Source organism: Neobacillus drentensis (genome assembly GCF_036962765.1).
Classification (GTDB): domain Bacteria; phylum Bacillota; class Bacilli; order Bacillales; family Cytobacillaceae; genus Neobacillus; species Neobacillus drentensis_C.
The window spans coordinates 1-57,671 of record NZ_JBALOS010000047.1; the positions used below are offsets into that span (position 1 = coordinate 1).

A 57,671-nucleotide genomic window follows, 5' to 3' on the forward strand; every position below is an offset into this window, starting at 1 on the left:
AATTTGAGCAGGAAGGACATATATTTTTTGAAAATGATCAATCATAACGTTAGGATGTGATGAGGATGGAATTTTCACTTTGCAGTTATGATGGAGCTCTTCCGGTGGAGATAACAATTGATGATGATAACGGAAGATATACCATTCGCAAGAGCGATCGAAGCGGTGAATATTTTAATAGCCCGCTTGAATTAATTGCCTGGATTAAAACACATTTTAACGAGGATGAATTTTGCCATCCACAGGAATTCAGAGGAATGCTGGCAAAATTAGCAGAATACGAAGTAAATGGACCATATTCTTAATCGTAAACATAGTGAAGCACCAGCTAATAGCTGATGCTTATTTTTATGAGTAAATTGGTCTGTTTACATGTGTGCCTATTTATACTTTAGACTTTTTTTCGTATAGTCTAAACTCATAGTCATAGGGATTTTTATCATCCCTAATCCCTTTTTCATTAGACACTAATTCCCATTCACTAGGATCAAATTCAGGAAAGAATGTATCTCCTGCAAATTCATGATGGATAAGTGTTATGTAGAGACGATCTGCAAATGGAAATGTCTCTTTGAATATTTCTGCTCCGCCAATCACAAAGATCTCATCATTTTTCCTTTGGCTATACTTAACAAAATCCTCAACCGTGTAAAACATCGTACAATTTTCACTCCGGTAATCAGCCTGGCGGGTAATTACGATATTCTCTCTGCCAGGAAGAACGCGTCCAATGGATTCATGCGTTTTTCTTCCCATCGCAATCGGGTGTCCCATCGTAATCCTCTTAAAAAATTTTAAATCCTCTGGTAAATGCCACGGCAATTGATTCTCTTTTCCAATCACCCTATTTTCATCCATTGCGACAATAAAGGAAATCATACACTGACCACTCCTTTTATGTGGGGATGTGGGTCATACCCTTCAAGTGTAAAGTCTTCATACTCAAACGAGTAGATATCTTTGACATGCGGATTAATTTTGAGAGTTGGCAATGCACGAGGCTCTCTACCCATTTGTAATCTTACTTGTTCAAGATGATTTTGATAAATATGAACATCCCCGAATGTATGGATAAACTCACCGGGTTCTAGGTCACAAACCTGAGCAATCATCATGGTTAAAAGCGCATAGGATGCAATGTTAAACGGGACGCCGAGAAAGACATCGGCAGAGCGTTGGTAGAGCTGACAGGACAACTTCCCGTCTGCCACATAAAATTGGAACATACAGTGGCACGGCGGCAGTGCCATGTTGTCAATTTCTGCTACGTTCCATGCATTTACTAGCAGCCTTCTTGAATTGGGATTCGTTTTGATTTGATGAATAAGATCGGTAATTTGATCAACGGTTTTACCATCTGCACCCGTCCATGAACGCCATTGGTGACCATAGACAGGACCCAGCTCGCCGTTTTCATCGGCCCACTCATTCCAAATACGGACGCCATTCTCCTGCAAATACCGAACATTCGTGTCGCCTTTTAAAAACCATAGCAGTTCATAAACAATGGATTTTAAATGCAACTTTTTCGTGGTCATCATCGGAAATCCTTCCGCTAAATTAAATCTCATTTGATACCCGAAGGTGCTAATGGTTCCAGTACCTGTTCGGTCGCCCTTCACGTTTCCATTTTCAAGGACATGCTGACATAAATCTAAATATTGCTTCACCTCGGACAACTCCCTTTTCTGCACATATTTATCTATTTTAACAATCAAGGGCAAATTAGTGAAGTGAGAGCTGTTTTAAAAATTGAAATGTTTTCGGTGCTTTCGTTCGTAATAGTTCTTTCGTATCATTATTTAAATAATACATAGCGAAGGTCTCTGCAAAATATTCTTCCGGATAGAGAAAATAACTGTTTCCTGGAAACAATTGTTCATGTTCCTTTTCCCAAATGCCGGTAAAGTCATTGGAACTACTGATCTCTTCAAACACATAACGGTCAATTGAATGGGCCAGTTCATGTAATTCTAAATTTACCGAGCTATGCCCATGACCTTTTTCACTAGCACCAATTTTAACCAATACCAGTTTAGAACCACCAATTCCAGGGACATTATCCCAGGTTACATTATTTGTATATCCTCTTGGGATCTTCCCTGCCAATTGACTTGCTGTGGGATTATCTGTAAGTTTCCCCGTAAAAAGTTTTACACTGATTCCGTGGTTTTTTATTTTTTCTAAAATCGAATAGGGTATCGAATCAATTCTGTTTATAATGCCCGCAGCTTCTTTCTGATCAAACGATTGCTTAGGTAAAACAATGATTTGATTCAACAGTGGTAACGAATGATCCACTTTAAGGGATTGGTAGAGTACAGAATTCCTAGAATAATCTCTAAGCAAAATACCATCAGAAGATGCTTGTGACGTAGTGATCGATGAAAGAAACAAAACAGCTATGAAAAAAGCCGCGACTGATTTACGCATCGTATCTTCCCCTAATAATTCAATATATTAATAGAATTATAACATGGGAACGAGCATGCTTGATTGGAATATAAAAGGGAAAAGTGGGGAATAAAGGGAAAAAGCTGCCAACAGGCAGCTTTCAACTTAATTTTATACTTCTAAACCATAGTTTCGACAAAGGGCTGCTAACCCACCTGCAAAACCACTGCCGATTGCATTAAATTTCCAATCACCATTATGGCGGTAGAGTTCACAGATAACAACCGCTGTTTCTACTGAAAAGTCTTCTCCAAGATCAAAGCGTAAGACCTCATTATTTGTTTCTTCGTTAACCAGGCGAACAAAGGCGTTGGAAACTTGGCCGAAATTCTGAAACCTTGCATCCGCATCATGAATCGTCACTGTAATAGCGATTCGATGGACATGAGATGGAACTTTACTAAAGTCAATTTTGATTTGCTCATCGTCGCCGTCACCTTCACCAGTTCGATTATCCCCTGTATGTTCGACTGAACCAGAAGGGTGAGCGAGATTATTGTAAAAAATAAAATCCGAATCGTTTATAACTCTGCCATTAGCGTCAGCTAAAAAAGCAGATGCATCCAAGTCAAAGTCATTTCCGCCATGATAACGATTCGTATCCCAGCCTAGACCAACAATGACTTTTGTTAACCCAGGATTTGTTTTGGTTAAATCAATCCTTTGCCCCTTTGCTAAGTTAATACCCAAACTGATCACCTCTATTTGAACTTTATTCTATTCTTAACTAAAGGAACGAACAACTTCACTCAGGCTCGCAGCATTGGTACCGCTGCCGATTGCGGCAAACTTCCATTCATTGCCATGGCGATAAATTTCTCCCGTCACAAGACATGTTAGCCCACTGTAATTGTCTGTAAGGTTATAGTGGAGTAACTCTTGATTATTCCCAGGATTTACAACCCGGATAAAAGCATTTTTAATCATCCCAAAATGTTGCTTTCTCTTGACGCAGTCATAAATGTTTACAACGAAAACAAGTTTCTGGATATTGGATGGAACTCTGCTTAAATCAATCATTACCTGCTCGTCATCGCCGTCTCCATCGCCCGTTAAATTATCTCCTGAGTGCTGTACACTGCCATCATTGCTTCGTAGGTTTCCAAAATAAATGACATCCTTATTGTTTTGAAGTTTGTCGTTTGCACCCAGCATAATAACNNAAACCGCCGCCGCCGCCGCTTTGGACTGGATCCCATCCTAACCCTACCATGATTTTTGATAATCCTGGATTACTTTTCGTTAAATCAACTCGTTGACCTTTTTGTAAATTAATAGCCAATTCAATCACTCCAATATGAAATTTAGTATAAATCAAAACAATATATGTTTAAGATTGTTTTAACTTTTTAAAGTTATCCTGCAACTGTTCTAAACGTTTTGTGCCTTCTACCCGCATCCGTTTATTTTCATCTTCAATAGCCTTTGTTTCCTGCATACCTTTAATAATAATATTCCATGATTCTTCGATCGTCTCGATTTTAATACTTGGACCGCCGGCAAGCCTAGCAATATCCGTGCTTTGCTGTGAAATGTTTTGTGCATTTTTAAGGAGCATTTCATTTGTCCTGCGGTCTAGTTCACTCATCGAATCAGCAACTAACTTTTGTCTTTTCGCTGCCATCGCTTGGATCAAACCGTTTTTAAAAATCGGAATGGTCGTCACAAAGGCCGAATTTATTTTTCCAATCAGTTTCGTATTTCCTCTTTGTAAAAGACGAATTTGCGGAGCAGTCTGTAGGGAGACCATTTTCGCCATTTCTAGATCATAGATGCGCTGTTCCAATAATTCGATAACATTTTTCAGCGAATCTAATTGCATAGAGGCCATTTGGTCACCAGCAGCAGTCCGGGCTTCAAGCTGTGGAAGTTGATTATTTTTTAAATCCTCCACTTTTAGTTCACCCGCAACAATATATTTTTCAAGGGTTAAATAGTATTGATAGTTTTGCTCATACATTTGTTCGAGCATATTGGTTGAATCAACCATTTCATGCTGATATTTTGATATTTCTATGTATACCTTATCAATTTCGGAGCCCATCGTTTGATACTTGCCAAACAACTTTTCAACCATCTTCTCACCCTTTTTAAAGAGCTTTCCGAAAAGTCCGCCTGAAGTTTTCTGGAAGTCCTTGGCATCAAATTTATCCATAATGCGGCCCAGTTGTTTAAGCAATTCACCTGAATCCTCTACTTTTGTTGTCCTCATATTATTTAAGATCTGGTCAGAAAAACGGGAAATTTGAACGGCAGGTTCCTTTCCAAACTCTAAAACTTGAATTTGGTCACGTTCATCAATTGTTCGGGCCAAATTTTGAATTTCTGGTTCCTTCCGTAGCGCAAGTTTAATGTCAGAGACTTTAGTTTCTGTCAGGATGTCATCTGCACCTGCTGGCGTTAAGCCGCTTGATGGATTTGGCATAAGAGTCACTTATTAATCTCCCCTTAAATTTTTTAAGATTCCTTGAAAAAGCCCTTTTTTAAAAATGGACGGTTCTTTAAATTCTAAATCAAAGACAACGTCTTCGAGCCAATGCATATCAAATAATCGTTCATCAAGAAAATTTTCAATATCATTATGACCAGGAGGATTATACACGATGATATCGATCCCAAATTGATTTAACAGTAACAAAAGTGCTGCATCTGACCTTGTAAGGATACCGGCTAATTCATTATTGAAAATGATTAATTTCGGTACATGCTGGGAATAGTCAAATCTCTCAATCAACTGAATAATCGGCTTTGGCATAAAAAATGCCTGAGTAAATAAATACATTTTTACGTCTTCTATCGTTTCCGTTGGTAAAGGCTTTAAACCAGGTTTTTCACATATTCTTCTTACCGCAGAGGCAATTCCTTTTTGCAAGCCAGAGGATAAAAAAGAATAAGGCCAATAATGTGCCTTCATTATGATTTCAGGGTTTACTAAACCATCCTTCCCTAGAGCATTGCGATAGTGAAAGCGGAAATCACTCGTACTTGCCATCGTAATTGGCAAACGCCTAATTAGTAAACTATGCTCAAATTCACTCAGCGATTGTAAACGATCCCAGTACTCTTTGCGATTCTTACTCACACCCTGAACTTTAGCAAAGATCGAAGGAATTTTGACTTGTCCATTCCCTACCTCAAAATCAGGCCGAACCATTGCCATTTCTTTCCCAAGAATAAAAAGTTCATCATAGGTGGTTTTTAAAGTAATAGAGGATGGCGTGTAATCCCGTAATTGCCATGGTTTATATAGGCCAGAACCCTCTTGGTTTAAAATGGTCTCAATTTCTTTTGAAGCTCTGTAGGCAACGGTTGCTTTACGAGTGCGCTTTGCCTTAGGAAACGGTTCTGCAGACATCCTATTGGGGAATTCATGAGAGAACGTTTTTTCAAGACTTATCCCCTCAAAAATATCCTTACCTTCTGGGTGAAAAATGACAATATCACAGCCAAGTTTCATTAAATAATATAAAAAATATTGATGACTTTTCTTAAAGTCGCCGTACCATAAAAATTTGGGCATTTCTTTTAGTGGATCAGCCTTTTCCAATACCGGCTCTAAATGATTAATGGACCATTTAACAATGTCTACAAGAACGCGCCTTAAATCTTGGTTTACTAAGCCGTCTTTTTCAACCTTTGCAAACAACTCTAATGTTGCGATCATTGCCTCTCTCAGTTTTCGATGGATAACAGGCACCTTTGATTTCAACAATAACTGTTCCCCTTCAAGGAAAGCTGTGAATCGGTTGATGGACAGTTTTTGTTCACGATTAATATTTATGACTTTTTGAATGGATTGAAAGTGATGGTTGTTAATCGTCTTATCAAGTGACTCTTCACTTATCAAATGAAGATTCCATTCTGGATTGTTCACATAATCAAAAAGTTGATTATAATAATCATCGTGGTCAATTGGTATTCCAAGGAACTTCCCAATGACTTGCCCAATCTGAATGGTTCCGTTTTCTTTTGAAAAATTTGGCCGTTCTGGTAATGGCTTTTTCAGCATAGTCTGCCAATTTTCATAAGATAAGGAAACAGGTTGGGTGGTCAACTGATTATATGATGGATTCATTCATAATCCCTTCCCTCTAGAAGCGAAAGCTTATTTTTGAAGCGTTTAGAAAATTATGTAAGGTTTCCATAACATCATATCACAGTTAGGTAATCGGTTCATTTGTTTATACGAATCTCCTTTAAAAATGTTTCATAGGAATGTCCTTTCCCTCATTTTTCACCTTTTCCCTTGTCCTTACATACTATTTGAGTACTCACACTAAAGTAGGTGACTCAAATGCGTTTTTTATATAAGCGGCCGCGGATGGAACAAATAGATGAGGAATTAAATACCGTTATGGATGTAATGGTTTCCGATGTCTTTGTTTACCTAGATTTATTTGTGTTCAGTTTAATCTTTACGTTTCTATTGTCTTCCGTCTGGCATTCATTAGCCTTGTCGATTCTCTTCTTCTTAGGAACATATAGTTTATTTTCTTGTGTTTACTTTTTCATTTTTACTCCGAAAAATGAAAGGGGTTAAACACTAAGACGAAGCAGGTGTAGAAAATGATGGATAATCTCCTCCCCTGCACCAACACCCTTATTTTTGGTAAGAGTATAGTTGCTGGTGCCTGACACTCTTGCAAGTTCACCATGGGCAGGGACAAAACGATAATGGCAGTTTTTCAGAAAGTCCCAATCTAGTACGGAGTCCCCCGCACCTGCCATTAGCTCCATTCCTTCTCGTTTTGAGATAAATTCAAGTGCGTCCCCTTTACTAATCGCTCGCGGGATAAAGTATAGTTTTCTCCCTTGAATGGAGATCCTCCATCCATTAAGAGCAGCCACATCATGAATCGCTCTGCGATCAGAAGCAGGTGGAAGACTGTTTAAAATGAAATAGAAAAATAAATTTTCCGCCTGCTTAATGTGCCCATCAAATTGTAAACCTTCCTTATTTAGCTTAATAAGCAGTTCCTCTTGGCTAACTGATTCTTCTTTCAAACGATAGATAATATGTGATGACCAATCTTCCACCAAGTTACCCTGATAAATAATATTGGCCCCATTTGAGGTGACCGCATATTTGATTGGAATATCTTCCTTAAAAATGGAAAATCGGTTAAATTGTTCGGTTGTCCTGGTGGTAACGGGAATAAATAAACTAGTCAAGGCTAACTCTTTTAATGCAAAATAGGATGATTCGGTCATATAGGCAACCCAGTTCTGTTCTCTTTTTTCAACCGGTTTAAGGACGAACTGAGCATCGATGCCCAGCTCTTCTATCGCCCTTTTCGAATAAACCAATGTACGGTCCAAGTCAGATGCAAAAATCATGCGTTACTCCCCTTAACCGATTTAATCAAGCCGCAGCACAAATACTTTAAATCCGGATACGGTACGACTTCTACCCCCTTCTCTTCTGCCAGCATAAGAATATGTTTGACAAATGGACTCGAAGGGTCGCGCATCAGTATCTTCCATGGAATCCTGCGAAGGAGCACTCTTGTTGTTTCGCCGACACCAGGTTTAATAAAATGGGTACTTTCAATTCCAAATTCAGTTTGAATTCGCTTGACGTCTTCCATTCCTAGGAATCCCGTTTCCAATCTTTCGTGAACCATTTTTCGGGCACTTTCTGCTGCTATTTGGGTAATGTTTTCAAATTCCTTACTAATCAAATCAATATATTCATTAGAAGCATCCATTGGAATTAATTCCTTATAAAACTTCGCTCCATGGAAATCATCCTTCCCGATATATTGAGCATTTAAAACCGTCCTGCTCACCAATCCAGAAACTGTTGAGTTCAGACATGCACTAGGGATTAAGAAATCTTCCCTTGTTCCAAACAAAGTAGTACAGTAGCCGGGATCTGCAAGCACTGCCAAGGTATCATCAAGCAATATTCCGTATTTTTTTTGATAGTCTTGGCAGGCTTTTGTTAATTCAAGCGAAATAGCCCCTTTTCCGGTCCAGCCATCCACAAATTGAATTTGAGCATTTGGGTGCTGACTTACTATATATTGAAGTGCATTTTCATCAATCCCTCTATCCCGGATGATAGAAACACTGTAATGCGGCAATAAAACTTGGTATTTCAGGTGAATATATCTTTTAATTAAAATCCCGACTGGTGTCCCCGCTCGTGCAAGAGAAACGAGAACCGTCTTTTCACCTTTAGCATGATAGATTCGTTCTGCCACGATCCCAATACATAAAGCCACTTTTTGTTTGTATTCCTTGAGGGTCGACCAGAATAAATCAACATACGCTTTTGGAGGCTGATACTCGATGGGTAAGGATTCACTATAATGAGCACCTGATTGAACCTTCATTTCTCGATTTTCGGTAGTATCCTCTAACACAATATCACTTAAATCCTTCAATAAGAGTTGAACATCCTCCGCTTTATAACTTCCGATTCTTGCAGGTTTATTGATTGTAAATGCCATCTTATTCACCTCGATTTTCAGAAAAAAAGACGAGCCTAATCATCTCTATTTGTAATTTTTCTAGTTCTTTCATGAGTGGTTCCAAACTCTCTAATTCTACTTTTCTTTCCAAGAAAATAAAGATTTCATCGTAAAAGCCAGACGGGATGTTGTATACAAAGTGTGTAACGGATACGTCTTCCGGATTTGGAAAAGTCAAACCGAACCTTGCCCCGTATCCCTCTTTGTTTTTGATGAAGATCGGACTGCGAGTCGTTGATTGATAATAAACATCTCTGCCCATTTCGGCAGCGAGTTTCATTGGAAGATACATAAACTCTCCCGTTCCAAGGCAAAGAGTCCTTTTTCCCGTTCTTTTCTGATTTAATATCGCTGCCGCAGCAGAGGCTTTCTGGTGAAGACAAACGTTCTCGGAACTATTTAGGCCAAATCGACCTGTTTCTTTTATAAATGCGTTCCTATTAATCAAGTTATTTACTGAAAAGGGAGTACTAGAAAAGAATGTTGATAAGTCTATCCATTCTACAGATGCTTCGACGCTCTCATTCCTTTCACTGGTTGCTGACCGGTTCTCTAGCTCACGAATCTGCTTCACCTGAACTGTTCCAGTTACCAGGCTGACTACATTGATTTTGATACAAAGCTCCTGTTCAAGCTGTTGAAATCTCTTTTGATCCACTTCTGAACGCCAATCCAAAATGGAGACAATGGTATAAACACGTCTTGGGAATTTACTTTGAATGGATTTGATAATATTTAAGGCCGTTTTTCCTGTGGTCAATTCATCATCAACAAGGATAATTTCTCGTTCATTTTGAATCATCTCCAAAGGAATGTAACAGCGATGTGATGTTGCATGTGAATGCTCTTCTTCAAAGGTAATTTCTGGTCTTACCTGGATGAGTTCTTCCCTAGTGGTGTGAAAATATTCGGCCGATTGAAAGCAATCAAAGAAAGTATGCCCAAGGGCTGTTGCCGTTTCAGCAAAGCCAATCACGACTGGACTTACAGATTCAGGAATAAAGGCCATACTTTGGTAAGAATCTCCTCTTCTATATGAGGTTAATAGTTTCTCCGTTTCTAAACAAGAGATTCCCTTAACCATTTCTAAATATCTCGCTCCTAATAGGGCCGCCGTCAATAGCCCTTTATTTGGATCAATGGGTAAGTGTTTACCGAGCACTTTACTAACGAATAGAAACGAGCGCTTCTTATTTATTCTAGCTGCCATCGTAAACAAATCTTCCAGAGGCAAATCATACGGATCTTCAGTTACTGCTATCTCTGTTTTTATCGCGTCTAGGATATTATACGTATACTTCTTTTTTGATAAGGTCAATGGTAGTGAATTCTTCATGCAGCACCCCGTACAACTGTGATTTTAAGATGGTTTTCTTCGCCCAATAATAATGAGGTTTTATTTCGTTCATTTTATTTGCAAACTTACTTTTCATGACGCCAATTTCCCCTGTTGCTGCTTTTATGATAGTGCTTGCATCGATGAACTCTTCGTAGGAAACCACATTGAGGGCTTGAACAACTTTGATATGTGAAGGATGGATAATTGTTTTTCCCGTTAATCCGTTTGCGATATCCATGAGGATTTCTTGGATTAAACCATCCATATGTTCATCGATTAATTTTGCACGCATTTTCAGCCCTTCGTCACCGTACCGCTCACGAAACGGGGTTCGCCTTAGTTGTGGCTTCAGCATTCTTTTCTTCGTAGAAAAATACTCCCAAACTGGTCCAGAAACAACGTAAGGGCTATCAAAACGTTGAAAGACATTAATAATATCAGAAATACAATCTCTCAAAACTGCTATATCATATACCGTGGTATCCGCACTGCGGCGTATTCCATATAATCCACAAAAATCAGTGGCCCCGACCCTGACATTTAGAATATTATCCCTGTAGCGATCTAAAAGAGCTTTTATACTCGTTAATTCTTCCATTCTCGTTTCTTTTTGAATGACCTTCGCTGTCTCCAAGATGGGCATTGCATAAAAGGGATGCTGCTCAGTATGGATCCGGCGCACCTCCATTAATAGTTCTTCACCTGTTTCAGAGCTGAATTTAGGAAGGACCACTCCGGTAAGCAATTTTATCGCATCTGCTAATTGTTCTGTTACCCGTTTAAACTGCTCTAGGTTTCGAATGCGGATAAACATCAGAGGGAGATCCGTATAGCTTAGAAACCCCTTATTCAATTCACCATTTAACTTTACCAATTCATTGATGAGCTTTGCTTCCGCATCTGTCACCTCGTTATCACCAACCGCATCTTCTAGGTCGATGACAATAGAAGTTAATCCTTCATGCTTCTTGGAGAGAATTTCTTGATGAATATTCGGGCGTGTCGCTGGCATATAAAGGGTAGCGCCTAAACCATAAGATAAAAGGTCACGGTTTGAATATTTCGAAAATGTCTGCGGTTTTTGAAAGAAGAAGCGTTTAATTTCATCTTGGTAAAAATATGTAAAAAACTCCATAACCTATTTCACCTCTTTTAAAGCTAAAAAATAGAGGAGACGGACTCTCGTCAGCTCCCCTTTTAGTCTGCAATTATGATTGGTTTCCTTTGCTGGCTTCCTTTTTCTTATTCATAAAGTGAACAATAAAGGTAGCTCCAAATGTTACGGCTAGAATGATAAAGAAATGTAATGATTCAATATGGATGTTGAATAACGGTAAGGTTAGAGCCATCTTAATAGAAATAATCAGGATTAAGATATAAGCGGTGGTTTCAAGTTCTGGGATTCTGTCAATTAATGTTAAGAATACGCCAGCCACGCCTCGCATCATTAACACCCCAAGGATTCCACCCACAAATAATATCCAAACTTGATTGCTTACTCCGAATGCAGCAAGAACGCTATCGACCGAGAAAGCAATATCCATTAACTCAACGGCAGCTACTGTTCCCCAGAAGGTACCAAATAAGCGAATTAGCAAGCCGCCTTGGTTAATTCCTTCTGCTTCCTCATCCTGGTCGTGACCAGTATCCCCTTTACGCTTATCGATGAAATACTTAATCGCTAACCAAGCAAGATACGCGGCCCCAAAGGCTTTAATGACCCAAAACTTGATTAAGTAAACTCCAATTCCAATCGCGATAAATCGGAATATATATGCACCTAATAAACCATAGAATAAAGCTCTTTTCCGCTTTTCAGGCGGCAAGTGTTTAACCATTACGGCCAAAACAAGCGCGTTATCCGCAGAAAGTAAACCTTCTAAAATAATAAGAGTCCCAATAAGTCCCCAGCTAACCGGATCTGCTAATATCTTACCCCACATATTAAGATCAAAAAATTGTGCATATGTGTCTAAGATATGATTAATAACTGACATTTAAAAAAATTCCTCCCAGATTAGAAAAGCGAAAGCGCCTTGCTTAGGGGCGACAAGCATAAGACTAGCCGGCAGGAAGGTTGTTCTTTAACCTTCATGACGGATTGGCTGTAGACCATAGAGCCCCTAGGCGCTGTAGCTAGACAGTTTATAAACAAATTTTTTTAAAAAGACCCAGCATCAGACTGGATCTTTTACATTTAACAATTAACCAATTTGTAAGCCGAAGTCGGTGGCAAGTGCAGCTAAACCGCCTTGATAACCGCTGCCAATGGCACTGAATTTCCATTCTCCATTGTGGCGGTATAATTCCCCAACAACTATAGCTGTTTCAATCGAGAAGTCTTCGCCTAAATCATAGCGAATTAATTCTTCACCGTTCGCCTCATTGTAAATTCGTGCATAAGCATTTGAAACTTGACCAAAGTTTTGATTTCTGCTATCTGCATCATGAATTGTAATAGTAAAAGCAATCCGCTGAATATTAGCAGGAATTGTTGTAAGATTTACTTTCACACCTTCGTCATCACCATCGCCAGCTCCTGTGCGATTATCACCAGTATGTACAACAGCACCATTTGCCCCTTGAGGATTATTATAGAAAATAAAGTCAGTTTCATTCGTTACTTTGCCATTTTCTCCTAATAAGAAAACAGATGAATCTAAATCAAAATCATTACCGCCATCATATTTGTTCGTGTCCCATCCAAGTCCAACCACAACATTTGTTAATCCTGGATTTGTTTTTGTTAAATCCACTTTTTGACCTTTTGATAAACTTACTGCCATTTTTCATTCCTCCATTTTAGGTAATAGTCTATTTACGAGTGTGTCATAAAAAGGTTTCATTTATTATAATAAATTTTTTTTGTGCCCTTTAGCAAATCACTCTAACTCATCCATTTGGGTGGTGTATTTTTGGCCCAATAAATGGAACCTAATTCATGGTGGCTCTGGAATTCATCATGATAGGTGTGATAATGAAAATTAAACCAATAGCCTGCTTGCGGTGGATTATCTCGTCTTACATGAAAACGAAGGACATCCTGCCCGGTACCCTGATTGGTAATATTAAATATTTTTTCAGAAAGCCCCGCGCTAGGATGCTCCGAAATAGTGAGATTTTTTAAATCATCTTCCGGAAATTGAACAGACATTTCCTCAAGAGCTTTTTCGATGTTCGGCAAAATAACTTCCCTGAATTCATTTTCGATGACAGGTTTGATTTTAGTCCCAAATTTCTGATAGGACTGAAATTCTGCCTGTATCAATAGTTCTTCTATAAACTTGTCTTTATCAAACTCCATTTCTTCCTTAATGGTGTTTGATTGTCCAAAGGCGATTTCTTTCGATGGCGCTTCAAATGCATCACGATCAGTGCGATTATCTGCGTTTACTTGGTCTATTAAATGTGTTGGCGTAACGAGACCAAAAGATAAGACAGAAACTAGTACAAATAACGTTTTACGAAGCCAATTGTTCATTTTTACGTCACCTATTCTTTTTCTATTTTCTATTATTCTCTGAAATTAGATATTATACTTCTTTTTTCATGTTATTGGAAAATTTTTCGAATTACGAACCAATAAAAAAAAGGATGTCAGCTGACATCCTAATTAACAATGGGCTTCGAAAGCCCCTAGTAAATTATGCATTACGGATTCCATTGGCATTCCTTCAATATCATGTCTTGGAATGAAATGAACCACTTTTTTATCCTTTAATAATGCCATTGATGGTGATGATGGTTCAATTCCTTCAAAATACTCCCGCATTTTTGCGGTTGCTTCTTTATCCTGCCCAGCAAAAACAGTTACGATTTGGCCTGGCTTTTTCTCACTATTGAGTACAGCTTGCGTTGCAGCAGGACGAGCTAATCCAGCTGCGCATCCGCACACGGAATTTACGACTACAAGTGTTGTTCCACTTACATTTTCCATAAATTGTTCTACTTCTTGTGCTGTTGAGAGCTCTTCAAAGCCTGCTCGTGTTAATTCTTCACGCATCGGTAAAACCATTTGTCTCATATATTCTTCATATGCATTTGACAATTTAAATCACTCCGTTTCGATTCATCCACTTTAGAATACCTAATCTATTACCTATTTGCAATTAATCCGTCGTCTTCCTGGCTTCGGTCATTTGCTTCCAAACAGAACCTTTTGCTTCAGTGCCGCCTTCAATTCTTTCAATGGCCATTTTTACTTGCAAACTAACCTCAAATTCCGAATCATTTTCAGCAGCTTTTAACGCCGGAAGGGCCTTTTCATCGCCTGCCTCGTATAAAAACATAGCTGCCCGCCAGCGAACTAACTTGCTCTTATCCTGTAATGCGTTCATCATTTCGTCAGCTGCTTCTGGAAACCCTAAATCTGATAGACAATCTCCTGCTGTCCTTCTAACGGTCACTGTTTTATCCTTCAAAGCCTTATATAGTAACGGCAGAACTTCCTTCTCCTTGATCATCCCGAGGTACACAGTGGCAAGCCTCCGAATCGAAGCCCTTTCATCGGATAAAGCTTTTTCAAGGACAGGTAAATCAGATAGTTCTGGGTCATCCATTTGTTCAAGGACCTGATAGCGAATCTGCCAATCGGGATTCTGTAAATCTTCCATGGACACTTTTTTGCGAGTCTGACTAAATTTTTGTTCGGGTACAATATCCGCAGATTGAGCTTTTCTAACCAATTCTTCGAGTCGTTCTTGTGGAAAGGCAGCGATCAGTTCATCGACAACTTCCTGGCCAATCTGATCAAAATCCCCGTAACGGACGCCTTGATTTTGCCATTTTCTGAGTAAAAGGTAGTGATCATCAGGAAGCTGTGCCCGTTCTCGAGCCTTTAAGAAGTTTTCGGGCATTCCGTACCGTTTTTCAGTAGAACCATCAGTAAGTTTTACTTGGAGCGGTATATCTTTAAAGATTTGGATTTCAACCTTAATCTCACCAAAATGCTCATCGATGGGCTTGACTAGGGAAGCCTCGTCCGTTTTTTCTCCAAATGCCTGGCGTACTTGCGGCAGTAATACCTTCCAATCATATTTTGCATTCCGTTCAACAGCAAGAAAATCTGCAACATGATAGACACCTTTAATGCCTTCAATTTGAAGGATTGCTTGAATAACAGCCGGTGCATCAGCAGATGTTTCTTTCTTATAATTATGGCTTCTCCCCATTGGAAGTTCTTCATCTAGATTAATTTTCATTGTATTTGGGCTTGGCGTTGGTTCAATCGCCTTAATTTTCAACAAAATCACCTAATTCTTAAGAATTCTTTTTTTAGTTTATCATATTGGATAAGTTTCAATCACCGGAAATGCTTGATGAAAAAAGAGTGCGTCAATTGACGCACTCTTATTCCTTTTCAGCAAGCTCTGCAAGGTATGACCAGCGCTCGATTAAATACTCAAGTTTTTCATTTAATTCTGTTTCCTGCTTCATCAAATCCTGCGCTTTGGTAAAATCACTGCCTGTCTTTGCCATTTCGGAAGCTATTTCTTCCAATCGGGTTTCTGTCTTTTCAATGTCCTCATCGATAGATTCCCATTCTTTTTTCTCTGCATAGGTCATTCTTTTCTTTTTTTCTTTCTCTATTGTTTTGGTTGGTTTAGACGTAACTGTGACGGTTCTTTGTGCTTCTAGGGCTGATTCTTTTTCAAGATACTCTGTATAATTACCATAGAAAGAATCGATTGCCCCTTCTCCTTGTAGAACAAGAAGCTCTTCAGCCACTTTATCTAAGAAATAACGGTCATGGGAAACAGTAATCACCACTCCTGGAAAATCCTCTAAATAATCTTCAAGAACGGTCAATGTCTGTGTATCAAGATCGTTGGTTGGTTCGTCCAACAAGAGCACATTTGGTGCTGTCATCAAAATTTTCAACAAGTATAAACGTCTTTTTTCTCCGCCTGATAGCTTTCGAATTGGTGTACCGTGCGTAAATGGTGGAAATAAAAAGCGTTCGAGCATTTGCGCAGCTGAAATTGTTTTTCCATCAGATGTGTTTACAACCTCAGCAGTCTCCTTAATGTATTCAATCATCCGCTTATTTTCATCCATATCTTCGCTTTCCTGGGTATAATAAGCGATTTTTACTGTTTGCCCCATGATGAACTCACCCTCATCAAGCGGGATTTGTTTGGCAAGGATATTTAACAGGGTCGATTTCCCTGTCCCATTTTTCCCTATAATCCCAATTCGATCACCGGGCTTCACAAGCAAATCAAAGTGATTTAAGATCGATTTTGCTCCGAAACGCTTGGAAGCATCCTTCAGTTCAAATACCTGCTTGCCAAGCCGACTCCCATTTAAGGTGATATCCAGTTTTTCAGAGGTTGCCTTCCCAGTAGAGACCTTGTCATCAAGCTCTTCAAATCGTTGAATTCTAGCCTTTTGTTTGGTTGTTCTTGCTTTCGCACCGCGCCTGATCCACTCCAGTTCTCTTCTGAAAAGATTTTTCCTTTTTTCAAAAGTGGCAGCCTCATTCTCTTCACGAATGGCTTTTGCTTCTAAGAAGGCCGCATAATTGCCTTTGTAGCTGTATATCTGCCCACCATCGAGTTCAAACATTCGATTGGCTACTCGGTCAAGAAAGTAGCGGTCATGGGTCACAAGCAAAATCGAGCCACTGTATCTACTTAAGTAATCTTCCAACCATTTGACGGAATCGAAATCAAGATGATTGGTTGGTTCATCTAAAATAAGTAAATCTGGTTCGGCGATCAACACTTGTGCTAAAGCGACACGCTTCTTCTGCCCACCGGACATCTCACCAATTCTTTTTGTAAAATCTTCTATACCTAATTTCATTAAAATTGATTTGGCATTTGTGCTTGCATCCCAAGCATTTAGTGCATCCATTTGCTTTTGCATACGAAAAAGCTCATCTTGGACTTTTGTGTCATCAGGGGACATTGAAAGGTCCAATAATGTTTTTTCGTAGGAACGCATTAGTTTTAAAATGGGCGCGTCGCCATGAAAGACTTGTTCTAGGACTGTTTTATCCCCATCTAATTCTGGCTGCTGGTTTAAAAATGCGATTGAATAGTCTTTACTCGTGATAATTTTCCCTTCGTCCGGTGTGTCGAGACCAGCAATTATTTTTAATAGGGATGATTTCCCGGTCCCATTGATGCCGATTAACCCGACACGCTCTTTTTCTCCAATCGTGAAGGAAATGGAGTTAAAGAGTTGTTTTTCCCCATATGTTTTCGAAACATTTTCAACTGTGAGCATTTTCATTCTTGTCCATCCCATTCTTGGTAAAATTGTTCTAGAAATGTCTCCATCATTAGTTGACGGCTTTCTGCCATTTTTAGAGCAGTCTCTGTATTTAGCAAGTCTTTCAATTTAAGGAGTTTTTCATAGAAATGATGAATGCTTGTTGATTTACCCTTTCGATACTCTTCTATTGACATTTCATTTCTTACTTTAATGCTTGGGTCGTAGATTGGCTGCCCTTTTTTGCCGCCATAAGCAAATGCCCTCGCAATTCCGATTGCACCAATTGCATCTAAACGGTCTGCATCCTGAACAATTTTCGCTTCTATCGTTGTAAGATTCGTATGTTGTCCACCTTTAAAGGAAATCGTTGCGATAATTTGTTTAATATGTTTTTGATCGTTATCTGTCAGCGGTAAGGTTCTTAGAAACAATTTTAGCTTTTCTTCCCCTTTTTCGCTGCTTTCATTAAGCTTTTCATCTGATATGTCATGGAGAAGGGCCGCCATTTCAATAATGAACGGATCTCCCGCTTTTTCTTTCTTGCATATATGTAGGGCATTTAATCGGACACGATCAACATGGAACCAATCATGGCCAGTAGCATCTTCCCCTAATTCGTTACGGACATATATTTTCGTTTGTTCTATTATCTGATTTTTCATTTTTCCCCACACCCACTTTCACCTTTGCTATTTTATCATGAAAAACCAATAAAAAATAACCCCGAATTCTCGGGATTATTTTTTATTGACCTGACTTCCGCTTTTTTTCTGGCTTTGTGACTTGCTATTACCCATTTGAAACTCGCTGCCAAGTTCAATATCATTTCTTTTGTCTTGTTTTTCAATTTGCTCTCTCGTTTGGTTGGGGTTTTGCCTTCCTTGCTTACTCATCACACATCTCCCTCTCTGCTAAAATTAATAGCCATATTAGTATGCACAAAGGGAGAAAAAGTTATTTCAGCCCATTATGCCAGCTTATGCCGAGAGTATTTTCACCTGCATGAACTCCAATTACTGCTCCCAATGGGCAGCAGATAATTTCTAATTGTGGAAATTCCTTTCTTAATTCATCCTTCCAAATAGCGGCAGTTTCCTCATGCAACCCATATAAAATGTATACTTCTTTAAAGTGGTGCTGCTCATAAGATGAGTGTAAATATTCCAATATTCTCTCTTTCGCTCTTTTCTCACTTCGTACTTTTTCTTTTACACTTAATGCCCCGTCAACAATTGATATAATGGGTTTCACATTAAGCATACTGCCAAGAAAGAATTGTACACCAGACATCCTCCCGCTTCGGTGAAGTTGCTCTAAACTGCCGATAAGCACATATGTCTCGTTTGTTTTTTTCAACTTTTCAAGTTGATTGATAACCGATTCAATACTTGCACCAGCCTCTAGTAATGCTATTCCATCTTTAAGTAACGCCGTCATCGGATAGGTAAGAATATTGGAATCAAACGTGATAACCGGAATATCAACTAGTTTGGCAGCCTGCTCACTTGAAGACACAGTACCACTTAATTTTCCTGATAAAAGAACAGCCACCACTTGGTCGTATTCCTTTGATAGTTGTTCGTATAATGCTTGAAATGCTCCAATGGATGGTTGTGATGTTTTGGGCGGTGTTTTTAGCTGCTTTAATCGCTCGAATAATTGTGCAGAGGATAAGTCCACCCCATCTGAAAATTCATCACCATCAAGTAGAACCGTTAGCGGAATGGTATATAAATCAGGATGATTTCTTAATTCTTCGTCTAAATAGGCGGTACTGTCTGTGACCCAAGCGGTTTTGACCAATGCCCTCTCCCCTTAACCTTAATATTTAACAAGTATGTAAAATAATCGTACATAAAAATTAGAATATTGTAAATATTTTAGGGATGCTAACAAAACCAGCTCTCGCTGAAAAAGCTGGTTTGGTGGTTTTGTTAAATTAGTTAATTTCGACGTTAAGTTTTTTAAGTGTCGTGATAATAAACTCCGTCATTTCTACTAAATCATCCATTTGGTCTTCTCGAATTAACCGATCAAATTCAATCCTGATGAAATGATCATGCTTTTTATCGATATGGAGCGGGTTATACTGAATAATTTGAGTAATTTTTCTCGCGGATCCCCAAACATCCAGGAGAGTGGCTTCCATTGCTTGAAAGTCGATTTCTTTGTCGTCATGTTCCGTAAAAAATTGCAGGCTCAACTGACATCCTGCCTTCTGCTCTGAAAGTAAAGCGGGCAATAGTTCAGCAGCTAGATTACCGAGATTTGATACCATCTCGATTTTCGCAGTAAAGCCTTTAGTAGGCAATTGAAAAGAAACGTCAAATTTCCGAGACATTTTCGCCATGTTAATGGAATCATTTCGATCGGTAATAACAATATCACCACTAATATCTAGATCATATAATGCTCCTTCAATCACTACTTTCATATTATCGAAGGCTGTAGGATCAAACATTTACCATCTACTCTCCTCTTAGAAAAGCCCTAATGCATTTCCGTTTTCATCCACATCCATATTTAAGGCTGATGGCTTTTTCGGCAATCCTGGCATCGTCATTACATCACCTGTTAAGGCGACAATAAAACCTGCGCCAATAGATGGTTTAAATTCCCTAATAGTTACACTAAATTCCGCTGGCCGTCCTAACTTAGAGGGGTCATCAGACAAGGAATACTGGGATTTCGCCATACAAACGGCCAAATTAGACCAACCAAACTTTTCAAATTCTAGCAATTGTTTTTTTGCTTTCGATGAAAATTCTACATCTCTTCCACCATAAACCATTTGCACAATCGTTCTAACTTTCTTGTCAATCGAGTCAGATAAGTCGTATAAAGGCTTAAAGTTGTTTTCCTTCTTTTCCATCACGGCTAACAGTATGTTAGCTAGATCGATGCCGCCTGCTCCCCCTTTTTCCCACACTTCTGTTATGGCAACGGGCACATTTTCTCGTTGACACCATTCTAGCAATGTGGCCGCCTCAAGTTCTGTATCGGTGATGAATTTGTTAATCGCAACCACCACTGGTAATCCAAAGCTCTGGATTGTCTCGATGTGTTTCTTCAGATTGGCAAAGCCAAGGGTTAGGGATGGAATATTCTCATGCGCTAACTCACTTTTCGCTACACCGCCATGCATTTTTAACGCACGAATTGTTGCAACAACCACCACTGCTTCCGGTTGAATACCTGCACTTCTTGATTTAATATGTAAAAACTTTTCTGCACCCAAATCAGCACCAAAACCTGCTTCTGTAATAACATAATCAGCTAACTTGGCCGCTGTTGTGGTGGCGATTACGCTATTACATCCATGGGCAATATTTGCAAACGGTCCTCCATGAATAAGTGCTGGTGTATGTTCAATGGTTTGAACAAGGTTTGGTTTAATCGCATCCCTTAACAGCAGCGTTAATGCACCCTCCACTCCTAGTTCACCAACCGTAACCGGCTCTTTCTCATAATTATAAGCTACGACCATCCGTGATAAACGTAATTTTAAATCTTGTAAATCAGTTGCTAAGCATAAAACTGCCATAATTTCCGATGCTACAGTAATATCAAAGCCATCTTCGCGCGGCACCCCTTGTAGTGGACCGCCAAGGCCTATAATTACTTTTCTTAAGGCACGGTCATTTAAATCGACCGCCCGTTTCCAGACAATTCTTCGTTGATCGATGTTAAGCTCGTTTCCCTGTTGGAGATGATTATCGATTAATGCTGCGAGGGCATTGTTTGCAGTCGTAATCGCGTGAATATCTCCAGTAAAGTGTAGGTTGATGTCCTCCATCGGCAGTACTTGTGAGTACCCTCCGCCAGTCGCCCCGCCTTTAATCCCCATTGTTGGTCCTAGTGAGGGCTCACGGAGGGCAATCATTGTTTTTTTGCCTATCTGGTTGAAAGCATCGGCCAGGCCAACGGTTACAGTTGATTTTCCCTCACCTGCTGGTGTTGGATTTATGGAAGTAACCAGGATAATCTTCCCATTTTCCTTTGTTTTGAGTTTAGCTAAAGCATCACTTGAAATTTTTGCTTTGTATTTTCCAAAAAGCTCTAAATCATCCTCAACCAAACCAATTTTTTCGGCGATTTCAACAATTGGCCTCATTGATGATTCTTGTGCAATTTCAATGTCTGATTTCACTGTTGTTTTTAATACCACCTTTATCCCCCGCATTCAGTATTTAGAATTGGACCTACGCTATTATTGTATCAAATAAGCGCTTTCGATCCGATATGTATATTTGAATAAATTATTATCTTTTCTGAACTTCCAATAATGTTTATAATATTATTATTAAATATTTCAAATATTCATTGACTTATGATGTTGGTAGTTATATTAATGGATGTAGTATTTTGAAAAATGTCTTAAATTAAACCTGATAAAGGGGATGGTCACTTGCCAATTAACATTCCAAAACTCCTTCCTGCAAGGGAAATTCTTGAAACAGAAAATATTTTCATCATGGACAATGAACGAGCGACTGCTCAGGACATCCGTCCATTAAATATCCTTATTTTGAATTTAATGCCTGAAAAAGAGAAAGCAGAAACACAACTTTTACGTTTATTGGGAAACTCGCCATTACAAGTAAATGTTAACTTTCTAAAAACAAATTCCTATGAATCGACCCATACGAGCAAACAGCATCTCGAACAGTTTTACACTACCTTTTCCCAAGTGAGAAACCTGAAGTTTGATGGGATGATTATTACTGGTGCACCTGTGGAGCTTTTGGAATTTGATCAAGTAAAATATTGGGCGGAGTTAACAGAAATTATGGACTGGGCAAATGAAAATGTTACTTCGACATTACATATTTGCTGGGGAGCCCAGGCTGCACTTCATTATCATTATGGAATTGGTAAATTTGAGTTACAGAGAAAATGCTCCGGCATTTATGCCCACCGGATTTTCGAACAAAACGATATTTTACTTCGTGGTTTTGATGACCAATTTTATGCTCCTCATTCTCGTTATACAGATATATCCATTGAAGCTATTAAGAAACATCAAGAATTAAAATTACTAGCGGCTTCTGAGGATGCAGGTGCATTATTGATTGCATCACGAGACAGAAAGCATGTAATGGTAACCGGACATTTGGAATATGAATCAGATTCGCTAGCACAGGAATATGAAAGGGATTTGAATAAGGGGCTTGAAATCCATATTCCAGAGAACTATTTTCCAAACAATGACCCAACCCAACCGCCAATAAACCGCTGGCGTTCCCATGGCCACTTATTCTTTTCAAACTGGCTCAATTATTATGTCTACCAAGAAACTCCATTTTATTGGGGTTAACAGAAAGCATCGGACACCTTCCGATGCTTTTTTTATGGATTTGCTCGTTTATTATTTGTAAAAATAGAAAGAATAGAGGAAAAAGCATGATACTTTAATTCAAAAACTAGAGGGAGATTTTTATGGAATCAATCGTTGCACTGCATCGCAATTACTTTGGTGAAATTATTAATTTCGTTACTTCAGAAGGGCGAATCATTTCATATCGAAAGGCGTTACATGAAGCTGAAAATGGATTAATACAAGGTGTTCAGGCTATTGAGGAAGAACATGGGCAAATGACTTTAATCCCTGAGGGAAGCCAATCATTTGATCAATATCCTGATTTATATTAATGTGCAAATCACCAATAAGCTCTTACATAACTAATATCAAAAGCACCTAGCGTTGTGAATGCTAGGTGCTTCTTTTTTATTCGCTTTCATTCTGTTTTTGAATTTCATTTAATGCATCAATGCGTCTTTGGTCTTCTTCGAAAAATTGAACCAGGTCACCAATTCGATCGATTGAATCCCAACTTAAATGGTGCTCAATTCCTTCCACATCGTTATAAATATTTTCATTTTTTACGCCGATGATTTTAAGGAACTGTTCTAACAAATCATGTCTAAAGACTAGTCGTTTTCCAATCTTTTTACCCTTTGCTGTTAACACAAGGCCTCTATATTTTTCATAAACTAAGTATTCATCTTTATCAAGCTTTTGCACCATTTTCGTTACTGAGGAGGGATGTACAGACAGCGCTTCGGCAATATCTGAGACCCGAGCGTATCCTTTTTCTTCAATCAATATATAAATTTGTTCGATATAATCTTCCATACTTGGTGTTGGCATCCCATACCCTCCAAAAAAATTACTCATCTAAAAGTGTACTATAGAAAAAAAATAGTGACAAGGCAATTTATCACATATCCATTACAACTTCCTTATTTTGTGGCTGTTTCTTCAAATAAAAATTTTACCTTTTTTTCAGTTTCGTCTAAATATAGTCGTGCATTAAAAGTTTTTTCTTTATTTACAAACCCTTCAATCAGCTCTGTTTTCCCTTCTGAGAGAAGCAGTTTAATATTCTTCTGGGTAATATTTTTTCCCAATATTTTTTTGGAAATGGTAAAGTCACAATGATTTTTTTGGTAATTCGAACATCCGTAAAAGCTCCCTTTGTCGACAACTGCCCCCTCACATTTTTTACAAGGTCCCAGTTTCGTATACGACTGCTTTCTTCCCTTTTGCTTCCCAGGCGCAAAATTTTCACGCATTTCATCTGAAAAAGACCAATTTGATGCTTGATCAATGCTTGATGCTATTAAATGGATGACCATCTTTTTCGTTTGTTCCATAAAATGTTTAGGTGCCGAAGATCCTTCTGAAATTTCCTTTAACTTCTGTTCCCACTTTGCGGTCATTTCCGGTGAGGCTAAGATTTCTTTGCCGATTGCTTCGATCAGGATTTTGGCTTTTGCAGTGGCATATACTAAATTTTTCTTAACCTCAATGTATAAACGGTCCTTTAACATCGTAATAATGCCTGCTCTTGTTGCTTCTGTCCCAAGCCCCTCGGTCTTTGTTAGAATTTTCTCAAGTTCTTTGTCATCTATATGCTTTCCGGCCGTTTTCATTAACGTAATCAATTGACCTTCTGTATAGCGTTTAGGGGGCTGAGTTTTGCTTTCTTTTACATCCACTTTTACAGTATGCCCCTGCTCACCTTTTGCTAACTTTGGCAGTGCAGGTTCATCATCACTATCTTTTGGTTTCAGGACTTTACGCCAGCCTTCTTCAATTTGTACCTTTCCTTTTGAAATAAATGACGCCCTGCCATCGACTAGAGTTGTTACAGTAGTATATTCAGCAATGGCCTTATTGTAGTGTGCGGCTATCAAACTTGTTACGACTAGATCATAAATTTTCTTTTCATCTGGAGTGAGCCGCTCTACATTCGGGATTTGTTCCGTCGGAATGATTGCGTAGTGGTCCGTGACCTTCTTTTCATTCACATAACGCTTGTTTTCTGAAATCGATGCAAATGGTAAGGGGAAAAAGCCTTCATAATCTTTAATATGACTTAATTTGTTTAAAATTTCTGGGAAAGTATTCGCTTCTTCTTTCGTTACATATCGAGAATCTGAACGAGGGTATGAGACTTTTCCCTTTTGATAGAGCTTTTGCATAACATCGAGCGTTTTCTTCGGAGAAAACTTAAACCGTTTATTCGCTTCAGCTTGGAGAGCGGATAGGTTGTATAAGAGTGGAGGGAGGAATTCTTTTCTTTCTGATTGAACCTCATTGACCTCAGCGGGTTTATCCTTGCAAAAAGCCGCAACTTTTTCTGCTAACTCTTTTGAATTAACTCGAGTTTCCCCATCGTTTTGCCATTTTCCAGAGTACTTTTTTCCATTCATTAAAAAATGTGCTAGAACCTCCCAATAGGGTTCAGATTTAAAGTTCTCTATTTCAAGCTCTCTTTTAACAATAAGTGCTAAGGTTGGAGTTTGGACTCTACCAACTGAAAAGACATCAGAAAATCCTTGTTTTTGTAATAAGAGGCTATAGAGACGTGAAGCATTCATGCCAACCACCCAGTCGGCACAAGCCCTAGTATAGGCTTCAAAAAATAAGCTGCGTGTCTCTTGTTCTTCCAATAGCTTCTGAAATCCTTCTCTAATGCTATTAGGTGTTAACGAAGAAATCCACAGCCTTTTCATGGGTTTGTGACATTTTGTTAACCGAAGGACATTGCGGATAATTAGTTCACCTTCTCGCCCCGCATCACCCGCATGAATAATTTCAGTAACCTTAGGATCAGAAACCAATTTTTTTATGACTGTAAATTGTTTTGCCTTATCCTTTGTTACCTCATATTCAAACTGTTCAGGAATCATTGGTAAATTATCCAATGTCCATTTTTTCCAACCTTGTTGATATTTCTCAGGCGAGACTAATTGGCAGACATGTCCAATAGCCCAAGTGACATATGCACCATCTGGAAAAACATCATTTGAAAAAATTTCTATAAAACCATTTTGTTTTTTATGTTTAAAGATTGATGCTAAGGTTGAACCTTGATCCGGCTTTTCGGCAATAATTAATTTCATTATGATTGCTCCCTTTTTTCAAGCATCCCGGAATCCATTTTACCCATTAAAGCCATTGTTAGTAAAGACTTAAAATACTGATCATCCAGTATTTTCCTTGACGAATCTATGACAATTAGCTCAAATAGTGAATAAATAAAAAAGATGGCCATTTTATGACCATCCTCCAGAACTTCTGATTACTTTATTTGCTTTATTGAAGTAAACTCCTGATCATACCAATTGTCCTCGGGGATAATATTTGAAACTGTTAATATTAATGACGGAATTCTCTCAACTTCGAAAACTATCGCGCCAATCTTTTTCGTAAAAATGATAAAAGCGCTGCCATGGGCATATTTAGTTAAATCCGCACCGATATGAAGCAGAGCCAATAAAATCGCCTGTTTTTCGACTGAATCAATGTAAACTTGCGGTGAAAATCTTAAAATCCAATCCGCACCTTCAATAGAAAATCGGTACATCTAACCCCCGCCTCCTGCATGTATTGTAGATATTTAAACATATGATGGAAAAATAGTTTTATGTTAGGGGCCTGTTTCATATGTACATATATTTTCATAGAATCTATGCTAATTTCACTAAAAAACCTAAGTCCTTCCTTGACTGGAAATTTTCAATATTGTATATTTAAAGCATCATGTAACTAATATATGCATTCTATTATAGTGCAGATAGCTACATGATAATATTTATCTTTGGCACCATAAGGGTGGCTTGAAAGGCTTAGGAGGAAGAAGTAAATGCAAAACGGTAAAGTTAAATGGTTTAACAATGAAAAAGGTTTTGGTTTTATTGAAGTAGAAGGCGGCGACGATGTATTCGTACACTTCAGCGCTATCACTGGCGAAGGCTTCAAATCTTTAGAAGAAGGCCAAGAAGTTTCTTTTGAAATCGTTGAAGGAAACCGTGGACCTCAAGCGGCTAACGTTGTAAAACTATAATCTAAACTAACGATTAGGGCTGACGAATATCGTCAGCCTTTTAATTATTTCAAGCACTATTTCAAATAGGTCAACTCAATTTCTCCCCATACTTCTGAAGTTGTTCTCCTATTGTACACTGGGAAATACAAAACCGGTGTGCTGCTCTTCGCCCGCCTTCTTTTTTCAAATGTTGATGTAAAAAGCAGCCTTCACAGTATTGAGTCATTAACGATTCAACATGACCCAACAATTCCCTTCTGTTTAAATCCTTCACAAGAGTCTCACACCCATTTCCTAGAGAATTAATGTTTTTGCAAAAATTTCCTTTCCCTCTAATGCTTGTGTAGCTAATTTATCTGCCTCTTTGTTGTCTTTTCTAGAAATGGATGTATATTTTGGTACTAAACCAAGGGCTTTAATTTTTTCTTCAATCCTGTCAAGCCATTTATTCAAAGTATCTTCATAGCAGGGCCATTCCCCTTCTAACTGTTTTAATACAACCTGGGAGTCCCCCTTAAATTCACAGGACAAATGATGTACTCCCAAATCCTCTAAAATATTTAACGCATAATAAAAAGCGGCATATTCTGCTTCATTATTTGTCTCCAATTCATCAATTCGTTCATTCGCGCGGATACGGTATTTCTTTTTACCCTGTTTAAAAAAAATAACAGCTCCTAGACCTGCTTGATTAGTTTCAATCTGAAAGCCACCATCAAAATAAACGGTTATTTCATGAGGATCTTCTTCAATTTCGGTCAACAATTTTTTCATTTCCTTCAAGTTCCAGGATGTTTCTTTCTCATCATAAAATAACAAATCCGATACCTTCCCAGTACTTTCAAGCTCCTCACCGATTTGTATGGCTACTTCACCGGTTACCCATTCAGAAGAAAACTGAACTTTTTCATTACTTTTTGTTTTATACATCCACTCTAACCTATAATTCAATGTCTTCAACCTTTCTCTATAGATTTAAATGGCCATTTCATTTATAAATTCCATCCAGAAATTTCTACCAATTAATCTTAACTTATTCTACTATATTCTTATCATACCCACATCTTCATAGGAGTAATAAGAATAAATATTTTCTGCCTTAAAAGAAATATGATAAACTTTCAATAATACAGGTATGGAGGAAATAATTTTGATTGAGGTTTATATTGACGGGGCTAGTGCTGGCAACCCTGGACCTAGCGGGGCCGGGATATTTATTAAAGGAAATGGCATTACTGAAAAATATTCGATTCCGTTAGGAAACATGTCAAATCATGAAGCAGAATATCATGCATTTATTAAAGCATTAGAGATTTGTTTAGAAAAAGGATTTCAAGAATCCGTCTTGTCTTTTCGTACTGATTCTCAATTAGTTAACCAGGCGGTTGAAAAAGAATTTGTAAAAAACAAGTTATACACACCATTACTTGAGCAGGCTTTACAGTTATCCAAACAAATCCCTTTGTTTTTTATGAAATGGATCCCAAGTGCTGAAAACAAGGCTGCCGATGAATTAGCACGGCTGGCCATTCGAAAAAATCTTTCCAAGGAGCAATGAAACATCATGAAAAAACCTTTAATTGCAGATTTAAGTTTGCTCTTTGTTACAATTATTTGGGGTTCAACTTTTGTTTTAGTTCAAAATGCGATTAATTTCCTTGAACCATTTTCTTTTAATAGCATTCGCTTTCTTTCTGCTGCCATTATATTGGTTCTCTGCCTTGTCATAGTTGATAAAGAGCAGTTAAAAAAATTGAATGCTAAGTTACTGTTATCGGGTGTATTTATCGGATTTTGGCTTTTTCTTGGTTATGCTACCCAAACAATCGGTCTGTTATATACTACTTCTTCCAAAGCAGGATTTATTACGGGTCTAAACGTTGTTCTAGTTCCATTGTTTTCCATGATGTTATTAAAACAGTTACCCACCAGAAATGCAGTCTTAGGTGTGTTAACAGCGACAATCGGCTTATTCCTGCTGACAATGACTGATGTAACTGCATTGAATAAAGGAGATGGCTTTGTATTCATTTGTGCCATCAGTTTTGCCCTTCAAATTATCTATACTGGTAAATTTAGCAATAAGTATCCAACACTACTGTTAACTGTTATCCAAATTACAACCGTGGCTATATTATCTATCATATCCTCGTTCCTTTTTGAAGATTGGAGAAAGTCATTTGATCCCGAGATCCTACTCTCAAAAGATGTGCTGATGGCTTTGGTAATCACGAGCATGTTTGCAACCGCGCTGGCATTTTTAATTCAAACTAATTTTCAAAAGTATACTTCCGCCACAAGAGTAGCGTTAATTTTTGCGATGGAGCCCGTGTTTGCAGCGATTACCGGTTTTTATTGGGCAAATGAACGGCTTTCCTATAGTGCACTAATTGGCTGCTTCCTCATATTTGCAGGTATGATTTTCGCTGAACTCCCAACTAAAAAATTATCTTTCCTTAAAAAAAGTAAAGGTTTTGAAGATAATATCTCATAAAAAACTCCCTTTGAAGGGAGTTTTTTCTTCATTATATTGCTAATAGTTCCTTTTCTTTAACGAATCTAATGGCTTCTTTCCTGGTGTTTATTCTGTTAGAAATTAAGGTTTCCAGTAATGATACATAAAAACTGCCATCAAAACTTTTTTGTGCTTTTAATGTTAGTTCAATGGCTGTATTAATTATTTCATCAGAAGCGTTTGTATAGTGTTTCCCAAAGAAAATAAACCCAATTGCATCCTCCTGAAATTGAAAACCCTTTCCTTTCAAGTGATGCAAATAATCTTCGACTGTTCCCACCGACTATGCCATCCCTCTCCCAACAAACTCTGAACATTCCTTTAAAATCTTAACTTAAATTTCAGAAATTTTCTATTCTTTTTTGTACACAGGTGACCAATGACTCCCACCAAAACACCTAAAATTGCTCCTCCGACAACCTCTTCCGGTTCATGGCCTAACATTTCTTTTAACTTTTTTGGAGAGTCCTGTTTAAATTCAACACTTTCTTCCTTGTGAATTTTTTCAATTAATTCATTCATTGAATTTACCTTTAATGTCAGTTCCCCAGTTTGTCTTCTTACACCTTGTGCATCATACATGACAATTAATCCATAGATGAGCGAAAGGGCAAAATCAAAGGTTGGCAGGCCGCGCTGCATCGCAATATAAGTTGTTAAAGTAGAAACCCCTGCTGAATGGGAACTTGGCATCCCGCCCGTACCAAAGAATAGTTCGGGGCACCATTCTTTCTTTTTAAAATAGTGAATGGGAATTTTCATCCCTTGAGCTAGTCCTATACTGAAAAGTGCTAAATAAACACCTTTGTTCATCATATCACCCCTGTTACTATTGTTCGAAAGCCTGAGTTTTATTATTCCATCTGGAAATACTAAAAAAGTGGGAGGTGACGTAGATGAGTAAAAATGGACATGCGAATCGAGGCATGAAAGCACGATGGGTTAATCCTCAAGGATATGGTCAAGATGCAGAATTTGCAGAAGAGACGAAAAGTAAATTAGAAAATGCCTCTAAAAAGAAAAATACGAAATGATGCATAAACATGAAACTGACTGCCAAGGGTTTGACAGCCAGTTTCATGAGTCTAGGTTAAAATTAGCAAGATACCGACAATAGGGAATTAACCGCCGGGCCACTTCAAATTCCCTATGTTTACACCCCGGCCTCCAATTTACTTCAAAGATCCATAGCCTATATTGTTGATCTATTCCAACATCAATGCCAAATTCATCAAAGGAATGAGCGTATAATGATTCAAAATGGCTAGAAAATGATAGCGCAAATTGCTCAAGAGCTGATTTAACTTGGTCAGACTCCTCATCAAATTCATGCAGCAGAAATGGCTCTAAGTCACCGCGATATCCACCGCTGCTTATATTACTTATCAATTTGCCGTCTCCACTAATTCTAGGGTATATTAAATTGATTTCCCATAAACCGCTGCCATTTTTTTGGACATGCAAGCGAAAATCATAGGTTAATTCATTTTTTGTTTTACATTCAATAAAAGGCTGCAATAAATATTTACGTTCGAGAATCAAGTCAGCAATCAGCGTTTCCAATTCCTTTTGGTGGAGTTTTGTAACATTCTGTCCGTCTGTTAATTGGTAAAATTGCTGTTCGTTCAGCTTTTCGATAAACAATATTTGTTTCCCTTGATTGCCACTTAAAGGCTTGATCACAGCTCGGGACTGTTCATCGAGAAACCTGATACATTCTGCCGGATTCCTTAATTTAGTAGAAGGAATGAGGTAACTGGAGAATTGTTTCCCATGAAGAACTTTATTATATACTTTGAGCTTATTTCCAACAGGATAACTTGTAAAGAGTGCATATTCCTTTAGTTTTTTCGAGATTTCATTTTGCTTTTTGGTTTTAGGGTTGCAACTGTTTATGATGACGGTTGGAAAGTCGACAACCGTTTGTCTCCATTCACCATCGATGTATTCCCATCCGTTAATTTTCAATCTTTTAAAATCCACATTATTGAAAGTAAAATAATAAAAAGGAATTCCTTCCATTTTGGCCACGGCAGCAAAAGGATAAGCTTTCCTAACCTCAGTCGGATATTTTTGATAGTGAAGCATCCCGATCGACATCAACATCCTCACATCCTTATAGCGGCTCTAAGTAAAACTTGATTTCTTTCGCAGCTGTCAATGCTATCTCTTCGGCCTTTTCAGGTGTGTCAGCTGAAGCAATTACATAAGCGTAACGATCACCTAGCGAATATGGCTTAGTCAATATCGCACCTTTCCGTGGTTTCACAAAAACCTCCTTTACACCGTCATAACAAGATGCCTTAAATTTTCCGGTTACCTTAATAAGGCGGCCGCGCGAATTGATAGTAAGAAATTTTGCAAATACATGATTGCTTAGCGTTGGTTCTAGGTTTAGTTCTTCCCCTAAAAACAGCTTAAGTGTTTCTTTCACTAAGTTAATTCCAGTCCCCTCTTGAATAATTTTATTCATCGCTCCGCCTGACATTCTAGGATTTATCTCAATTAACTTCCACACTCCATTAATGAGCCTCATTTCTAAATGGCACGTGCCATTTACTAATCCAAGTGCTTGGATAATACTCGTAACCGCTAGATGTAAATCCTCGAATGCCTCATGCTCTAACACTGCTGGAAAACGATACCCCGTAATAATAAAACGTTCACCCGAAAGAATTTCCTGTTCAATGATAGCCACCATGGATAGGTGCCCATCCTTCACGATCACTTCAATTAAATATTGCGTCCCAATTAGATATTCTTCAATCAGTATGGGGCTAGATGGAAATTTCTTATTTAAATAGTTTAATCCCTCTTTAAATTCATGTGAGGTTTCAACTAGTAGTACATCCTTAGACCCATTGGAAACAGGTGACTTTAAGATAAGAGGTAAATAATAATGATATTCCTCTACACATTGCAAAATGGATTGTTTTCCATCATAGACCGTAAACCGAGGTGAAACTGGAAGCACTTTAAGTTGATCACGAAAAAGTGTCTTTTCCTCCATGGTTGCGAGAGCATCCGTGGAGATTTGGTAAAGTCCTAACTCTGCTGAGATTCGTGCAGCAAAAGAGACAACCGGATCAATGAAACTAATGACCGCACAAATTTGTTTTTGAGCTTCTTTAAGTTCCTTAATTATGGAAAGTACTAGCTCCTTATCCATTAAATTTTCGACATAGACCATTCGATGAACTGCTTGGAATTCCTCTTGCTGTTTTACAAATTCACTTCTGTTTGTTAATAGAACCGTATAATAGCCCATAGCTGTTGAAATGTTTAGAGCTTCTCGGCTCGTTCCTGATTTATTACTTCCTATAAAGACAATGGTTTGCATACCAACCTACTTCCTCTTATTTTTTTATTGACCACTTCTTGAAGTTAACAAATATTTCCCATAATTAATTGGTGTAAGATACGTTTCTCTCCATGTGTCGAGTAATAAGGCGTCACGAAACGCAAACCTTAGGTCGCGTGCATTACATTCGATAAACATCGGAAAACCTTCGCCAGTAATTCCGATATCAAGACCAATATCTGCCAGGTTAGTCAGTTGATTTTCCAAATGTTGCGCAACCATTATCGCTAAACGTTTCACGTCATCAACTACTTGTTTTTCATTAAGCTGCGGTAAGCTGCTTAGAATCTCATCTAGAGCAAAACAGGTACCGCCTCTGGCAACATTGGTAACGAAACTTCCTGTTTTTGCCACTTTCCCTACCATTCCTGTCACTTGCCATTCTCCCTCGCCATTGCGTTGAACGGATACGCGCAGGTCAAATGGATTTTTATAATATTCTGCTAGTGCAATTCTCTCCTGGATGATAAATAAATCCCTATTTACCAAGGAATTTATTTTCAATGGCAGCTGTATTGCAGGAAAAATTTTCTCCAAATACGAGTCGTTATAAGGATAGGATAATAACCATTCCGCATCGTTCAAGCGTGTTGCTTTCATGTTACGTTTTCCAAATGTCCCGCTGCTTGGTTTGATCATTAACTCGCTATGTTTTTCCATCATATCGATCATATTATTCTGATTGAACTGAACCGTTTTTGGCAGATGTGGTTTCAGTTCTTCACTTTCCGCTAATAACTTATGGATTTTGAATTTCCCATGATGATTCCAATCATTAAAAATTATAATCCCTTCATCTTGTAATCTTTTAATCTGTATTTTGGCAGCCTTAGAACTTTGATAACCGCGATTATGAATCACCCAAGGCTTTGGTATTATAGTATGTCGATACTTACCATCAGAATCCATTACATAACCTATTGTCTGTTGTACTCCAGGCTGCAAATTTTCTAATCGCAAATAAATGGGAATGATATCATTTATTTTACCCGCTTCCTCGTAAAAAGATAGAATTTGTGGATTCTTTCCATGAGTAAGTTCTCGATATAATTGCAAGCTTAATAAAATTCCAATGTATTGTGGTTCCAATCTATTTTCCCCGCCTTATGAAAAGGGTTTACGTTCAGGTAGCATAAATGAACTTCTTCTTATTATAAGATGCAAAATTTAAATAACTGCAAAGACATATACCCAATTTTATTTGAAACATTGAATAAATTAATGAATAGACTAACATACATTCATTGAAGAGGTGGTTTCCCATATGAGAAAAAAGCAAAAGGTGGCCATCATTACCCCAGGTTCATTCCCAATTCCCTCTCCTCTTTCAAGCTCGGTTGAAACGGTTGTTGAAATGCAAACAAATGCTCTTCAGACTGAAGTAGAATTCACCATATTTGGGAAGAAGACCAAAGAATTGCCCTCATCCGAAAAACGTGGCAATATTTCTTATGCTCGGTTTATTTATCGAAGATGGACAAGGTACCTCGCAAAGGTTATTTCTTCCCTGTCTCAACTCAGACCCGATATCATTCAAATTGAAAATCGACCTAATTTTATTCCCCTCCTCAGAAAAAGGTTTCCAAAAACTCAGTTATGGTTATCACTCCACTCAACTAAATTTATTTCCTCTTCCCATATTGGAAAGGAAGAGTTAATTAATTGTTTACAGCAAACTGATAAAATTATTGTTAATAGCCAATTTCTAAAAAACCATGTAATCAATCAAACCGATTGTGACCCCGTTAAAATATTTGTAAATTATTTAGGAGTGGACACGAATCAATTCCAATCAAAGTGGGCAACAAATCAACCAAATGACAATAAGGCTCCGAAGCTGCCATTGAATCTTGAAGGAAAGAGAATGATCTTATTTGTCGGACGATTAAGAAAGATAAAAGGTGTGGAAAAAATACTTCAGGCTATGCCATCGATTATCCAAGCAGTGCCTGACACCATATTAGTCATTGCTGGCAGTGCGTTTTATGGGTCCAATCGGAAGACGAATTATGTGGAGCGTTTGTATAGGATAGCTCAGGAATTCCCGGATCATGTCAGGTTTCTTTCGTTTATTCCACATGCAGAGATACATGTATGGTTTAAAGCAGCCGATCTAGTACTGGTCCCCTCAATCGCAAATGAAGCATTTGGATTAGTGAATGTTGAAGCAATGGCATGCGGTGTCCCCGTTATTGCAACTAATATTGGGGGAATGCCGGAAGTAATTGAACATGGAAAAACGGGGTATTTACTTCATCCACAAAATCTAGAGGCAGAACTAACAAATTATGTTATTCAACTCTTAAACGATCCCGAAAAGATACAACAGATGGGTCATAACTGTTTAGATAGAGTAAATGAAAATTTCACATGGGAGAAAAGTGCGCGCCGTCTGCTCCGATTGTATGAGCAAATAGTTTCTTAAAAGGAATAGGACGTCCCTTTTATCACTAGGAGAAAAGGGACGTTCACTAACTATTAATATACTTTTTCTCTGAAAAACAGGCTCTTCCCATATGCTTCACCATCAAGAATCTGAAACCCTTGAATTTGCACGGCATAAAACAGCGGTTGATGACGAATTTTCAAGTACGTATCGTAGTCTAGGGTCTTAAAACCTTTAAAGCTAGGATATATATTTGCTTCTAATATCCACGGAAAGCCCTCTTCATCTAAGGCAATATCGATTCCGAATTCTGCAAAATGTCTATTTGTTTGGTCCATTATCCGGCAAAACCGTTGGCAAACCTTTAATATATTTCGATAAACCTGCGAATAGTTAAGAGGTAGCGTTAAATTCTTGATGACCGCTTCTAACGTCATAGCTATTCCGCCCCGGGCAATATTGGTTAAATCCTCATCTTCACGTGCTACCCTGCATTCGATTCCAGTACATTGCCATTTCCATTTGTTATATTTTTGCATAACCACTCTTACATCAAGCGAGCAGTTGCGTACCTTTAATAACGGAATATATGTTTGATATAAATATTCTTGGTCCAGAATCCCTATTTCGTTTAATAATTCTTGTAATCCTTTCAAATCCTTTCGTCTGTGGTGGACCTTAGAGTTATTTCGATAATCGTATAAACTGTAACCGTCAATATCATTATCTACTTCTAAGATGAAAATTCCACGACCTCTTGATAAGCTAACCGGCTTTAAGATAATCTTCTTTTTTTCTTTTAAGAAATCTATTAAGCCTTCCATGTTGTTTAAAAGGAAGGTGGCCGGTAAATGCTGATTAATCTCCGGGTTGTTTTTTAATAAATATAGATCTGATTTTTTATAGTGATAAGAGTTAAATACATTATTATTGGTTAATTCAATTAGTTTCATAATATTTTCTTTGTTTTGATGGAAATTTCGACGGTAAATGGTAGAGGGGATAGGGGTAGAATCATAGCGCCATTGTTTTGTTTCCGGTTCATATACCATCCCATAGGCTATTTTCTTCTCCCAATCGACGGAACGAGGTGAAAAAGCGATGGTTACTCCTCCATAGCGATGATATTCACCAAAACGATCCTTGAATTTCTCCATATATTTCAAATTATTGACCTGGTTTTTTTCACCTAATAATAAGCCGATTGTTGGACCGATTATTGCCTTATTTTCAGCAATTTGGATTTGATAAACAAGGTCAGTTGGTAGATGCATGCTTTCAACTAAGGTGTGGGAAACAAACAGTTCAATTGGATTTTGATAGGAATTGTATCGAAGCGGAATTGTGTCTTCGTAAGTGACAAAGTCGCACGGCTGTTCAATAATCCCAAATTTTACAACTTCAGGCTTTTCTCTCCAGCGTTCTGTTATTCGGTCAGGTACCTTCATCAATATTTCATCATCTTGGAAAACTCTAAATTTTATCCACACATTTTCTTTAAAAGATCTTGAATTTCCAATAAAAGGGGATATTTTATCACCTTGGAAGGATTCTCCGATTTCCAGCGAGTTTGATTCCTGTTTTTCATTATTTTTAATCGAACTGAGGACTTGAGCTAGTTCAACCGGCCATTTAAGGATTGTATCAGCTAATTTTTCGTTACGACAATTTATGTCTTTAATTATTGTAAGGACGGGAACCGTTGATTTTATTTGATATTCTCCATTTTTCATCATAGCAAATTGAAGACCAATTTCATAAATGGCAGGATAATAATAATGGAGAATATCTAAAATACGGTGGCATACTTCATAAAGAAAATCGATTGTTTCCTCTTCCATTTGTTGATTTTCCGTAAAAAGCAAATACGCTTCCTCAAAGGTATAGATTTCATTTTTTTCCTTTGCATAAACTATGGGGGTAGTCCAGTGCTGATGACTGTCTTTTTGTCCTAAAACGAAAAAACTAAAAGATGGTTGAAGTTGAGGATCCACAATCCTAACAATATCTGTAAGGGCAGGATGTGTCGTCATTAAATCAATAAAAGGCTTTTTCTTAAGATTATTTTGTTCATTAATCAAAGTAACTCCTGTTTGCTTGGCCAGTTCAAAGATGGTTCGATTATATTTTTTTTGATGATAGATTTTGGGATTATACATGATTGAAGGAATGGAAACGAAACCAGTTAATACGATCTCTTCACCTTCAATAATAAATGCTTGCCCCTTTCTCTCGTTCACTCGTAACTCATCTATATTAAAAAATAGTACATCAAGATTTAACTCTTCCCCTGTTTTGGCATAATGAAAGACAAAGGAGTCATCCTCTTCCAATTGCTTTTGTGCAAATCTCTTCCATTGACGTTTTGGTAAAATAATACCAATTGACGTTTCGTCCATAATACTGTCTCCTTCAATTATTTGAGTCTTTAATAGCTTTTATTTCTTCCATTGTTCATAGAGTTCAGGCTCCAGACTGTTTACATGTTCTAAAAATGATGATAAAAGACCTATTTGTTTTAAGTCCATAAAAAGTCGTTTCGGGAACGACCTTTGAATTCTGAACGAATTTACATGATCGATAATTTTCAGGTTTCCTTCTTGATCAAAAAGGGTGTGGCGCAAAGAAAAATCAATCCTGCTAAACTGTAACCTTTTCATTTCAGTAATTAAATATAGGATTTCGCTTGTTAATGCTTCAGAAATAGTCTCAGATTTCTCAAGATATTCTTGTAACGAGGGTCCGTTAAGGTATTCCATAATAATATAATTTTCTCCTGTTTCATATACCGCTGGAATAATTGTTGATTTATCACCAACTTGCTGTAAAACCAGCTTTTCTCGAAGACAATATGTTTTTTTTGAGTATATCTTTACACAGTGGTCATCTGAGAGTTTAAACACTGCCCCTTGTAATCCTTTCCCAATCAGGGGATAGGTGGTTGGATTTTGTTGAACCCTAACAGGTTTCCCAGGTATAACAATAATTTGGGTAAAATCATTCACTTGCTTTTGCTCCTTTTTAAAGGCTCTGCTAGTCAAGAGTGTTGATTTATGCAAAATTCACTCCTCTTTATAAGAATGGTATAAGAGCATCAATAAGTTCTTGTGCAGATTGAAACCGTTTCTTTTTATTTCTCTTTGTAGCTTTCCGAAGAACCTTTTGAAGATCTTGATTGGTAATCTTTTCGCACGCATGTTTTTTACGATAGGGTGCTTGACCAGTTAACAAGTACAAACATACACAAGCTGCACTATATAAATCAGAGCTGCGATTTAAGTTAGCGGTAAAGCGATTATTTTCTTTCTTAAGTTCTGCTGGTCGATACCATCTGGTTGCTCCCTTATGGCTTCCTCTAAATTCTCCGTACTGATTCGTTCGAACAGCAGAGCCAAAATCAATAATTTTGACAGTCTCGGGGTCATGATTACTCATTAACACGTTATGTGGCGTAATATCACAATGGAGAATCCCATGCTGATGAATTACCTTTAATCCCTCAAGGATGTTAATGGTAATTTGGACTGCTATTTTTTGAGAATGGCTGATTCCCTTTTTAAAATGTCCGAGCCTTTCCCCATTGTGATAGCTTAGAACAATATAGCCTGTTTGATTCTCGACATAAAAATCTAACCATGTGATGATATGTTTATGAACTGGTAAGCTTTTATGGATGCTGCTTTCCTGCTCTGCCTCGCTTTTCTTTTCCACCTTTTTTATTATTACCCTTTCGTTTTGGTCAGTTTGACCGATTAAAACAAGGCTCGTCGCACCTTTCCCTATAACTTGATCATCTAGTGAATAGTTTACGAATTTTCGCACCTCCTTCGAATCTAAGTATGTGACCATGCTTTTTATATCTTATTACTATTAAGACAAGAATTCCTGTATGTTTAACCATAAAAAATGAGGTTGTCTCCAATGGACAACCTCATTTTTTATGAAACATTCACTTCATCTATTGGCAGAATGCGCTGCAATCCACGAAGCTCTAATTCCATTAACTTATTCATTGCTTTCTCTTTTTCAATACGTAGTCCTGCTTCATCCAAGGCACAACTTATTGGAACATCACATTTGATTTCTGCAAGGACTCTCGATAAATGGAGCATTTCTAAATCCTGCTCGATTTTTGTCTTATTGGATTTGGATAAGCGATCTAAATTCGAAATAATGCCCTCGATATGTTCATACTCCTGTAAGAGCTTAAGAGCTGTCTTTTCTCCTATTCCTCTCACACCAGGATAGTTATCACTTGTGTCCCCCATGAGAGCCTTTAAATCAATCATCTGCCTGGGCGTAATCCCTTTTTCTTCGAAAAAAGTTTCCGGGGTATGAACATGGTAATTTCCATAGCCCTTTTTCAACAATATAACGGAAATACTATCATCAAGCAGCTGCAACATATCCTGGTCGCCCGTTAGGATTGATACATGGGCATAGTCCTTCGATTGATTGGCAATCGTTCCAATGCAATCATCGGCTTCGTATCCTGCTAAGCCAATATTAGGAATATCAAAAGAAGCAACAACCTCCTTAACTAAATCGAACTGCGGAATAAGTTCAACTGGAGCTTCTCCGCGATTCCCCTTATAATCGGAAAATAATTCAGTGCGGAAGGTCTTGCTTCCCATATCCCAACAAACTGCAAGATGTGAGGGTTTAAAGGAATTCACTGCTGTAAATAAATGCTTAACAAATCCATGAATTCCATTGGTAGGCATTCCCTTTGAATTTATCATAAATTGTCCTGTAACTGCGGTCGCGTAAAAAGCACGGAATAACAAGGCCATTCCATCAACAAGCATCAGTGAAGGCTTTTGATTAGTCATTTTGGACCTCCTTAGTTGGTGTATGTTAAAAACAACACGTTTTCCATTATACCATAAGTTGACCCAAAAAATTATTCTATTTTATTATCCTCATAGGAGATCCAATCGCTAAAACTTCCAACATACAGCTTTACTTTCTCAAAACCTGCTTCTCGTAATGCCAAGAAATTTGGAGCGGCAGTAACCCCTGACCCACAGTAAACAATCATTTCCTTAGCTGGATCGAGGTTAACAAACCTTTGTTTTTGTTTCGCAACAGGTTTATAACGATTCTCATTTAACCCTTCCATCCATGGCTTATTGAGTGCTCCAGGAATATGCCCCGCTTTTTTATCAATTGGTTCCTCTATACCCAGATACCGTTTTTCTTCTCGTGAATCGATTAAGATTTTACTAATCGGCCGCTTTTCAACTACTTCCCTTACTTCATCAATAGAGGCAAGAATTTCTGGCTGAATGCGGAAATGGAACTCCGTTTTTTCAAATGCAGGTATTTCCGTTGAAACAGGATATTTTGCTTCTACCCATCCTTTAAATCCGCCATCAAGGACATATACATTTTCATGGCCAAGATATTGTAACAACCACCAAAAACGAGCAGCATACGCCCCTTCACCCTGATCATAGGCAACAACCAGTTTGTTTTCATCGATCCCAGCCTTCTCAAGTTTGGCAATGAATTCCTCAAGTACTGGCATAGGATGCCGGCCGCCATGGGATTGTTTCGGACTTGACAGGTCTCTTTCTAAATCAAAGAAAACTGCCCCAGGAAGATGACTCTGTAAATATTCCTGCTTCCCTTTTTCTGGTTCAGCTAACGAAAACCGGCAATCGACAATCCTGACATGACTCTCGTTTAAGGATTTCCATAACCATTCTTGGTCTTTAACATATTTCACGCAGCATCCTCCTCGATTTTTGTCTATAATTTCTGAGATTCAACCAACTGTTCCTGTATTTTCTTTAGAAATTCAATTGATATTCCACCGTCTAGGGCTGAAAGATGACTCAAATAAAAATCTTTCACTTGTTCGTTCATTAGCTCTAATAAATGCTTAAATTCCTTTGCAATTTCAGCACTATAATGAGTATTTAAACGTTGCGCTTCCGCTGCTAAATATTCCTCTGCAGGGACATTTAGTACTTGATAAAGTTCATCACTCATGTATTTCTTTTCATTTTTTTCGAAGAAAGTTTTTGGATTCTTAAAAAATGACATCGCTTTTGCAAATAATTGTTTATTTAGATTGACAAAGGCGTTTGGAAACTCAATTGTTTCTTTATGCTCCACTTCAAATGGTGAAAAGGAAAGGTCAGGATTGATTTCCTGTAGATTCCTGATGAGACCTGTTTGAAAATCAGCCAATTGTTTTTCAGTAAACCGCTCAATACGGACAGTCGTTGCTCTCATTTCTTGAGCGAAATCGTACCCTAAACTTTCAAGAAAATCATCCAATGCCCCTTGTAACACCTTTTTCAAATTACGCCCATCATCCCTCAGTGCACTAGGATTAAATGCCTCTCGAAAGAAATCCCCAAATCGCAAGAATACCCTTTGATTAATGTAATAAACCAGTTCATTTGCTTCTTGCTGCAACCGGTTTTGTAAATTACCAACTGTTTGTTTTTTCAATAACTCTTGAATGAGTTGTTGCTGCTTTGTAATATTCTCACGTTTTTTCTCTTTTACAGATTGATCTTCCTTTGAACTTTGAATAAGATTTGAGATTAGGTCATCGATACGACCTAGTTCTTTTTTAGCTGAAGAAATTGCCATTTCCATTAATTCATTCGTAATGAATTGATAGAATGCCTGTTCAAACTTATTCATACCTGATTCTGCATTCCGACTAGGATCCATTTTTTCCTTTAATGCAAGCAAACTTGATACCGGATATAGATGAGGATTCCTGATCCCATATTTGGTAAGTTGATCCTCGACGTACTCCATAACTGTTTCTTTCTCTTCTTCACTCTCTGCCAGGTCAATAGCATTGATAATAAAGAACAATTTATCCATTTGAAAGGATTCTTTTACGCGCCCAAGTTGGATTAAAAATTCACGATCTGCTTTCGAAAAAGCATGATTGTAATAAGTAACAAAAAAACACGCATCTGAGTTTTTAATGTAATCAAAGGCTACCCCTGTATGACGGGCATTGATAGAATCCGCTCCAGGTGTATCAACTAGTGTAATACCTTTTCGGGTTAACTCACAATCATAGTAGAGTTCTATCCATTCCACATAGCAGGATTTTTCTTCTTTTGCCACAAACTCGCTAAAATCTGATAAATCAGTTTTGAGAACTGTTCCTAATGAATCCCCAAATGAAGCATAGCCCTTTATAAAGGCCTGTAAAAACGCAAAATGGGTTTTTTCCATAACCCCGCCATCATGCTCTTTTTGAAGGACGATCTGGTCAATTTGCTTGAATGCACCATCTAAATCAGCGGCCTGAAGGTCAAATACCTTAAGAGATCGATTAACATCCTCCAGCATGGCTTCTGGCTCTTTAAATTTAACAAGCACAGTACCATGTGGGTGAATCTCAGTAACTGGTTTAATTTTATTAATAGCAGCAGTTGTTGGATTTGGTGATACAGGCAGCACCTTGTCTCCCATAAACGCATTGGCAAAGGAAGATTTACCTGCACTGAATGCACCAAATAATGCTACGGTAAATCCTTTGTTACCAAGTCTATCTGCTTTTTCCACTAATTCGGCAGATAGCTTTTGAAATCCTGGAATGTCTTTGATTAATTTTGAAGTCTGATTGAGACGCTCTACTGTTTTCAGTAACTGGTCGTTCGATGAAATAACCTCTGTTTCCTTGATTTCAGCTAAATCCACCTTTTTGGTCTTAGCAATATTGGTTGAAGCAGGTCGGGTATAAGTTGTATGCTGGGATTTGACCACTTCATATTCTTCTTCGTCCTGTTCAAAAAGATAATAAATATCATCTTGGATCACATCATCTCTTGTTAATAACTCTTCTATTTTTGTTTTTATCATATTAATTTTTTGCTCAGAGTTTTTTAACTCTGTTAAGGCATTAACATATCTATCCGTTCTGTTTAATTCCTGTTCATATTGCGAGATTAATATGGCTGTTCGTTCCTTTAATGCATTTAGGAACTCCTCTTTAAAAATAGTGAGTTCACGTCTTGCAATCTTTTTTATCTCATTAGCAACATCTTCCGTATAATGTAAGACATATTCACCGGAAACTCGTGCCCCAGACTTTACCGCATCCGTTAGAAGGCTTGGTGGAACTTCAATCGAATAAGACTGTGCTAAGCTTTGGATTTCCCCTTCATCAAGACCTGTTTCTTTTAATGTGCGAAGCAAATATTCGCGTACATGCCATTCGAGTTGAGTTTTTGTTTTATCAAGGATATCTAGATGAAAATGTTCAAGCCTTAGCTTTTTCTCATCCATTGTCTTTTGCTTCGAAAATAAAAATCCCATTTTAAATTCAGGCTGACATGATTCTAAATAACTCTCAGCTAACTCTCTCGTTTGAAATGGCATTAAGTATGCGTTTTTCAATATTTGCGAGATTTGATGATCAAATTCCTTCTCTGTTCCGGCTACTCCTTCTTTTAAAGTCTTGAGATTTCCTTCCACTTCATTTGCATCAGTAGACAATTTACTTCTCTCATCCTCAGTTAATTCATTCAAGATTGCAATCGCAGGCGCAAGATCATCCTCGTCAAATTTACGTCTTTGATTAATATGATCCTGGGTAATTTTCTTAATGGAATGAAAAATTGATGGTACTAATAATTCGTCTTTAGCGGCCAACTTTTCAGCAATAAATCGTTGAAGTTCGTTAAATTCATTAAAGGGATGGGTCTCATGCTTCAATGACGTATAAAAAATTCTTGCTGGTTTTACTCCCCATGTTGCGAACGAATCTAACACGCTGTTTTGAAAATCCTGAAAACTTAACTCTTCATCATTGTGTTTATCAATTTGATTAATGACTAAGTAAATTTCTTTTCCAGCTTCAGTTAATTCCTTTGTAAATAAAAAATTCAACTCAGCTTGGACATGGTTGTAATCCATCACATAAAGAATTAAATCTGCTAAATGGATTGCCGATTCCGTTGCTATTCGATGCGCATCGTCAGCCGAATCAATTCCAGGGGTATCCATAATGACGGTATGATCAGGCAGACCCGTATCACTGTGACTTATTTCAATTTCTTCTATTTGGTCGCCATCCTTACAATAATTCTTTACTAAATCATAATCATATGGAGCTAAATAAAGGCGGGGTGTTTCATTTTTGAAGAAGACTTTTGCGTAATCCTCCCCTGATTTTACCTTCACCAAGTTTGCACTGGTCGGAATCGGACTCGATGGAAGTAATTTATCACCGATTAGTTGGTTAATCATCGTAGATTTTCCTGCAGAAAAATGGCCGCAAAAGGCAATCAGGAACTCCCTGTTCTCTAGCTTATTGGCTAATTGTTTCATTTTTTGGGATTGCTCTAAATCTCCTTGATCAAGCAAATATTCATATATGGAAACGATTTTCGTTTTAAGTGTTTGGATAGCTACTTCTTGGTTTGCTGTTTTCACCATTTATTTAATTCCCCTTAACAACTTTGTAATATTTTTTATTTTAAACGATAATTCAAACTTTTCCTATCCTGACACTTATTTTCCTTAAAACAAATTTTTCCCAAAACGACAAAAAAGCCAAGGTGTATAACCTTGGCTCAAAGATAGCTATAAATTTTATTTTCAATGGGTAACGTTCTTTAAGACATGCTTCATGACAAATGCATAAATAAGAACCGTTCCGCCAACTAAAGCAAAAGTCATATGTAACACCTTCCTTGTCAGTGTTGTTGAGAATGATTTTCATTGTTAATCAAAGTTTAACATAGGTGATAATCATTTTCAATATCCCTTTTAAAATTGTCACACTTTTTTCACAACTTTAGGTAGAAAGCGATTACATTCCTGAAAAGTCCCTTCATATTCGGTAAGTTCCTTGAGTGCTTTCTCCTCCTCCGGGATGCGAATCATAAGGATGATTGCATTTAGGATGGTAAAGACACCAGCCGTAAAATACAAATCATACAATAAAGGAACGACAACTAGTTCAATCGTGACAACAAAATAATTGGGGTGTTTAATAAAACGGTATGGTCCTTTTTGAATAATCTTTGCATTTTTTAAGACAATAATCTTCGTGTTCCAATATCTCCCAAGCGAGGTTATCACCCAAATCCGAATGATTTGCGCCATCAGGAAAACTGATAAAAGAATCGGCCATAAATGAGAAAGTCCATGATCCCAATAAACCTTTTCGGTAATGAGACAAATAAAAAACAGAACATGAATCAGCACCATATATCGATAATGACTTACACCAAATTCAATAGCACCCTGATGCTTCATCCATTTCTCATTGCTTTTCGCGATTCCAAGTTCTACCATCCGTTGTAGAACAATAAACCCAATAATGATTGGGAATACAAAATTCCCGTCCATTTACACCCACCTCAGTAAATGTAGTTCTGAACTAAATCCCGGTCCTAGAGCGGTCCCGAGACCCATCGACCCTCTAGGAATATCTTTCTCCATGTAACGCTTCAGTACAAAAAATATCGTCGCTGATGACATATTTCCAAACTGTTTAAGCACATCAAGTGAAACCTCTGTCATCGAAGGAGGGATTTCTAATGATTTTACATAAGCATCTATCACCTTTTTTCCGCCAGGGTGTGCAACAAAATAGTCTATGGTTTCAAGGTTCACTTTATTTTCTTCTAAAAACTCACTTACATTCGGCTTTAGCCAATTTTCAATTATTTGAGGAATATCTCGTGAAAATACTACGTATAAACCGTTATTCTTAATATCCCAGCCCATCACATCTAAGGAGTTTGGCATTAGTGTAGACTGGGTTGCCATAATGGCGGGTGAAGTTTTCTTCTTCCTGTATTCGGAATAATTTGAATCATCCCCGCACATTAATGCACAGGCAATCCCATCTGCAAACAAAGAAGTACCGATGAAATTACTTTTCGAAAGATCATTGCGCTGAAATGTTAAACTACAAAGTTCCACCGATAGGACAAGGACTTTTGCTTTAGGAAAAGCAAGGCAATATTCGTAAGCCCTTGAAAGCCCAGCAGCACCACCAGCACAACCAAGCCCCCAAATAGGTACCCTCTTTGTGTGAGGCTGGAACGGGAGCAGGTTCATAATTCTCGCTTCAATGCTTGGGGTAGCGATCCCGGTGGTTGAAATAAAAAAAATGGCGTCAATGTCTTGACAGGGAATATTTCTTGTTAAGAAATCATTATTATTCAGGCATTTCACGATTGCTTCTTTTCCAAACTCCACTGCTGATTCCATATACGCATTATTTTTTTCTTCAAAGGTTTTATCTTCTTTAAACCAATCAATATTTTTTACAAAATGCCTTTTTTCTATCTGGCCATTTTGAAAAGCACGCAATAGTCTTTCAATATCCTTAAAAGAATCAGAGAAAAGTTCTCGTGCAAACTCTGCGGCTTGATCTTGGTTAACGGTAAATGGGGGCGAAACCTCTGCAACTGAAATAATCGTTGGCATGTTGTTTTCTCCTTCTAGATATGTAAGGGTATTTTTTCCAGTTCGAAGGTTTTTATGCAGGAAGGTTAGAAGACAAAAAAAAGCTCCCCTCTAAGTGAGAAACCTAAGTTTCTTGAAAAAGGGAAGCAAACGTTTTGAAGGTTGTTGCTGTGCTCTTAAATTATATAATGGATGCTAATTTCGTTCATTAGCTAATGATTTCCAGTTTCAAATTTTTTAGTGAAAATCAAGAAAGCGGTTTATTTTTTATCAGGTTGTGTTTGAACCTCTATCTTAATTTTATTTTTTACTAACGTACCGCAAATTTTACAAATTTCAACTTTATCATACAGAAGCCGGCATCGATCACAATAATATTTTTCCACAAAAACACACTCTTTTCTGGAGGAAAATATGATTTATTACCATCATATTTTCAAACCCCTAAAGTGTGACGATTACCTCCTAAAAAGTTGTTTTCTAATGAGTAGTAAGGATTAATCAATTACTTTAATCACAGAGAAAGTGTGATATTTCACATTTTATTCACAAATACCCCCTGGTAGTTGTGATATAAATCACTGTTACATCAATTTTATAATATTAACATAGTAGATACCTAAGGAAAGAACAATTTGTGAACTGTGGAATTTGTTATTTTTTCATCACAATTGTTTTGTATTATGTAAGAGAACTAATCATTTATTTTACTACTCTGAAGGGAGTGCAGGAGGATGGCGAAGGCGGAACTTAACACAAGCAAAAAAGCAGAAATTGAAGACAGCTCTTCTCTTAAAGGGACATTAGCGTCCGTTTTCTTTTTGGGAGCCTTTATTGTTGTCACTTGGGTAAGTGTCTATTACTTATTCGTAGAACGTTTCTAATGATTGAAGGGGGAAAAGACTATGCATATGCATAAGTTCGAAAAAATTTGGCTATCATTCGGAATTGGTGCTTTGGTAGTTTTCTTAACAGTTGTAGGTGTAAGCGCATTCTATCTTGGCAACAAACCGCCAAGTTGTTTAACTACCATAAATGTCGATAAAGTTGATCAAACGAAACCATTTGATAAGCCTGGATTACATAAAGTTGAAGGGAAAGATTGGGACTATGAGTTAGTATATGTTGCTTCCGCCTTCTCCTATAATCCTGTAAAAGTGGAAGTTCCACTAGGAGCAAAGGTGAAAGTTATTGCGACAACAAAAGACGTTGTCCATGGCTTTGAGGTTGCTGGATCAAATATTAACATGATGCTTGAACCTGGCTATGTCAGTGAATATACTACAACATTTGATAAGTCAGGCGAATATTTAATTGTTTGTAATGAATATTGTGGTGCTGGACACCATCTAATGAGTTCGATGATCGAGGTGAAAAAATAATGGTTAACTCAACAGCTGCAAAAGTAAAAGTGGACCCGCGTGATGCAAAGCTTTCCATGGCACACTTTTTTGTCGCATTCGCTGCTCTTGCTCTAGGAGGTTTAATGGGGCTTTTACAAACCCTTGTCCGTTCCGGTAAATGGGAACTTCCATGGGGGATTGATTATTACCAAATCTTAACCGTCCATGGTGTGTTAATGGGATTGGTTTTAACGACATTTTTTATTATGGGATTTCAATATGCTGCCGTAAGCAGAACTACTGGCGGTCATTCAAATACTGCACGCCGGGCTGGCTGGATTGGTTTTTGGATCATGTTAGCAGGAACCATAATGGCGGCAACCATGGTTTTACTGAAGGAAGCTTCCGTTCTTTACACTTTTTATGCACCACTTAAAGCACATTGGATTTTTTACTTAGGGTTAACTTTTGTTGTGATCGGAAGCTGGATTGATGGTTCGGCCCAAATCATGACTTATACAAAATGGCGGAAAAACAACCCAGGACAGCCTAGTCCATTATTGAGTTTTATGGCAGTAATAAATACAGTTATGTGGATTATTGCTACGCTAGGTGTTGCAGCAACGGTATTATTCCAATTACTCCCTTGGTCGTTAGGATTAGTTGATACTGTTGATGTATTAGTAAGCCGGACTTTATTTTGGTATTTTGGTCATCCACTTGTTTATTTCTGGTTGTTACCTGCATATATGTGCTGGTATGCGATTATCCCTAAAATTATTGGCGGAAAAATTTTCTCAGATTCACTAGCTCGTTTGTCCTTTATTTTGTTCCTGCTCTTTTCGATTCCGGTTGGTTTCCACCACCAGTTAACTGAACCAGGTATTGATCCTGCCTGGAAGTTCTTACAGGTTATCTTAACATTCATGGTTATTATTCCATCATTAATGACGGCCTTCTCGTTATTTGCTACATTTGAAAGATATGGACGTTCAAAAGGTGCAAAAGGGCTTTTTGGCTGGTTTAAAGTCCTTCCTTGGAATGATGCTCGATTTACCGTCCCATTTATCGGTATGGCTTCATTTATCCCTGCTGGAGCAGGAGGTATCATTAATGCATCCAACCAAATGGACCAAGTAGTTCATAATACCATTTGGGTTACAGGTCACTTCCATTTAACGGCTGCAACATCTGTTGTTTTAACGTTCTTTGGAATTTCTTATTGGCTTGTTCCACATTTAACTGGCCGCAAATTAACAAAGGCTATGAATAAATTAGGGATTATCCAGGCATGGGTATGGTTTATCGGAATGGCCTTCATGTCCGGTGCAATGCACTTCCAAGGTCTTCTAGGCGGACCAAGACGTTCAGCTTTCTCTACTTATGGCGGTGCCAAGCAAGCAGCAGAATGGATTCCTTATCAGATTGCTCAGGCAGTTGGTGGATCCATTTTGTTCTTAGGAATAATTCTTGTGCTTATCATTTTCATTAATCTTGCTTTCTTTGCTCCTAAAGGGGAAGAGGAATTCCCTGTTGCAGTAGCTGAGAATCTTGAAGAAAAGGCACCAATGGTATTTGAAAACTGGAAATTATGGCTAGGGATTGCTGCAGCCCTTATTCTTTTCGCTTACACGATTCCATTTATCGATATTATCCAAAATTCACCTCCAGGCTCAAAAGGATTCCAAACTTGGAGTAAATGATTGTAGATGTTATAAGGAAAAGGCTTCAATCTCATCGATTGAAGCCTTTTTTTGTATCATTTCCCTGCTTTATTTAAGGAATAAACCTTTCCAAACTTCTCATATAAATAGTCAATTAAATATTGGGGATTTAGGCCTTCTCCTGTGACATCCTGTAAGATTTCAAGCGGTTTCTTCATTTTTCCGTACTGATGGATTTTTTCTGTCAGCCATTCTTTTATTGGCAAAAGGTTACCTTCCTCGACTAATTGATTGAAATTTGGAAAATCTTCGAGCATTTTATGCTTAAATTGGGCTGCATACATATAACCTAAAGCATAGGATGGGAAATACCCAAAGCTGCCCCCTGCCCAATGCACATCTTGAAGGACACCCATTGCATCGTTTTCGGGACGAATGCCTAAATATTTTTCATATTTGTCATTCCAAATTGTTGGTAAGTCTTTCACATCAATTTCATCATTAAATAACCCTTTTTCAATTTCATAACGGATAATAATATGGAGCACGTATGTTAATTCATCCGCTTCAATTCGAATAAACGATGGTTTTGATTCATTAATCGCGCGATAAAAATCCTCAATTTCTACTTCATCAAATTGTCCAGTTGCATATTCTTTCAGAAGTTGGTAATTATTTTTCCAAAACGAAAAGCTCCGTCCTAGAATATTCTCATAAAAAAGGGACTGTGATTCATGAATCCCCATCGAGGTTCCCGAGCAAAGTGGTGTTCCAATTAAGTCCGTTGAAATATTTTGTTCATATAAGGCGTGACCGCCCTCATGAATCGTACCAAATACGGCGGTTCGGAAGTCGTTTTCATTATAATTTGTGGTAACACGGACATCGCCAGGGTTTAATCCAGTTGCAAAGGGATGAACAGTTTCATCCAGTCTGCCTGCTTTGAGATTATAGCCCATTTTTTCGAGGATTTTCAAACTTAATTCCCGTTGTTTTTCTTTTGGAATCCTTTTAAACAAAAAGTCCGTTTTAGGCTTGTGTGTAGACTCTGAAACTTGTTTAACCAAAGGTACTATTTTCTCTCTTAGTTCCCCAAATACTTGATCTAATACTTTCATTGTCATGCCTGGTTCGTACATATCTAATAGCACATCATATTTATTCTGTTCATGCCCCCAATAGCTAACGAAGCTTTTTGTCTTTTCAACCAGTTTTTCTAAGTACGGACTAAACAGGGAAAAATCCGACTTTTCCTTTGCTTCCTCCCAAACACTTTCAGCCTTAGATTGGAGAATAACAAACTCTTTATATTCTTCAGCGGGGATCTTTTTATTTCGTTCATATTCTTTTTTGCATTCCTCGAGGATTTTCTTAGCTTTTTCAGCGAGTGGCTGTTTTGATAAATTTGCTATATAAGCGGCCATTTCCTCGGAGGTAGACATTTTAAATACTTCGGATGAAAGCAATCCAATTACTTCGGATCGTTGTTCCACCCCTTGTTTTGGTGCTCCTGTTCTTAAATCCCAATAAATTAATCCTAATGCTTCATTGTACGCAGACATTTTTTTAACATATTCCAAAAACTCTTTTTCTAATAGTCCCATATTCATCTCGTTCCCCCCTACTCATCATCATTAAATTTTAGCACATTATTCAGAAAAATAGGTAAATGTCGGTTCGCAAGTGATAAAATGTACGATAAGAATGATTACTTTTTTAGAGGAGGCATGACAAATGAAGGAGCTCATTGGACAGTGCACAAACTGCTGTAAAGATCTTTATTGTTTGGATGGCTTTTTTAATGGAGTCCATACCGAGCAGAAAGAGCTTTATTGTTTCGAATGCCACGAAAGTTTGAGAGTGGACAAGGAAAATCCGCAAAGCTGACCTTTGCGGATTCTTTAAGATTAATTTTCATCTATTGATAAATCTTTAACTGGAAGTTTTTCTCCTTCTTTGTGGGTTGGCTTTCGTAAATGAAAGATTGCTTTAATACAGAATACCAGCAATATGACCACGCCGATTAAGAAAATGGTGTCAGGCACCGCGCGCCAAGTTAATAATGTTTCAACTATATCCTTTTGTAGGAATGATGCTGAACGTGAAGCTGCATATCCATGGTTAAATGCTTCTTTAATTTGAATAATTCCAACAGGAAGCAAGGATAGGAAAACCATTCCTGCGAGTCCAACGTTTAACAAGATACAGCTTATTTTAATCCATTTATCATTCCAAGCCTCTGGTTTAACAATGTTTCTCAATGAGTATAGGAGTACTGCACATGCGAACATCCCATATACACCCATCATCGATCCATGGCCGTGTGCTGGAGTTAAGAATTGACCATGTTCGAAATAGCTGACTGCTGGTAAGTTAATCAAGAATCCAAGCACACCTGCACCTACTAAGTTCCAGATGGCAACAGAGATTAAGAACCAGAATGTTCCTTTGTAAGGGAAATTCACTCCACCCTCGCGCATCATTTTGTATTGCTCATATGCCTCAAGGATTAATAAAGTTAATGGAATAACTTCTAATGCAGAGAAAACTGCACCAAGGGCGAGCCATACTTCTGCCGAACCATTATAGTAATAGTGGTGACCGATTCCAATTACCCCACTGCCTAAGAGCAGAATCAGTTGGAAATAGAGTTGTCTTACTGTTGATTTTTTCGTTACTAGACCAAGTTGTACCATTAAGAATCCAATAACAACCACCGCAAACACTTCAAAAATACCTTCTACCCATAAGTGGATAATCCACCAGCGCCAGTAATCAGCGAATGTAAAGCTGGTGCCTGGATTGATAAACAGTGCAAAGATATAGAATGCTGGCACAGCAATAGCTGAGTAGAATAATAGGTGTATCAATCCACCCTTATCATTTTCTCGCTTAAGACCTGCTTTAATTCCTCGGTAAACGATGAACAGCCAGATAAGCATACCTACGATTAGAATTAGCTGCCAGATCCGGCCAAGTTCAATATATTCCCAGCCTGTATGTCCAAATAAGAACCATTTGTTTCCTAAGTAACCATTTGCACCAAGCCATTCTCCAACCATACTTCCTGCAACAAGAACAACTAGTGCCCAGAATAAAATATCTACTAATAAACCTTGTTTCTTAGGTTCATAACCTCCAACAAGCGGTGCAACATATATTCCCATTCCAAGCCATGCCGTAGCAATCCAGAAGATGGCAAGTTGCAGATGATAGCCTTTTGAAATATTAAATGGAAGAATATCGTGAATCCACTTTATTCCGAAGAAACTATCTGGTTCGATATAATAGTGTGCGAGTAATGCCCCAAACATACACTGTACAAAGAATAAAGCAGCAACAATGACAAAGTATTTTCCTGTTTTCACCTGTGAACTTGTCACTGGCATTTTCCGTAAATCAATTTGTGGGAATTTACCTTCTTTATACGCTTCCTGCATTCCAAAATTATAACGATAGAAAACAAACAGAATCACTCCTACCATTAAGACAAATAGAGTAATGCTGGCACCGCTCCACCAAATTGCTGAGAAAGATAATTGGTTGCCCGCGTCTTCATAGTATGGCCAATTATTTGTATAAGTGATTTTATCGCCTTCACGAACAGTACTTGAAAGCCAGGCAGTCCAGAAGAAGAAATCTGATATTTGTGTGATTTGATCACCTTTAGCAACATAGGCTCGATCTGTTTTTGGCATGTCCCCTTCCTTAATAAGGTTCGCCTTTAAACCCCAGCCGTCGCCTTTAGTAAATACCTTTTTATAGTACTCTCTTACTCTTTCCAGCCCAAACGCTTGTGCATTTGTTAACTTCATTGTATCACTATCTGAGTCATAACGATTTTTACGCATTTCTTTTATTACCTTATTTTTAATAACCGATTTTTCATCTTCATTTAATGAAGCAAAGTCTTTATTATATTGTTCATTTGCTTTATAGTCCTGCATTCCCTCTGTATATAGCCTTAGAGCTTCCGCAGTATAATCAGGACCCATATAGGAACCGTGTCCTAGAACGGTACCATAATCCATTAAGCCGTACTTTTGAAAAACTGCCTGACCGCCCATAATGGTATCTTTCGTAAACAGAATGTCTCCTTCTTCATTTGTCACCTCAACTGGTCTTGGTGCCTGTTCTTTAAAAATCCAATAACCGCCAACAAGTAATACGGTGAAGCTGAGTAAAATGGTGATTACTAAAATTGATTTCAGCATTACATTTTTATTTGTCTTCACCACTTTTTTTTGTGTTGTCCCCCGTTGTATTTCCATGACATTCATCCTCTCGTGTTTCATTACAGTTCGTATTGTAACTTTCACAAGACCGTCACAAAGTGAAGCATTTCATCCTTTTCCTGTGATAAATACCACACTACCTTCCATACTGAGAATAATTTTCATAAAAACTAGTTTCCTATGACGGAGGTCACATTATATCAATGTAAACACTGCTACAATTTAACTAATTCAGAATTACTAATACGAAGGTGATGTTAATGAAGCAAGAGGACATAGTGAAAAGGTTATCTGTTGTTCCAATCTTTAAAGAATTGACTATAGAAGAACTAGAGCCAATCGTGAAGATTGCTCAAACTCGGTGTTATAAACATAAGATGTATGTTTTTATGCAGGATGATCCACTTGACAGAGTTTTCTTTATTCATAGTGGAAAAATTAAGATTTGCAAAACAGATCAATCAGGGAAAGAACAACTAATATCTGTCCTTGAACCTGGTGAAATGTTTCCTCATGCAGGATTTTTCAGAAAGGGAAAATTTCCAGCCCATGCAGAAGTAATGGAGGATGCAAATCTAATCATCATCCCCATTGATAAGTTTGAAGAAATCCTACTTTCCTATCCTGAGCTTTGCATTAAGCTATTTAAAGTATTGGGTGAAAAAATAGTAGATTTGCAAGGAAGGCTAGAAGCACAAGTTCTCCACAATACGTTTGAACAAATTATTTTATTGCTCATTCGGCTTTGTCAATCAAACGGTGAAATGGTTGATGGCCGATATAGGCTCACCACACAGTTCACCAATCGTGAATTAGCCAATATGATTGGTACTTCACGAGAGACTGTAAGTAGAACGATTAATCAAGTGAAAAAGAAAAACTTTGTTACCCTCGATGAGGATGGTTTCTATCTAATTGACCGAGAAGCACTTCAACAGGAATTATTCTATTAATAAATTAATTTTTTCGATTAGTTAAAAGGAGTGGTAATACGATGGAGCAAAGAATTATTGAACTTGATGTACGAGAGGATTTAAAGAATAAAATCGAACCCTTTCAAAAAATTATGGAGGCTATTAAGGAGGTAAAGGATAATGATATTTTTATCCTTCATGCCCCTTTTAAACCAGTTCCATTGTTCGGAGTTTTAAAAGTAAAAGGCTTCACGCACGCGGAAGAAGAAATTGATAAGAAGTACTGGAAAGTAACATTCACAAAGAAAGCTTAAGAAAGACGGTGTAAATTCATGATCTTAGATAATCGCGGTTTAGAACCTCCACAACCAATGATGAGAACCTTAGCAGCCTTGGAGACCCTAGAAGAAAATGAAACATTAACCATCATTAATGGCCGGAGACCGATGTTTCTTTATGAACAACTCGAGGAATTGGGTTACAAGCAGCGCACAGATCAACAAAATGACGGAAGTTTTAAAATTGCAATCTTCCGGTATTTGGGGTGAATGAACATGCTTTCTCAAAATATGGGAAGTGAAACAAATATTAAACTTCCATTTTCATTTATTTTGTATAGCTTAATAGCATTGGTGCTTTCACAAATTCTATTATTAGTGAATGGAAAATTAATGGGAGCAGGGAATTTTAGAATCCCCGTTATCTGGTCTTCAGCCCATTTATTAGTTCTAGGCTGGGCTTTAATGGCAGCGATGGGCGCGATGTATCAGCTAGTACCGGTTGCATTTCTAACCAAAATATGGAATGAAAAATTTGGTTTTATTCAATTCTTCGTAACAGCAGTCGGAATCGTTTCATTTTCAGGGATGTTATATTGGTCACCGCAAAATGCAATGATTCCTGGAATCCTAATGCTGCTTGGGATCTTAATGTTTTTATTCCAAATGTTAATGACCCTTAAAGTGCAAGCCAAACCAACTATTCTTACGGCGTTTGTTGGTTCATCTTTAGTTTGTTTATTCATTACAATTTCCTTAGGGATTACCTTGATTTATTGCTTAAAAACCGGGTTTGCTGGGGAATATTATCAGTCGATCTTTAAAGCCCATTTATTAATGGGGATTACCGGCTGGTTTACACTGTTAATTTTCGGTTTCTCTTACAAGATGGTGCCGATGTTTTCCTTATCCCATGGTTTTCCGATGGTTCAAGCAAAATATGTTTTTGCCTTTTACTTTTCCGGCCTTGTCGTAGCAACGATATCCTTCTTTACAAATAATAGTCTGCTTTTAAAAATCGGTTTCTTATTCCTGTTAATCGGTTTTACCATTTTCAGCTGGCATATTCGTCTTATTATCAAAAAAAGATTAAAGAAAACACTAGATAAACCGTTTACGTTCGCATTAGTTGCGATTGGGTTAGGGAATTTAATTCATTTGACCGCATTTATCCTGCTTTGGGAACACCAATTCTCTACCCTTGCAGGTCCGTTTATTTATGCCTATTTATTTCTCTGGATCGTCTTAAGTATTGTTAGTTATCTATATAAAATTGTACCTTTTCTTTGGTGGACTTATAAATATAGTAAGGAAATAGGGAAAAGCAAGGTCCCATCATTAAAAGAGATGATGAATGAAAGAATTGTTACTCCTATGTTTTCTTTATTTATAATTGCAATTTTGACGGTCTTTTGCGCCTTAACTTTTCATATTACTGTCCTGTTTAATGTCGGACAGTCGATCCTTTCCATGGTATTTATTATGATTGCAATCAGTATCCTTCGCGTTTTAAAAAAATAGTGAGGTGTTTATGATGAATATGAAAGAAAAAATCTTAACTGCATTAAACAGTGTCTACGACCCAGAATTAAACATAAACGTTGTGGACCTTGGCTTGATATATAATATCGAAGTTACGGAATCAGCTGATGTTTCTATAACCATGACGTTAACCACACCCGGCTGCCCACTCCATGACAGCATAACAAGCGGGGTTCGATACTGTGTGGAAGGTATCGAAGAAACAAGAAAAGTGGATGTAAATCTTGTCTGGGAACCAGCATGGTCTCCAGACAAAATGACCCCTGAAGGTCTTAGATTATTAGGAAGATAAGATAAAAGAGGAAGCACTCTGAATAGTGCTTCCTCTTTGCTAATTTGATCATGATTTGGCTTGTGTTGGTAAAACTTCTTTAATATTCTCTAAAACATTTGCATCAATAACTTCGTCTAATAGAATATGAACGGATCCCTGATCCTTTTCACTTCTAATTAAGCGTCCAACACCTTGACGTAAGCGAAGGAGCATATACGGGAGGTCTACCTCTGCAAATGGATCATCAACACCAGCTTTTTTCGCAGTAAAGACCGGATCATTCGGTGGAAAAGGAAGCGAAAATATCATCACATTTTCAAGTGATCTCCCCGGAATATCCAGACCCTCCCAGAGATGAATGGAACATAATATCGCCTGTTCCTCATTCTGAAATTTAGAGACAAGTGTGCTGATTTCTTCATCGCCTTCAAAATAAATGGGATATGGGACCTTTCCTGAAAACATCATCTTAAGTTGAGCTAACTCTTCTTTATTATTGAGAAGAATTAGGGCTCGTCCTTCAGATTGGTGAATTCCCTTTAATAAATAGTCCATTTTCCCTTCAATGTCGGCATGTTTAAAGGTTGGCAGGTAAAGAGCCATTTTATCATCATAATCAAATGGAGATGACACCGAGAATGATAAGTAGTCGTCTACCCCAAGACTCGTTGCAATATAGTCAAATGATTTTTGATTTGCAAGCGTTGCAGACGAGAAAATAAACGGTTTTTTCTGAGTAAAGACTTCTTCACGCATTACTTCCTCAACCATTTTTGGCATAATAACCAATGTTCGTTCTCCACCTTTTTCCTCGAACCAAGTAATTCCATTTAACTCTTGAAGGAAAAGTGATAAAGAATAGGTGATTTGCTCCAGATACTCCTCCACAATTTTCAAATCATATTCATTAATGACATATAGT

The 57,671-nt window shown here is 37.8% G+C and carries 60 protein-coding genes and 1 pseudogene (1 of these 61 running past the window's edge); 17 read left to right on the forward strand and 44 right to left on the reverse strand.

Going from position 1 to position 57,671, the window contains the following annotated elements; genetic code table 11:
• The first annotated feature begins 65 nt into the window (after positions 1-65).
• A complete protein-coding gene (locus V7137_RS07840) occupies positions 66-305 on the forward strand; it encodes a hypothetical protein (protein ID WP_335697568.1) in 240 nt (79 codons plus the stop codon).
• 79 nt (positions 306-384) lie between these two features.
• Here V7137_RS07840 and V7137_RS07845 read toward each other — a convergent pair whose 3' ends face one another.
• From V7137_RS07845 to V7137_RS07875, 7 genes and pseudogenes are all read right to left on the reverse strand, one after another.
• Positions 385-879, reverse strand: coding sequence for a dihydrofolate reductase (locus V7137_RS07845; protein ID WP_335697569.1), 495 nt, complete (start codon positions 877-879; stop codon positions 385-387).
• The gene (locus tag V7137_RS07850) at positions 876-1,670 is read right to left on the reverse strand and encodes a thymidylate synthase (RefSeq protein WP_335697570.1); all 795 of its coding nucleotides are present in this window, start codon (positions 1,668-1,670) and stop codon (positions 876-878) included. The genes V7137_RS07845 and V7137_RS07850 overlap by 4 nt, the downstream gene beginning before the upstream one ends.
• A gap of 55 nt (positions 1,671-1,725) precedes the next feature.
• Positions 1,726-2,433, reverse strand: a complete 708-nt coding sequence (locus tag V7137_RS07855) for an anthrax toxin lethal factor-related metalloendopeptidase (protein WP_335697571.1) — start codon at positions 2,431-2,433, stop codon at positions 1,726-1,728.
• Between the two features lie 132 nt (positions 2,434-2,565).
• Positions 2,566-3,144, reverse strand: a complete 579-nt coding sequence (locus V7137_RS07860) for a TerD family protein (RefSeq protein WP_335697572.1) — start codon at positions 3,142-3,144, stop codon at positions 2,566-2,568.
• A 33-nt stretch (positions 3,145-3,177) separates the two neighbouring features.
• Positions 3,178-3,736: pseudogene (locus tag V7137_RS07865) on the reverse strand (TerD family protein).
• Positions 3,737-3,784: 48 nt separating this feature from the next.
• Entirely contained in the window at positions 3,785-4,879 is a 1,095-nt protein-coding gene (locus tag V7137_RS07870) for a toxic anion resistance protein (protein WP_335697625.1), read from the reverse strand.
• A gap of 12 nt (positions 4,880-4,891) precedes the next feature.
• Positions 4,892-6,529, reverse strand: a complete 1,638-nt coding sequence (locus V7137_RS07875) for a YceG family protein (RefSeq protein WP_335697573.1) — start codon at positions 6,527-6,529, stop codon at positions 4,892-4,894.
• Between the two features lie 219 nt (positions 6,530-6,748).
• Here V7137_RS07875 and V7137_RS07880 point away from each other — a divergent pair, with 219 nt between their 5' ends.
• Entirely contained in the window at positions 6,749-6,994 is a 246-nt protein-coding gene (locus V7137_RS07880; protein WP_335697574.1) for a hypothetical protein, read from the forward strand.
• Here the strand turns inward: V7137_RS07880 and V7137_RS07885 are convergent.
• From V7137_RS07885 to V7137_RS07955, 15 genes are all read right to left on the reverse strand, one after another.
• Positions 6,991-7,791 (reverse strand): hypothetical protein, encoded by an 801-nt coding sequence (locus V7137_RS07885; protein WP_335697575.1) that lies wholly within the window; start codon positions 7,789-7,791, stop codon positions 6,991-6,993. The two genes, V7137_RS07880 and V7137_RS07885, sit on opposite strands and share 4 nt — an antisense overlap.
• A complete protein-coding gene (locus V7137_RS07890; protein WP_335697576.1) occupies positions 7,788-8,909 on the reverse strand; it encodes a cysteine protease StiP family protein in 1,122 nt (373 codons plus the stop codon). Before V7137_RS07890 ends, V7137_RS07885 begins: the two co-directional genes overlap by 4 nt.
• 1 nt (position 8,910) lies before the next feature.
• Positions 8,911-10,266, reverse strand: coding sequence for a phosphoribosyltransferase family protein (locus V7137_RS07895; RefSeq protein ID WP_335697577.1), 1,356 nt, complete (start codon positions 10,264-10,266; stop codon positions 8,911-8,913).
• Entirely contained in the window at positions 10,217-11,404 is a 1,188-nt protein-coding gene (locus tag V7137_RS07900) for an HpcH/HpaI aldolase/citrate lyase family protein (RefSeq protein ID WP_335697578.1), read from the reverse strand. The genes V7137_RS07895 and V7137_RS07900 overlap by 50 nt, the downstream gene beginning before the upstream one ends.
• Positions 11,405-11,477: 73 nt before the next feature.
• A complete protein-coding gene (locus V7137_RS07905) occupies positions 11,478-12,266 on the reverse strand; it encodes a TerC family protein (RefSeq protein ID WP_335697579.1) in 789 nt (262 codons plus the stop codon).
• 207 nt (positions 12,267-12,473) lie between these two features.
• Positions 12,474-13,055 (reverse strand): TerD family protein, encoded by a 582-nt coding sequence (locus V7137_RS07910; protein ID WP_026563843.1) that lies wholly within the window; start codon positions 13,053-13,055, stop codon positions 12,474-12,476.
• Positions 13,056-13,156: 101 nt separating this feature from the next.
• On the reverse strand, positions 13,157-13,750 hold the full coding sequence (locus V7137_RS07915) for a YpjP family protein (RefSeq protein WP_335697580.1): 594 nt from the start codon (positions 13,748-13,750) through the stop codon (positions 13,157-13,159).
• Positions 13,751-13,882: 132 nt separating this feature from the next.
• Complete coding sequence (locus V7137_RS07920) at positions 13,883-14,317, reverse strand: BrxA/BrxB family bacilliredoxin (protein ID WP_335697581.1); 435 nt, start codon at positions 14,315-14,317, stop codon at positions 13,883-13,885.
• A gap of 61 nt (positions 14,318-14,378) precedes the next feature.
• Complete coding sequence (locus tag V7137_RS07925) at positions 14,379-15,512, reverse strand: conserved virulence factor C family protein (protein ID WP_335697582.1); 1,134 nt, start codon at positions 15,510-15,512, stop codon at positions 14,379-14,381.
• Positions 15,513-15,618: 106 nt separating this feature from the next.
• Positions 15,619-17,508 (reverse strand): ABC-F family ATP-binding cassette domain-containing protein, encoded by a 1,890-nt coding sequence (locus tag V7137_RS07930; protein WP_335697583.1) that lies wholly within the window; start codon positions 17,506-17,508, stop codon positions 15,619-15,621.
• Positions 17,505-18,152, reverse strand: a complete 648-nt coding sequence (locus V7137_RS07935) for an HD domain-containing protein (RefSeq protein WP_335697584.1) — start codon at positions 18,150-18,152, stop codon at positions 17,505-17,507. Before V7137_RS07935 ends, V7137_RS07930 begins: the two co-directional genes overlap by 4 nt.
• A gap of 75 nt (positions 18,153-18,227) precedes the next feature.
• Positions 18,228-18,383 (reverse strand): hypothetical protein, encoded by a 156-nt coding sequence (locus tag V7137_RS07940; protein WP_335697585.1) that lies wholly within the window; start codon positions 18,381-18,383, stop codon positions 18,228-18,230.
• Between the two features lie 61 nt (positions 18,384-18,444).
• The gene (locus V7137_RS07945; RefSeq protein WP_335697586.1) at positions 18,445-19,293 is read right to left on the reverse strand and encodes a DegV family protein; all 849 of its coding nucleotides are present in this window, start codon (positions 19,291-19,293) and stop codon (positions 18,445-18,447) included.
• Positions 19,294-19,429: 136 nt separating this feature from the next.
• Positions 19,430-19,951: a hypothetical protein gene (locus tag V7137_RS07950; RefSeq protein ID WP_335697587.1), complete on the reverse strand. Its 522-nt coding sequence runs from the start codon at positions 19,949-19,951 to the stop codon at positions 19,430-19,432.
• An 18-nt stretch (positions 19,952-19,969) separates the two neighbouring features.
• A complete protein-coding gene (locus V7137_RS07955; protein WP_335697588.1) occupies positions 19,970-21,658 on the reverse strand; it encodes a formate--tetrahydrofolate ligase in 1,689 nt (562 codons plus the stop codon).
• Between the two features lie 240 nt (positions 21,659-21,898).
• Here V7137_RS07955 and metA point away from each other — a divergent pair, with 240 nt between their 5' ends.
• Together metA and V7137_RS07965 are read left to right on the forward strand one after the other, a co-directional pair.
• Positions 21,899-22,807: a homoserine O-acetyltransferase MetA gene (metA, locus tag V7137_RS07960; protein WP_335697589.1), complete on the forward strand. Its 909-nt coding sequence runs from the start codon at positions 21,899-21,901 to the stop codon at positions 22,805-22,807.
• Positions 22,808-22,929: 122 nt separating this feature from the next.
• Positions 22,930-23,142, forward strand: a complete 213-nt coding sequence (locus tag V7137_RS07965) for a DUF3892 domain-containing protein (RefSeq protein WP_256358390.1) — start codon at positions 22,930-22,932, stop codon at positions 23,140-23,142.
• 76 nt (positions 23,143-23,218) lie between these two features.
• Here V7137_RS07965 and mntR read toward each other — a convergent pair whose 3' ends face one another.
• From mntR to V7137_RS07985, 4 genes are all read right to left on the reverse strand, one after another.
• On the reverse strand, positions 23,219-23,641 hold the full coding sequence (gene mntR, locus V7137_RS07970; protein ID WP_335697590.1) for a transcriptional regulator MntR: 423 nt from the start codon (positions 23,639-23,641) through the stop codon (positions 23,219-23,221).
• A 92-nt stretch (positions 23,642-23,733) separates the two neighbouring features.
• Positions 23,734-25,902: a DNA topoisomerase III gene (locus tag V7137_RS07975; protein ID WP_335697591.1), complete on the reverse strand. Its 2,169-nt coding sequence runs from the start codon at positions 25,900-25,902 to the stop codon at positions 23,734-23,736.
• A complete protein-coding gene (locus V7137_RS07980; protein ID WP_335697592.1) occupies positions 25,902-26,054 on the reverse strand; it encodes a hypothetical protein in 153 nt (50 codons plus the stop codon). Before V7137_RS07980 ends, V7137_RS07975 begins: the two co-directional genes overlap by 1 nt.
• A 27-nt stretch (positions 26,055-26,081) precedes the next feature.
• Positions 26,082-26,366 carry a hypothetical protein gene (locus V7137_RS07985; protein WP_218350030.1) on the reverse strand — a complete coding sequence of 95 codons (285 nt, stop codon included), beginning with the start codon at positions 26,364-26,366 and terminating at the stop codon, positions 26,082-26,084.
• Positions 26,367-26,645: 279 nt separating this feature from the next.
• Here V7137_RS07985 and cspD point away from each other — a divergent pair, with 279 nt between their 5' ends.
• On the forward strand, positions 26,646-26,846 hold the full coding sequence (gene cspD / locus V7137_RS07990; protein WP_026563856.1) for a cold-shock protein CspD: 201 nt from the start codon (positions 26,646-26,648) through the stop codon (positions 26,844-26,846).
• Positions 26,847-26,916: 70 nt separating this feature from the next.
• On the opposite strand, the gene V7137_RS07995 is transcribed toward cspD, so the two are convergent.
• Both V7137_RS07995 and V7137_RS08000 read right to left on the reverse strand, forming a co-directional pair.
• Positions 26,917-27,102, reverse strand: coding sequence for a zinc-finger domain-containing protein (locus tag V7137_RS07995; RefSeq protein WP_335697593.1), 186 nt, complete (start codon positions 27,100-27,102; stop codon positions 26,917-26,919).
• A 20-nt stretch (positions 27,103-27,122) separates the two neighbouring features.
• Positions 27,123-27,779, reverse strand: coding sequence for a reverse transcriptase-like protein (locus V7137_RS08000; protein WP_335697594.1), 657 nt, complete (start codon positions 27,777-27,779; stop codon positions 27,123-27,125).
• Between the two features lie 199 nt (positions 27,780-27,978).
• On the opposite strand from V7137_RS08000, the gene V7137_RS08005 reads away from it, so the two are divergent.
• Both V7137_RS08005 and V7137_RS08010 read left to right on the forward strand, forming a co-directional pair.
• A complete protein-coding gene (locus V7137_RS08005) occupies positions 27,979-28,386 on the forward strand; it encodes a reverse transcriptase-like protein (protein ID WP_218350027.1) in 408 nt (135 codons plus the stop codon).
• A gap of 6 nt (positions 28,387-28,392) precedes the next feature.
• Positions 28,393-29,322: a DMT family transporter gene (locus V7137_RS08010; RefSeq protein WP_335697595.1), complete on the forward strand. Its 930-nt coding sequence runs from the start codon at positions 28,393-28,395 to the stop codon at positions 29,320-29,322.
• Between the two features lie 31 nt (positions 29,323-29,353).
• Here V7137_RS08010 and V7137_RS08015 read toward each other — a convergent pair whose 3' ends face one another.
• Both V7137_RS08015 and V7137_RS08020 read right to left on the reverse strand, forming a co-directional pair.
• Positions 29,354-29,623, reverse strand: a complete 270-nt coding sequence (locus V7137_RS08015; RefSeq protein WP_335697596.1) for a DUF6123 family protein — start codon at positions 29,621-29,623, stop codon at positions 29,354-29,356.
• 41 nt (positions 29,624-29,664) lie between these two features.
• A complete protein-coding gene (locus V7137_RS08020; protein WP_335697597.1) occupies positions 29,665-30,156 on the reverse strand; it encodes a divergent PAP2 family protein in 492 nt (163 codons plus the stop codon).
• Between the two features lie 83 nt (positions 30,157-30,239).
• On the opposite strand from V7137_RS08020, the gene V7137_RS08025 reads away from it, so the two are divergent.
• Positions 30,240-30,377 carry a small, acid-soluble spore protein L gene (locus tag V7137_RS08025; protein ID WP_335697599.1) on the forward strand — a complete coding sequence of 46 codons (138 nt, stop codon included), beginning with the start codon at positions 30,240-30,242 and terminating at the stop codon, positions 30,375-30,377.
• Between the two features lie 43 nt (positions 30,378-30,420).
• On the opposite strand, the gene V7137_RS08030 is transcribed toward V7137_RS08025, so the two are convergent.
• Genes V7137_RS08030 through V7137_RS08040 form a run of 3 tightly spaced genes read right to left on the reverse strand, consistent with a single transcriptional unit; the run spans position 30,421 to position 33,793 of the window.
• On the reverse strand, positions 30,421-31,449 hold the full coding sequence (locus V7137_RS08030; protein ID WP_335697600.1) for a YheC/YheD family endospore coat-associated protein: 1,029 nt from the start codon (positions 31,447-31,449) through the stop codon (positions 30,421-30,423).
• A gap of 10 nt (positions 31,450-31,459) precedes the next feature.
• Positions 31,460-32,683, reverse strand: a complete 1,224-nt coding sequence (locus V7137_RS08035; protein ID WP_335697601.1) for an ATP-grasp domain-containing protein — start codon at positions 32,681-32,683, stop codon at positions 31,460-31,462.
• 24 nt (positions 32,684-32,707) lie between these two features.
• Positions 32,708-33,793 (reverse strand): YheC/YheD family protein, encoded by a 1,086-nt coding sequence (locus V7137_RS08040; protein WP_335697602.1) that lies wholly within the window; start codon positions 33,791-33,793, stop codon positions 32,708-32,710.
• Between the two features lie 175 nt (positions 33,794-33,968).
• On the opposite strand from V7137_RS08040, the gene V7137_RS08045 reads away from it, so the two are divergent.
• Positions 33,969-35,129, forward strand: coding sequence for a glycosyltransferase family 4 protein (locus V7137_RS08045; protein ID WP_335697603.1), 1,161 nt, complete (start codon positions 33,969-33,971; stop codon positions 35,127-35,129).
• Between the two features lie 53 nt (positions 35,130-35,182).
• Here the strand turns inward: V7137_RS08045 and V7137_RS08050 are convergent, their stop codons facing one another.
• The 8 genes from V7137_RS08050 to V7137_RS08085 all read right to left on the reverse strand — a co-directional run bounded on the left by V7137_RS08050 (position 35,183) and on the right by V7137_RS08085 (position 46,520).
• Positions 35,183-37,489 (reverse strand): YheC/YheD family protein, encoded by a 2,307-nt coding sequence (locus V7137_RS08050; RefSeq protein WP_335697604.1) that lies wholly within the window; start codon positions 37,487-37,489, stop codon positions 35,183-35,185.
• A 39-nt stretch (positions 37,490-37,528) separates the two neighbouring features.
• Positions 37,529-38,149, reverse strand: a complete 621-nt coding sequence (locus V7137_RS08055) for a serine/threonine protein kinase (protein WP_335697605.1) — start codon at positions 38,147-38,149, stop codon at positions 37,529-37,531.
• Positions 38,150-38,162: 13 nt separating this feature from the next.
• Positions 38,163-38,939, reverse strand: coding sequence for a serine/threonine-protein kinase (locus V7137_RS08060; RefSeq protein WP_335697606.1), 777 nt, complete (start codon positions 38,937-38,939; stop codon positions 38,163-38,165).
• A gap of 89 nt (positions 38,940-39,028) precedes the next feature.
• Entirely contained in the window at positions 39,029-39,922 is an 894-nt protein-coding gene (locus tag V7137_RS08065) for a 5'-3' exonuclease (protein ID WP_335697607.1), read from the reverse strand.
• 71 nt (positions 39,923-39,993) lie between these two features.
• A complete protein-coding gene (locus V7137_RS08070; RefSeq protein WP_335697608.1) occupies positions 39,994-40,821 on the reverse strand; it encodes a sulfurtransferase in 828 nt (275 codons plus the stop codon).
• A gap of 23 nt (positions 40,822-40,844) precedes the next feature.
• The gene (locus tag V7137_RS08075; protein WP_335697609.1) at positions 40,845-44,513 is read right to left on the reverse strand and encodes a dynamin family protein; all 3,669 of its coding nucleotides are present in this window, start codon (positions 44,511-44,513) and stop codon (positions 40,845-40,847) included.
• 342 nt (positions 44,514-44,855) lie between these two features.
• Positions 44,856-45,431: an isoprenylcysteine carboxyl methyltransferase family protein gene (locus V7137_RS08080; RefSeq protein ID WP_335697610.1), complete on the reverse strand. Its 576-nt coding sequence runs from the start codon at positions 45,429-45,431 to the stop codon at positions 44,856-44,858.
• Complete coding sequence (locus tag V7137_RS08085; protein ID WP_335697611.1) at positions 45,432-46,520, reverse strand: type III polyketide synthase; 1,089 nt, start codon at positions 46,518-46,520, stop codon at positions 45,432-45,434. It lies immediately after the preceding gene.
• Positions 46,521-47,233: 713 nt separating this feature from the next.
• Between V7137_RS08085 and V7137_RS08090 the strand changes: the two genes are divergently transcribed.
• From V7137_RS08090 to V7137_RS08100, 3 genes are read left to right on the forward strand one after another with little or no spacing between them, the layout of a single operon-like run.
• Entirely contained in the window at positions 47,234-47,383 is a 150-nt protein-coding gene (locus tag V7137_RS08090) for a cytochrome c oxidase subunit 2A (RefSeq protein WP_218350010.1), read from the forward strand.
• A 21-nt stretch (positions 47,384-47,404) separates the two neighbouring features.
• The gene (locus V7137_RS08095) at positions 47,405-47,881 is read left to right on the forward strand and encodes a cytochrome c oxidase subunit II (protein WP_335697612.1); all 477 of its coding nucleotides are present in this window, start codon (positions 47,405-47,407) and stop codon (positions 47,879-47,881) included.
• A complete protein-coding gene (locus tag V7137_RS08100; RefSeq protein WP_335697613.1) occupies positions 47,881-49,545 on the forward strand; it encodes a b(o/a)3-type cytochrome-c oxidase subunit 1 in 1,665 nt (554 codons plus the stop codon). Before V7137_RS08095 ends, V7137_RS08100 begins: the two co-directional genes overlap by 1 nt.
• A gap of 56 nt (positions 49,546-49,601) precedes the next feature.
• Here V7137_RS08100 and V7137_RS08105 read toward each other — a convergent pair whose 3' ends face one another.
• Entirely contained in the window at positions 49,602-51,116 is a 1,515-nt protein-coding gene (locus V7137_RS08105) for a carboxypeptidase M32 (RefSeq protein ID WP_335697614.1), read from the reverse strand.
• A gap of 297 nt (positions 51,117-51,413) precedes the next feature.
• Positions 51,414-53,777: a nitric-oxide reductase large subunit gene (locus V7137_RS08110; RefSeq protein ID WP_335697615.1), complete on the reverse strand. Its 2,364-nt coding sequence runs from the start codon at positions 53,775-53,777 to the stop codon at positions 51,414-51,416.
• A 224-nt stretch (positions 53,778-54,001) separates the two neighbouring features.
• On the opposite strand from V7137_RS08110, the gene V7137_RS08115 reads away from it, so the two are divergent.
• The 5 genes from V7137_RS08115 to V7137_RS08135 are packed head-to-tail and all read left to right on the forward strand — an operon-like array spanning position 54,002 to position 56,767.
• Positions 54,002-54,694 carry a Crp/Fnr family transcriptional regulator gene (locus V7137_RS08115; protein ID WP_335697616.1) on the forward strand — a complete coding sequence of 231 codons (693 nt, stop codon included), beginning with the start codon at positions 54,002-54,004 and terminating at the stop codon, positions 54,692-54,694.
• Positions 54,695-54,735: 41 nt separating this feature from the next.
• Entirely contained in the window at positions 54,736-54,969 is a 234-nt protein-coding gene (locus V7137_RS08120; protein WP_335697617.1) for a DUF2249 domain-containing protein, read from the forward strand.
• A gap of 18 nt (positions 54,970-54,987) precedes the next feature.
• Positions 54,988-55,203 (forward strand): DUF2249 domain-containing protein, encoded by a 216-nt coding sequence (locus tag V7137_RS08125; protein WP_335697618.1) that lies wholly within the window; start codon positions 54,988-54,990, stop codon positions 55,201-55,203.
• Positions 55,204-55,209: 6 nt separating this feature from the next.
• The gene (locus V7137_RS08130) at positions 55,210-56,454 is read left to right on the forward strand and encodes a hypothetical protein (RefSeq protein WP_335697619.1); all 1,245 of its coding nucleotides are present in this window, start codon (positions 55,210-55,212) and stop codon (positions 56,452-56,454) included.
• Positions 56,455-56,467: 13 nt separating this feature from the next.
• Entirely contained in the window at positions 56,468-56,767 is a 300-nt protein-coding gene (locus V7137_RS08135) for a metal-sulfur cluster assembly factor (RefSeq protein WP_335697626.1), read from the forward strand.
• 48 nt (positions 56,768-56,815) lie between these two features.
• Here the strand turns inward: V7137_RS08135 and V7137_RS08140 are convergent, their stop codons facing one another.
• Positions 56,816-57,671: the end of an ATP-dependent DNA helicase gene (locus V7137_RS08140; protein WP_335697620.1), read on the reverse strand. The gene runs 1,070 nt beyond the window's last position; 856 of the gene's 1,926 nt are visible here — the last part of the coding sequence; its start codon lies beyond the right edge, outside the window; the stop codon is at positions 56,816-56,818.

Bases quoted from the DNA above. Each gene is read 5' to 3' on its own strand.
- V7137_RS07915 (WP_335697580.1), bottom strand. From the start codon at position 13,750: ATGAACAATTGGCTTCGTAAAACGTTATTTGTACTAGTTTCTGTCTTA.
- V7137_RS08115 (WP_335697616.1), top strand. From the start codon at position 54,002: ATGAAGCAAGAGGACATAGTGAAAAGGTTATCTGTTGTTCCAATCTTT.
- V7137_RS07900 (WP_335697578.1), bottom strand. From the start codon at position 11,404: ATGGAGTTTTTTACATATTTTTACCAAGATGAAATTAAACGCTTCTTC.
- V7137_RS08060 (WP_335697606.1), bottom strand. From the start codon at position 38,939: ATGGTCACATACTTAGATTCGAAGGAGGTGCGAAAATTCGTAAACTAT.
- mntR (WP_335697590.1), bottom strand. From the start codon at position 23,641: ATGCCAACACCAAGTATGGAAGATTATATCGAACAAATTTATATATTG.
- V7137_RS07890 (WP_335697576.1), bottom strand. From the start codon at position 8,909: ATGGCATTTACAATCAATAAACCTGCAAGAATCGGAAGTTATAAAGCG.
- V7137_RS07870 (WP_335697625.1), bottom strand. From the start codon at position 4,879: ATGCCAAATCCATCAAGCGGCTTAACGCCAGCAGGTGCAGATGACATC.
- V7137_RS08135 (WP_335697626.1), top strand. From the start codon at position 56,468: ATGAATATGAAAGAAAAAATCTTAACTGCATTAAACAGTGTCTACGAC.
- V7137_RS07845 (WP_335697569.1), bottom strand. From the start codon at position 879: ATGATTTCCTTTATTGTCGCAATGGATGAAAATAGGGTGATTGGAAAA.
- V7137_RS08110 (WP_335697615.1), bottom strand. From the start codon at position 53,777: ATGGAAATACAACGGGGGACAACACAAAAAAAAGTGGTGAAGACAAAT.
- V7137_RS08120 (WP_335697617.1), top strand. From the start codon at position 54,736: ATGGAGCAAAGAATTATTGAACTTGATGTACGAGAGGATTTAAAGAAT.
- V7137_RS08095 (WP_335697612.1), top strand. From the start codon at position 47,405: ATGCATATGCATAAGTTCGAAAAAATTTGGCTATCATTCGGAATTGGT.
- V7137_RS07935 (WP_335697584.1), bottom strand. From the start codon at position 18,152: ATGAAAAATCAGATAATAGAACAAACGAAAATATATGTCCGTAACGAA.
- V7137_RS07855 (WP_335697571.1), bottom strand. From the start codon at position 2,433: ATGCGTAAATCAGTCGCGGCTTTTTTCATAGCTGTTTTGTTTCTTTCA.
- V7137_RS08030 (WP_335697600.1), bottom strand. From the start codon at position 31,449: ATGTTGATGTCGATCGGGATGCTTCACTATCAAAAATATCCGACTGAG.
- V7137_RS08045 (WP_335697603.1), top strand. From the start codon at position 33,969: ATGAGAAAAAAGCAAAAGGTGGCCATCATTACCCCAGGTTCATTCCCA.
- V7137_RS08090 (WP_218350010.1), top strand. From the start codon at position 47,234: ATGGCGAAGGCGGAACTTAACACAAGCAAAAAAGCAGAAATTGAAGAC.
- V7137_RS07875 (WP_335697573.1), bottom strand. From the start codon at position 6,529: ATGAATCCATCATATAATCAGTTGACCACCCAACCTGTTTCCTTATCT.
- V7137_RS07910 (WP_026563843.1), bottom strand. From the start codon at position 13,055: ATGGCAGTAAGTTTATCAAAAGGTCAAAAAGTGGATTTAACAAAAACA.
- V7137_RS08085 (WP_335697611.1), bottom strand. From the start codon at position 46,520: ATGCCAACGATTATTTCAGTTGCAGAGGTTTCGCCCCCATTTACCGTT.
- V7137_RS08130 (WP_335697619.1), top strand. From the start codon at position 55,210: ATGCTTTCTCAAAATATGGGAAGTGAAACAAATATTAAACTTCCATTT.
- V7137_RS08035 (WP_335697601.1), bottom strand. From the start codon at position 32,683: ATGCAAACCATTGTCTTTATAGGAAGTAATAAATCAGGAACGAGCCGA.
- V7137_RS07980 (WP_335697592.1), bottom strand. From the start codon at position 26,054: ATGGCCATCTTTTTTATTTATTCACTATTTGAGCTAATTGTCATAGAT.
- V7137_RS08065 (WP_335697607.1), bottom strand. From the start codon at position 39,922: ATGACTAATCAAAAGCCTTCACTGATGCTTGTTGATGGAATGGCCTTG.
- V7137_RS07975 (WP_335697591.1), bottom strand. From the start codon at position 25,902: ATGAAATTAATTATTGCCGAAAAGCCGGATCAAGGTTCAACCTTAGCA.
- V7137_RS08100 (WP_335697613.1), top strand. From the start codon at position 47,881: ATGGTTAACTCAACAGCTGCAAAAGTAAAAGTGGACCCGCGTGATGCA.
- V7137_RS07880 (WP_335697574.1), top strand. From the start codon at position 6,749: ATGCGTTTTTTATATAAGCGGCCGCGGATGGAACAAATAGATGAGGAA.
- V7137_RS08010 (WP_335697595.1), top strand. From the start codon at position 28,393: ATGAAAAAACCTTTAATTGCAGATTTAAGTTTGCTCTTTGTTACAATT.
- V7137_RS08020 (WP_335697597.1), bottom strand. From the start codon at position 30,156: ATGAACAAAGGTGTTTATTTAGCACTTTTCAGTATAGGACTAGCTCAA.
- V7137_RS07885 (WP_335697575.1), bottom strand. From the start codon at position 7,791: ATGATTTTTGCATCTGACTTGGACCGTACATTGGTTTATTCGAAAAGG.
- V7137_RS07985 (WP_218350030.1), bottom strand. From the start codon at position 26,366: ATGTACCGATTTTCTATTGAAGGTGCGGATTGGATTTTAAGATTTTCA.
- V7137_RS08125 (WP_335697618.1), top strand. From the start codon at position 54,988: ATGATCTTAGATAATCGCGGTTTAGAACCTCCACAACCAATGATGAGA.
- V7137_RS07930 (WP_335697583.1), bottom strand. From the start codon at position 17,508: ATGAAAATGCTCACAGTTGAAAATGTTTCGAAAACATATGGGGAAAAA.
- V7137_RS08050 (WP_335697604.1), bottom strand. From the start codon at position 37,489: ATGGACGAAACGTCAATTGGTATTATTTTACCAAAACGTCAATGGAAG.
- V7137_RS08025 (WP_335697599.1), top strand. From the start codon at position 30,240: ATGAGTAAAAATGGACATGCGAATCGAGGCATGAAAGCACGATGGGTT.
- V7137_RS07940 (WP_335697585.1), bottom strand. From the start codon at position 18,383: ATGAGTAAGCAAGGAAGGCAAAACCCCAACCAAACGAGAGAGCAAATT.
- V7137_RS07965 (WP_256358390.1), top strand. From the start codon at position 22,930: ATGGAATCAATCGTTGCACTGCATCGCAATTACTTTGGTGAAATTATT.
- V7137_RS08080 (WP_335697610.1), bottom strand. From the start codon at position 45,431: ATGGACGGGAATTTTGTATTCCCAATCATTATTGGGTTTATTGTTCTA.
- V7137_RS07905 (WP_335697579.1), bottom strand. From the start codon at position 12,266: ATGTCAGTTATTAATCATATCTTAGACACATATGCACAATTTTTTGAT.
- V7137_RS08075 (WP_335697609.1), bottom strand. From the start codon at position 44,513: ATGGTGAAAACAGCAAACCAAGAAGTAGCTATCCAAACACTTAAAACG.
- cspD (WP_026563856.1), top strand. From the start codon at position 26,646: ATGCAAAACGGTAAAGTTAAATGGTTTAACAATGAAAAAGGTTTTGGT.
- V7137_RS08105 (WP_335697614.1), bottom strand. From the start codon at position 51,116: ATGAATATGGGACTATTAGAAAAAGAGTTTTTGGAATATGTTAAAAAA.
- V7137_RS07895 (WP_335697577.1), bottom strand. From the start codon at position 10,266: ATGAAGAATTCACTACCATTGACCTTATCAAAAAAGAAGTATACGTAT.
- V7137_RS07840 (WP_335697568.1), top strand. From the start codon at position 66: ATGGAATTTTCACTTTGCAGTTATGATGGAGCTCTTCCGGTGGAGATA.
- V7137_RS07950 (WP_335697587.1), bottom strand. From the start codon at position 19,951: ATGTTTGATCCTACAGCCTTCGATAATATGAAAGTAGTGATTGAAGGA.